Consider the following 56,260-nt stretch of genomic DNA (forward strand, 5'->3'; position numbering starts at 1 on the left):
AGCCTGGCTGCTCATTGCCAACATGACCATGTGCCTCAACCGCTTAGCGCCTGCTTAATTCCCTAACACCCTCTTAAGCCCCTGCCCACCTGCACGGTATACCTGAACTGGATAGGCGGCTACGGCGACGATACCTACCTCAACAGCCTAGTAAAGGCGGGCACCCTACCGACGGAGTTTGGCGACTACGTGCGCAACCTGTATGACGTGGCGGCCAGCTACCAAGTTGCGCCCGAACTTTACCTGGGTTTCAATACGGCCTACGGGCGCTACGATTTTCGCCCCGGCAGTGCGGCCCAAGAAACGCTCTACACTGATAAGTTTGGCAGCCCGGAGCGTGGCCGTGTATGGCAACTACGCCTTCAACGACGTGGTGGGCTTGGGCGTGGCATTGGGGCCGTGGTGGGTTTGGTGGCCATTACGCCCGCCTCGGGCTACGTAACGGTGCCGGTGAGCATCTTCATTGGGGTAGTAGCCGGCGCTACCAGCAATTTCTTCGCGCATTTGCGCTCTAAGTCGCGCCTCGACGACACCCTCGACGTGTTCCCTTGCCACGGCGTCGGCGGCATGGTGGGCCTGCTTACGGACCGGCATCTTCGCCAGCAGGGCCGTGAACACGGCGGCCGTCGATGGCCTGGCCTACGGCGGTACCGAGCTGTTTTTGAAACACCTGCTGACGCTGGTTATCGTGTCGGCCTTCACCTTCGGCGCGTCGTTTGCGCTGCTCAAGCTCACCGACCTCCTCACGCCGCTGCGCGTAACGGGCGAAAACGAGCGCCTGGGCCTCGACGTGAGCCAGCACGAGGAGCAGCTATTTGCCGGCGCTTAGCCGCGCAGCCAGCGGTGGGACAGCCACTGCACCCACGTTTTTTTCAGAGAAGCCGGAGCCGTTGTTCCGGCTTTTTTGTTGAGAATCACCCCGACCAGCTTCCCACTGGCCGGCCTCCCTTGCTGGCGGGCCAACTGGCTGGCCAACCGGCGGGCCGTAACTTTACGGGCCTATCGTAGGCGGGCAACTTACCGTAACAGTGCGTTGCCCACCACCTATTATTAGGCAGAACAAAAGCTGACAGCTAGTAGCTAAAGGCTAGCAGCTCACCACTATATGACTCCGCAAACCGTTGCCTTTTATACGTTGGGCTGCAAGCTCAACTTCTCCGAATCGTCGGCCCTGGGCCGGCAGTTTGAGGAGCGCGGCGTGCGCCGCGTCGAGTTTGAGCAGGGCGCTGACGTGTACGTCGTCAATACCTGCTCCGTCACTGACCACGCCGACCGCAAGTGTCGGCGCGTGGTGCAGCAGGCCCTCAAGCATAATCCGCAGGCTTTCGTGGCCATTGTGGGCTGCTACGCCCAGCTCAAGCCCGCCGAAATTGCCAACATCCCCGGCGTGGGCGCGGTGCTGGGGGCCGCCGAGAAGTTTCGGCTGGCCGAAATCCTGACTGAGCTGGAGTTACCCTTGCCGGGCGCGGCGGCGGGGCCGGGTCGGATGTTTGCCTCGCCCATCAGCGCGGCGCACGAGTTTCACCCGGCGCAGTCGCTGGGCGAGCGCACGCGCACCTTTCTGAAGGTGCAGGATGGCTGCGACTACTCGTGCTCGTTTTGCACCATTCCGCTGGCGCGGGGCGCGAGCCGTTCGGGCAGCGTGGCCTCAGTGGTGGCGCGCGTGGAAACGCTGGCCAGCCAGGGCGTGCAGGAAGTAGTGCTCACGGGCGTGAACCTCGGCGACTTTGGCATTCAGGGCCCTGACCGGGAGCGGGTCGAAAACTTCACCCAATTGGTTGAAGCCCTCGACCAGGTGGAAGGCATGCGCCGCTACCGCATCAGCTCGTGCGAGCCCAACCTGCTCACTGATGAGATTATCCAGACCGTGGCGGCCTCGCGGCGCTTTATGCCGCACTTCCACTTGCCGCTGCAAAGCGGCTCCGATAAAATCCTGGGCCTTATGCGCCGCCGCTACCGCCGGGCCCTCTACGCCGAGCGCGTGGCCCGCATCAAGGAGCTGATGCCGCACGCCGGCATTGGGGTTGACGTGATTGTGGGCTTTCCGGGCGAAACGGAGGCTGATTTCCTGGAAACCTATCAGTTTCTTAACGAATTGCCAATCAGCTATTTACACGTATTTCCTTATTCGGAGCGGGATAACACATTGGCGCCTACCCTACCCGGCCGGGTGCCCGAGCGCGTGCGCTCGGAGCGCACCACGCAGCTACGCAGCCTGTCGGAAAAGAAAAAGCGGGCTTTTTACGAGCAACACGCTGGCTTTGAGACGGAAGTACTTTTCGAGGACGACGTAACCGATGGCCGCGTGGAGGGCTACACGCCCAACTACATCCGCGTGGCGGCCAAGTACGACCCGCTGCTGGTGGGCGAAATCCGGCCGCTACGCCTCACTCAGGTGAATGCGCTGGGGCTGATGGAAGCCGAGGAAGTCGGCTTGTTTGTCTGAACCGCGGATTTATCGAATTCGTCAGGTTAATCGGATTTTGGGACCGTTTGACTTTTGCCTAAGTCGCAGAATCTTTAAGCTTCTTGCGTTTTAGCTTCAACCAAAAAGGCCCGCATAAGCGGGCCTTTTTGGTTGAAGCTAAAACGCAGTTGGATTGGTAGCGAACACGCCATCCTAAAAAATCCGAATAATTCGATAAATCAGCAGTTCAGCTAGCCCGTTGCAGCAAAGCCACCATTTGCTGCATGAGCGCCTGCTGCTCTACCAAGTGCTGGTTGCGCTGCTCGGCCAGGGCTAACTGATGTTGCAGGTACTGCGTTTGGAGGGCAGCCGTAAGGTAGCCGGGGTCGGGCAAGGCGGCAGGAATGGGCACAGCGGCCGGGAGCGGGAGCACGCTAGCGTGCACAGCCGACACGCTGGGCGCGGCAGCTGGTATGCTGGCTGTAGCGGCGGGCCTAGGAAGATTGGCAGCGGCAAGGGCCACGGTAGCGGCAATATCAGCGGGTTGCAGCAGGGCCCCATCATCGGTGGCCCGGCGGCGCAGCGGCGGGGGAAGCGGCGGCTCAAATGCTTCGGCCGGCGGGGTAGGCGGCGCGGCCGGAGCGCTGGCTTCAGGGGCAAAGACGACTCTGGCTTCGGCAGCGGCAGGCTCCAGCAGCATGGGCCCCTGGCCAAGCATCAGCCAATCTTTCGATACATTTGGGTACGTATCAAACACCTTACACAAAAGGTCATATCCCGGTTTATTGCGTTCATCAACAAGGTGTTGGATAACGGTGGCGGTTTTATCCAACGATTGCGCAAAGGCATTTTTACTCAGCCCCAGGTGCTGAATAAGTTGGGAAAAGCGTTGGCCAATAGAGTCGGGAGCGGACATTTGCACAAATGGTAAGTTATGCAAATGTAAAAAGGGTGCCTCACTTTGCAGTGGGGCACCCTTTTTACGTGCTGACCGCGTTAGGCGGTCGGCTATTCATAGCGCAGGCTGTCAATGGGGTCCAGCGCGGCGGCCTTACCGGCCGGGTACGAGCCCGCCAGCAGCCCGACCGTGATGCAGATGGTGAGGCCCACCCCTACCCAGGCCCAGGGCACGATAAACGATTTGCTGCCCGCCAGCACCGCCACAGCGTTGCCAGCGCCTACGCCCAGCAAGATGCCGAACGTGCCGCCCATCACGCAAATGACAATAGCCTCCAGCAAAAACTGGAGCCGCACCTGCTTGGCAGTGGCCCCGAGTGCCTTGCGAATCCCGATTTCGCGGGTGCGCTCCGTCACCGATACCAGCATGATGTTCATGAGGGCGATGCTGGCCCCCAGCAGCGCCAGAAACGCGATGATGCCTCCGGCCACCTGCATTTTGCCGGTGAGCGAGTCGAGCGTGCCGGTGAGCGACTCGGGGCTTTCGAGCTCGAAGGAATCTTCCTGGCCCAGGCGGTCGTTGCGCACGGCGCGCATCACGCCAGTGGCCTGGCCCTGCAAAAAGCTGAGGGAAGAGGCGTTGGGGGTGGCCGTTTTTACGTCGTAGGTGAGGGCACCCTTGCGGGGTAGCTGGTTGCCGGTTTCGAGGGGCACCAGCAGCAGGCGGTCGGCTCCGGAGCCGCCCATGGTGCTGCCGCTTTTATCGAGCAGGCCCACCACCTGGAAGCGCTGGCCCAGCGCGTACACATACTTACCCACCGGCGTTACCTGCGGGAAAAGCTTGTCCTTCATCTCGGCCCCGATGATGGCCACGTTGGCCCCGCTGTTAAGCTCGGCGGGCGAGAACGTGCGGCCCTGGGTTAGGGCGTAGCTCTGGATGCGCAGGTAGTTTTCGTCGCCGGCTACCACCTGCATGTTGGGGTTAGTTTTGAGGCCGCTGGCCTTGATTTCGGTGGCCCCGCTGATGAAGGCCGACAGCCCCACCACCGTGCCCGGCTCGCGGCGCACCAACTCCTTTTTATAGAGCGTGGCTTGCAGGTAGCTAAGCGCGGGGTACTGCTTGCCCTGCACGCCCCCGCGCCGGAAGCGGTTGCCGTAGCCTTTAGCTTTGATTTCGAAGGCATTGGCTCCCAGGCTGGCGAAGGTGTCGCCCAGCGAACTGCGCATGGCGTCGATGGCCGTGAGGATACCCACCAGGGCCATCAGCCCAATGCTGACAATGAGGGCGGTGAGCACGGTGCGCAGCAAGTTGCCGGAGATGGAGCGCAGCGCCTCCCGGATATTTTCTAAAAAACTCATGGAGCTAGCAGGCCCCGGCGAGAAGCGCTGGGCCTGGCCGCAAAACTAACCCGTTTGCCGCTACGCGGGCTACTGGCCCCGCCCCGCAATAAGCCCGAGGATGAGGCCGCCTAGCATGGCAAAGGCTGAAGCAATGAGGGCAAATATGAGCAAAATGCCGCGGATGCCGGTAGTGGGCAGTATCCGCAGCTTGTCGCCATCTTTGAATAAACGCGCATCTGGATTGCGCAATTCGAACTGCCCAGGGGCCGACGCCTGAAAATTACCAATGCGCAGGGTGGTAGCGCCACCTAAATCGGTGCGCTTCATAAAATTCCAGCCACTGGACTGCACCGAGTGTTCGGCCCCGGTGCTTAGCTCCCACACGCTCAGGGTGGCGGCTGGCACATCGAAGTAGCGGTCCCACTGCCCGGGCCGCTTGCAAGCCAGCTCATAGTCACCGGCCTGGGTTAGCTTAAACTGAAAAACAGCCTGCGAGGCAGGCCATTCGAAAGCATTTTCGGCAGGGTCGTAGAGTTTGATAATAGCCCCAATACTATAGACGAGCCCCACGATACCAAGTAGGCACAGCACTCCCATTGGCCACGCCAGCCAGGAAGGTAAGGTAGCGGCAGCAACAGGCACTTCTGCGGGAGTGAGATTTTGCATGATAAGTCGCTGGTTTTTGCCGATGGGATAGCGTTAACTGAGTTAAACACAATGCGGCAAGATGGCCTCATTAAGTACAAATTACTTATTATCAGTCGCTTGAAAAATAAATTACTGAGCAAGTAATTCCCACATGCCGTAGGGGTTTTCAAAGTCCGGGTAGCCGGCGTAGGGCTGCTGCTCCGCTTCGGCGAGGCGATAAACCGGCGCGTCGGCGGCCACGCTAAACGTGTGGCCGGGACCCAGCACGGGCTGCTCGGCCACCCCAAAACACGTGAACTCGCGCAGCAGCTGCGTAGCATCGGCGGCGGGCAGGTAGCGCACGAGCGCGTCTTTAAGGCCCAGGTTGTGCATGCCGCAAGTAAAAAACGCCCCTTCCGGCGTGCCAATGGCCGCCGCCACGAACAATTCCCACCGGGCCCCGGCCTCGTCAGCGGCCGTGAGCGCTTGCCACTGCGCGGCCTCAAAGGCCTTGCCGGCCGTTTCGACCTTCACGGCCAGGCCGCCCGCGTCGAGCAAAGCCGCGGCGGCCTGGGCTACCGCCCGGGCGCTGGCATGGCCGGGCGCTACGTCGGGTGGGGTGAGCAGGTAGGCTACCATTTGGTGCGCGCCGATGGCCGCTACGGCGGCCTCACTCATGTCCGAAAACCGGCCCGCCCGCCCAAAGGCCGCTTCCAGTTCCGGGTCAGGCTCGTAGAGCTCCAGCAGGAAATGCGCGTCAGCGGCGGGCTTCGCCAGAATACCGCCCAAGAAAAGGTACTCCCCGTTGCGGGCCTTTAGCAGCGCCTGCATAAAATCGGTTCGGCTAACCCACGGGCCCGGAATACACAGCACAGTTTGCATGAGGAAGGATAGAAGTGGGCGAAAGTTCGGTAGGTTCGCCCTAACTTAAGCTGTGAATTTATCCGCGGCCGGCCCTTATTGTTGAACCAGCCCCGGCGGCTATGCCGTTAGCCGGTGTTGGCTCCGCCACTTATGTCCTCCTATCTATGAACCGTTTATTGCCTGGGTGCCTGTTGCTCGTGGCCCTGCTGACCCCTCCCCTGGCGGCCCGCGCCAACCGCATTTTTATCCCGATGGATAATACCCAGAAGGAATGCCTTAAAGCTTACGGCCTGTGCTACTGGGCGTTGAGCAAGCAGCTGGAGGTCGATTGGCTGCTCAACTACCGGGGCGGCTCGTTTGCCTGCGAGTCGCAGCCGGCCCTGGAAAACGAGTTGGCCGTGCGCGGCATCACGTTCCAAACCATCTCGGAGGCGCAGTACACCGGCATTTTGCAGCAGATTGCCGACCCCAACGCCAACATGGATGTGATGAAGCTGGAGAAGGTGCCCAAAATTGCGGTGTACACGCCCAAGGGCAAGCAGCCCTGGGACGATGCCGTGACGATGGTGCTCACCTACGCCGAGATTCCGTACGACAAGATTTACGACGATGAGGTGCTGAGCGGCGTGCTGCCCAAGTACGACTGGCTGCACCTGCACCACGAGGATTTTACGGGCGAGTACGGCAAGTTTTACGCCGCCTACCGCTACGCGCCCTGGTACCAGCAGCAGGTGCGCGACTCGGAAGCTGCCGCCAAGCGCAACAACTTCAAGAAGGTGAGCAGCATGAAGGCCGCCGAAGCCGTGAAAATGCAGGAGTTCATTGCGGGCGGTGGCTTCATGTTCGCCATGTGCTCAGCCACTGATAGTTACGACATTGCCCTGGCCGGCCTGGGCATCGACATGGCAGCCGAGATGTACGACGGCGACCCCGCCGACCCCGCTGCCCAAAGCAAGCTCAACTTCAACCGCACGCTGGCTTTCCAGAACTTTCAGCTCAAAACCAACCCCTTCGAATACGAGTACTCCAACATCGACATGCAGCCCGGCGAGCGTGGCCTGTACGAGCAAAACGATTACTTTCAACTCTTTACGTTCTCGGCTAAGTACGACCCGGTGCCCACCATGCTCACCCAGAACCACGAAAAAACCGTGCACGGCTTCATGGGCCAAACCACGGCGTTTCGCAAAAGCCTCATCAAGCCCGACGTCATCGTGATGGGCGAAACCAAGCAAACCGGCGAGGTGCGCTACATGCACGGTACCCTCGGCAAGGGCACCTGGACTTTCTACGGCGGCCACGACCCCGAAGACTACCAGCACTTGGTGGGCGAAGAGCCCACCGACCTCTCGCTGCACCCCAACTCGCCGGGCTACCGCCTGATTTTGAACAACGTGCTTTTCCCGGCGGCTAAGAAGAAGAAGCAGAAAACCTAAGCGCAAGGTTTCGCGAAGTAAAAAGAGGTTTCGCAAGGTTTTCCTAACGATTAATTCTGTTGGGAAAACCTTGCGAAACCTCTTTTTACCTCGCGAAACCTTGCGCTCAGAATGACAGCTGGTCCCAGAATACCACCTTGCCACCTTGGTTGTGCACAAACTGCACGTTGCCATCCTGCGACACGATAATGGCGAGGCACTCGGGCGCGGCCAGGCACAGGCGGTAGGCCGCCCGGTGCCGGGTGCCGCCGTGGTCGGCGGGCACGGCTTGCAGGCGGGTGCCTTCCATGTCCAGGGCCCGGTACACCGCGCTGAGTGACACCTGGGTAGCCTGAATCTCCACGCCAAAGCCCACGATATCAATTTGTTGGGTGAGTACCAGCGCCCCGTCAACGGCCGTCATACCGGCGATGTAGTCGGAGAAATAGTCGATTTGGGCGGTGAGCGTGCGCAGCTCCTCATCGGGCGAGTGCCGGAAGTATTCCCAGCTGACTTCGCCCAGCACCCTAAGCCGCCGCACCAGCGCCTGCACCACGGCCCGGTAGCGCGGGCCGGCCCCGGCGGGCAGCAGCCGGTACTTGGGGCGCAGCACGCCGCCCGGCGCGGTGAGGGCCGCTACCTGCTGGGTGGGCACTAGCACCACCAGCCCCCCGTGGCCGCTGGCCCGCAGGCGGGTGAGGGCTCGCCGCTGCATGTGCAGCACCAGCTGCAACAGGAGCTCGTCCTGGGCGGGCAGCAGGGGGGCACCGCCCAGCCCCACCCCCGCCAGCAGGTGGTTTTCCAGGAAGCGTCCTTCGCCCCAGGCCATTGGGAACTGCAAGAACCCGTGCCCATCGATGCGCCCGCGCTGCAACGTGAGCAAGCGGCGGGACCCGTAGTAGAATACAAGGCTGCCCGGCCCACTCACCTGCATCAGCAGCGCCTGGGGCACCGCTGCCTGCAACCGGACCGGGCTGTCGAACACTTGGTCCCACTCGTGCTCGCTGAACAGCATGCCCCACACCTGGAGCTCCCCACTGGGGGCTTGCTCCACGACCAGCAGGCTGCTGGGGTGCTGCACGGCCGGGCTCAGCCGCCGCAGCTCCTGCTCGTTCCAGGCGCGGGGCTCGGCAAAGCGCACGAGGTGAAAGTCGAGCAGCGTCACGGGCTGCGCTTCCAGCTGGGCCAGGGTAGCCCAGGCCACGTGGCACTCCACGGCCCGCCCTTCCTCAAACAGCAGGCTGGCCTGGTAGAGCGCCGAAATAAGCTGCGTGAGTATCTCGGTGGCAGGCAAGGGCGCGGCCTCAACCGGCCAATGCTGTTGCAGGGCGAGGGCCAGCTCGTGCGGGTAGTAGTGCGTTGTCATAGGCTATGCCCAAGCTAGCCAACAGAACACAGGGTGGGCTTGGCGCAGCCAAATGTAGGTCGGCTAACCCTATTACTACCACATTGTTAGCGCGCGCACTCGCTTAGGGTACTCCGCGAGAAAGCGGCGGCACCCAGCGAGTAGCTCGCTGCGTACCGCCGCTTTCTCGCGGGGTTCACTAGTTATCTATTACCCCTTGGCAGTCAGCGTAATGTACGGAATGATGCACTCCTCCAGCGATACGCCGCCGTGCTGGAACGTGTCCTTGTAGTAGTTCACGTAGTAGTTGTAGTTGTTGGGGTAGGCGAAGAAATAGTCGCCGAGCGTGAAGACGTAGGCCGTGCTCACGTTTTCGCGGGGCAGAAAAATCGCCTCCGGCTTGCGCACCACGTAAATGTCGCGGCTTTCGTCGAAGCCCAGGTTGCGACCGTGCTTGTAGCGCAGGTTGGTGTTCGTATTGCGGTCACCCACAATCTTATACGGGCGCTTTACCCGAATGGTGCCGTGGTCGGTGGTGATGATGAGCTTGCCCTTTTTCTCCGAAATGGTTTGCAGCATTTCGTAGAGCGGCGAGTGCAAGAACCACGAGCGCGTGAGGCTGCGGTAGGCGCTTTCGTCGGCGGCCAGCTCGCGTATCATCGCCATGTCGGTGCGGGCGTGCGAGAGCATGTCCACAAAGTTGTAGACGATAACGTTGAGCTTGTAGTTGTTGTGCAGGTTGGCCATCTTTCCCAGCAAGTCCTTGCCAGCCTGCAAGTTAGTTATCTTGTGGTAGCTGTGCTTGGCCTTCTGGTTGTTGCGCTGGAAGTTGATTTCCAGGAACTCGGCTTCGTGCAGGTTCTTGCCTTCCTCGTCCTCGTCCCACACCCACAGGTTGGGGTATTTCTTCTGGATATCGCCGGGCATCATGCCCGCAAAAATCGAGTTACGGGCGTAGGCCGTGGTAGTGGGCAAGATGCTGTAGTACAGCTCCTCACTATCAACCGTAAACAACTCGGCAATAATGGGTTCGAGCACCTTCCACTGGTCGTAGCGTAGGTTGTCGATGAGCACAAAGTACACGGGCGTGTCGCCGGTCTGCTTCATCAGCGGGAACACCTTGTCCTTAAACAACTGATGCGACATCATGGGCGCGTTCTTGTCGCGGCCGTTCACCCAGTCCTCGTAGTTCTCAATAATGAAGCGGCCGAAGTACGTGTTAGCCTCGTCCTTCTGCATGTTGAACACCTCGGCCATGCTCTTGCCTTCGGTTTCGTTAATCTCCAACTCCCAGTAAACCAGCTTTTTATATACGTCTACCCACTCGGAGGGCGAAAGACGGTCGGAGAGCTGCATGCCCAGCTGGCGGAAGTCGCGCTGATAGCCCGAATTGGTGGCTTCGGTTACTAAGCGCTTGTTGTCCAGCACTTTCTTCACCGACAGCAGAATCTGATTCGGATTGACGGGCTTGATGAGGTAATCGGCGATTTTCGCCCCGATGGCCCCTTCCATAATGTGCTCTTCCTCGCTCTTGGTAATCATCACCACGGGCACCGTGGGGCGCACCACCTTAATTTCGGTGAGCGTTTCGAGGCCGGTGAGGCCGGGCATGTTTTCGTCGAGAAAAACCAGGTCGTAGGAGTTTTCCTGCACTTCTTCCAGGGCATCGGCCCCGGAATTAACGGGCGTTACATCATAGCCTTTCTCTTTCAAAAAGAGGATGTGCGGCTTCAGTAAATCAATTTCGTCGTCGGCCCAAAGAATGGAGTAGCGTTGCATAAGCAGGGGCGCGGAGGCGGGCTTCGCGCGTCGGGAAAAAGTAAGCGGTAGCGGTTCTAACGGCAGCCGGCGGCGTCCTAGTATCCAAGGAGCGTGGGCGGGCCTTCCGTAGCTTTACCGCAAAACCGGGGTTTGGGTTCGTATCACGGCCGGCTTAATCGGCCAACCACCCCCAAACAACGGCTAATGCCTTCGACCAGCCCGCTGGGCTGCGTTTTGCCTCCGATGAATAAAAAGAAGATTTTCAACGACCCCGTGTACGGGTTCGTGACCGTGCCCACCGAGCTACTGTTCGACCTTATCGAGCATCCCTACTTCCAGCGGCTACGACGCATTCAGCAGCTGGGCCTCACTAACTTCGTGTATCCTGGCGCGTTACACACGCGCTTTCACCACGCGCTGGGGGCCATGCACCTCATGCAGCTGGCCCTGCGCACGCTCAAAGACAAGGGCGTAGCCATTTCGGTGGCTGAGGGCGAGGCCGCCCAAATCGCCATTCTGCTGCATGATATCGGCCACGGCCCACTCTCGCACGCCTTGGAAACCAGCATCTTCCAAGATGTGCCCCACGAGCAGCTGTCACTGTTTTTGATGGAGCGGCTCGATGCTGAGTTTGGCGGCAAGCTGCGCCTGGCCATCGAGATGTTTAAGGGCAGCTACGGGCGCACGTTCTTCCACCAGCTCGTTAGCTCGCAGCTGGATATGGACCGGCTCGACTACCTCAACCGCGACTCGTTTTACACGGGCGTGCAGGAGGGCCGGCCGGGCGCCGACCGTCTCATCAAAATGCTGCAAGTGGTGGATGAGCGCCTGGTGCTGGAAGAAAAAGCCGTGTACTCGGTCGAGAATTTCCTGGTGAGCCGCCGGCTCATGTATTGGCAAGTGTATCTGCACAAGACGGTTACGAGCGCCGAGCAAATGGTGATTCGGGTGATGCAGCGGGCCCGCGACCTGGCCCGCGCCGGCGTGCCGGTGCCCGGCAGCAGCTGCCTCACCTACTTCCTGGGCCGCGCCGTTACGCTGGCCGAGTTTCAAGAGAACGTGCACATCCTCAACCACTTCGTGCAGCTTGATGATGTGGACATCTGGGCCGCCATGAAGCTGTGGGCCAGCCACGAGGACAAAGTCCTGAGCTTCCTCTCGCAAAGCCTGCTCAACCGGCAGCTGTTCAAAATCGTCATCAGCCCCGACCCTTACGACGACGAATTTCAGCTCGGCATCGCCGAATTGATTGCCGAGCACTTCGCGCTGCCCGCCGACGAGGCCCGCCAGCTCATGATAACCGGCCGCCTTAGCAACACTGCCTACGACCCCAGCGGCCACGAAACCATCAACATTCTCACCAAGCTCGGCAAAGTAGTGAACGTGACCGAGGCTTCAGATTTACCTAATATTCAGGCGCTTAGCCAGAAAGTGCAGAAATATTATATCTGCTACCCGAAAGAGATTTTGTAGGTAATGCGCACTATTTAGAACGTCATGCTGAACGCAGTGAAGCATCTCGCTCGCTTCATCCAATGAGGCGAGCGAGATGCTTCACTGCGTTCAGCATGACGTTCTATAAGAACTTCCCGAACAGCTTCGCGCTACTGCTACTTCTGCACGAATTTCTTGCGCAGCTCCACGATTTGGTCCTTGAACTTCTTATCCGAATCAATTAAATCGGACACCGTTTGCACCGAGTGAATGACGGTGGCGTGGTCGCGACCGCCGAAGTGGTAGCCGATGGTTTTGAGCGAGTGCGTTGTGTGCTCCTTGGTGAAGTACATGGCCACCTGCCGGGCCGTAACTACTTCTTTCTTACGGGTTTTCTCTTTTAGCAAAGCCACCGGAATGCTGAAGTAGTCGGCCACCGTTTTCTGAATGAAATCGACGTTGACCTCCGCCTCCACTTCCTCAATGATGTGGCGCAGGGCCTGCTTGGCCATCTCCAGGTCAATGTCGCGGCGCGTTAATACGCTCTGGGCCAGCAGGGTAGTAAGTACGCCTTCGAGCTCGCGCACATTGGTGGGCACCGAGTGGGCCAGGTACTCGACCACCTGCGGCGCGATTTCCATACCGTCCTGCTGGGCCTTGTTCTGGATGATGGCGATGCGCGTTTCGAAGTCGGGGCTTTGCACGTCGGCGGTAAGGCCCCACTTGAAGCGCGAGAGTAGGCGGTCTTCCAGGCCACTGAGCTCGCGCGGGGGGCGGTCGCTGGTCATGATAATCTGGCGCCCGCCCTGGTGCAAGTGATTGAAGATGTGGAAGAACATCTCCTGCGTCTTGCCCTTGTTCGCCAAAAACTGCACGTCGTCGAGGATGAGCACATCCACGAGCAGGTAGAAGTTGGCGAAGTCCTGCACGGCGTTGCGCTGCAGGCTCTCGATAAACTGGTTGGTAAACTTCTCAGCCGACACGTAGAGCACGAATTTCTCCGTATTCGTAGCCTTTATGTGGTTGCCGATGGCCTGCACGAGGTGCGTTTTGCCCAGGCCTACGCCGCCGTACACCATCAGCGGGTTGAAGGCGGTGGTACCGGGCTTGTTGGCCACGGCGAGGCCAGCCGAGCGCGCCAGGCGGTTGCAATCGCCTTCTACGTAGTTATCAAAGGTATACGTGGTATTGAGCTGCGACGGCACGATGTTGCGGTCCATCGTCTTGGTGGCTTCAAACGGGTTGCGCAGCGTATTGGCCGCGACCTGCGCGGCCGTGGCGGTGTTGCCGCCGGGCACCAGGTGGCGGGCCAGCGGCGCGGCCGGGCGGCCCGGCTGCATGCCGCCGGGGGCCGTGCCGTAGTTGGGGCCGCCGCTGGCCGGCGGCGCGCTGGGCGCGGCCTTGCGGGCGGGCGGCAGGTGCATGGTTTTGGCCGAGGCCTGGGCGTTGCCCTGGTCCACTACTACGCTGTATTCCAGGCGGCCTTCGGGGCCAAGCTCCTGGTAGATAGCACGTTTTAGCTCTTCTACGTAGTGCTCTTCGAGGAACTCGTAGAAGTACACGCTGGGCACCTGGATGGTGAGCACCTTACCCAGCAGCTCGACCGGGGCAACGGGCTCAAACCAGGTTCGAAAGCTTTGCTCCCCCACCTCGGCGCGGATGACGCGCAGGCAATTAGCCCAAACGGTGCGGAAATCCTGCGACATGAGGTGAGAAAAAGGACGATTTGGCCCACGCGGCCAGCGGCGAAAAACCCCGCCAAGTTGGGCCGATTGAATAACCGGCCCGGCTTGGGGGGAACAAATTTGCGCATAAACCAGCAGACAAAAAAGCCGCTAAATCCTTGCTTATGTCGGCTGGCTAGCAGGTAGCGCTTACGGGCAGCACCAGCGCGCCGGTGGCGCGCACCGGTTGGGTTCCGCGGCGCATATCGAAGTCGATGCGGCCCAGGTTGATGCCCGACCAGCCCACCTGGTTGATGAGCGTAACGTGGCCGGCGGGCCCGGTAATGGGCTCGGGCGCGGGCATAAAGGTGTGGGTGTGCCCCCCCAAAATGAGGTTGATACCCCCCACCTGGGCGGCCAGCTTGCGGTCGTCAAGCTTCTCGCTCTCATACTTGTAGCCCAGGTGCGAGAGGCAGATAACCATGTCGCAGCGCTCGTGCTGACGCAGCTGCTGCACCTGCGCCTTGGCCACGGTCACGGGGTCGAGGTACTGGGTGGTACCAAAGTTTTTATCGGCCACCAAGCCTTTTAATTCGATGCCCAGGCCAAAAACGCCAATTCGGGCCCCGGCGCGCTCAAATACTTTGTACGGGGCGAAGCGGCCGGCCAGCGGCGTGGCGCTGAAGTCGTAATTGGCCACCAAAAATGGGAAACCGGCGTTGGGCAATTGCTTTTGCAAGCCTTCCAAGCCGTTGTCGAAGTCGTGGTTGCCGAAGGTGCTGGCATCGTACTTCATGCGGCTCATGAGCTTGTACTCCATCTCGCCGAGGAAGAAGTTGAAGTACGGCGTGCCCTGCCAGATGTCGCCCGAGTCGAGCAGCAGCACGTTCGGCTCCTGCTTGCGGATGCTGTCGATGAGGGCCTCGCGCCGGGCCATGCCGCCCAGCCCGGCCCACTGCGGGGCGTTGTCGGGGAAGGGCTCGACGCGCGAGTGCATATCGTTGGTGTGCAGGATAACGAGCCGGGCGGGACCGCTGGCGGCGTGGGCCACGAGGCCGGGGCCCAGCAAGCTGAGGCCGGCCGTACCAAGCAAAGATTTCTGGAGAAAGTCGCGACGGGAAGACATTTCAATTATCAATTATCAGTCATCAATTATCAGGTGGATGACTGGTATGCTGAATGTTAATAAAATAGCTTGAGGATTAATTATCAATTAATTAAGGGCTGAACGACTGACAATTGATAATTGCTCCCTGATAATTGAAATCACCGCACCCGGCCTTCTACCTTGGCCGTAACGGGCTGGCCGGCGGCGGTGAGGGCCTTGATGTGGTCGATGATGGCGGTGCGCAGCAGCAGGCCGGTGCGGCGCGCTGGGGCCGCCTTTAGAAACTCCATGTGGTCGCCGCCGCCGGCCAGGTAATCGGACAGGGCGATGCTGTAGGTGCGGGTGGGGTCGAATGGCTTACCGCCGATGAGGATGTTCTGCGGGCGCTTGTCGGGCCCCACAGTATACACGGCCCCCGATACGGCCATGCCCACTGGCGCGGCGTAGTCGAACAGTTGTTGCACCACCGGGCCGGGCGCGTCGAGCACCAGCAGCTCATTCTCGAACGGCATCAGCTCAAACGCGTTGCCAACGGTGATGGGACCGGCGGGCAGCGAGTTACGCATACCGCCGTTGGTCATCACGCCCAAGTCAATTATCTGGCCCTTAAAGAATTGACTAGTGGCTGTGCGCTGCAAGTCGGCCACGAAGTTGACGATGGGGTTTTCGCCGGCATTTTTGCCCAGCGCCACCGGGGCCGTGCCGATTACCACCTGCATCTGGCGCTCCACCTGGTCGTGGAAGGGCTTGATGTAGTCGGCCGCGCCGGCATCGGGGGTAATGGCCTTGCCCACGGGCTGGCTGGTGAAGGCAGGCAAGTGGGCCGTGGCTTGCAGCGGGCCGCGCTGGCAGGCGGTGGTGGCCAGGGTACCGACGGCCAGCAATGCAAACAGGCTTTGCCGACGCCTCTTAAAAAATAGCATCATCTCTAAAAGTATGAAAACAACTTACAAAGGACGCACCACCCGGCTGAAAATACGATGAGGAACCGGGTAGTACAATTGGCAGGGCTACCGGCTTTATTTAGAAATATTGAGCACGAGCAGTCCATAGAAATGCGTAGACCACGTAGCAAAATCCAGGGCTTCGCTCCAGCCGGTATCGCGCTCATAGCGCGCCAGTAGGGTAGCTTGCCGGCCCTGCCAGTACCCAAACTGCATGCCTACCCCCCCACCTAGGCCCTCTTGCAAACGCCGGTGGACATTATCAAAGAAGCCTACCGCAGGTGACGCCACATTACTATTGTCAACGAAAGCCGTTTGGGTGGTCATCGTTAGGGCATAGGATAGCGTAGGGCCTACTTCGAGCAGTGGCCGCACCCGGCCTTTAGGAAACGTATAGCGCACGAGCACTGGCAGCTTGGCATAAGCAAAGTCAAACTGGTAGGCGTAATGCCCGCTTATACCTTGCCCATAAGCTTGGTTATAATGCTGGCGTTGATACAATAACTCTATCTCCAGAGATAGCTTGTTACTCAACTGCGTGAGGGGCACGTTAAAAGACAAGCCACCAACTGCTGTTATACTGGGTCCGATTTCGAAGTTATAGGCCGGCGTACCCCCACCATAATAACCATGCGTGACCGTGCGGGAGCCGGCCAGCACTACACCGAACCTAGCCCGCTGGCGCAGATGCTGGGCCAGTGGCGTAGATGGCCTAGCATTTGCGCCAGCGGGTAACTGGCACTGATTATAGGTTGCCACGGCCCGCGCCAGGGCCTGAGCCGTGTAGGCCAGAGACGGCAATAGGGCCTGGGCCACGGGGCAATTGGTAAGCGCCTGCGAAAGTGTGTTGCGGTAGATGTTTTGCGTTTGCAGCCGGCGCTCTTCCTCCAGCATTACCTTGCGCTGCACTAGCTCGGTGAGCGGAAAAGTTTGAGTGGCTACATAATAATGGTCGGTGCCTTCGTTGTCGCGCAGGGTGTAGAGCTGGGCCGGGCCATCGGTGAACACCTCCAGAAAAGCTGGCGTGGGCGGGTCAGTTGGGGCAAGCAGAGCAACCGGCACCAACGACCGATACGCCTTACTGCCATCGCGCAGGCCGTAGGCGCGCAGGGTAGTAGGCAGGAAAGTGGTGACGGGCGCGGCCGGCGTAGCCCGAAAGCGGCACTGCCTGTTGTTGAATCGGGCATCGCGGTAGTCGATTTCGCCGCGCACCGTGTCGCCAGCCGGCTGCACGATGTAGCCCGGCTGAAAATCGGCCTGCGCGTGGGCCGCAGTACTGCCCAGCCCGAGCGCTAAGACCAAGAATAATCGAGAGTAGTTTTTACGCATATGTTTTGGGAAATCAAAATCCGGGCAAAGGTATAGCTGCCTTTCTACACCGCCGCCCGTCCGGCAGATGCCGGCCAGCTAGGGTATCTTTCGGGCCGCGGGCCCGGTCAGGCGGCGCGGCGCTCACCGAAAAAAGCATGACTGATTCTTCCCTCCCCACCCCACCACCGGTTTCATTTCCTGAGTTTGCGCCCGTTACCACGGCGCAGTGGCAGGCCCAGCTCACGCGCGAGTTGAAAGGAGCCGACCCGGCCAGCCTGCGCTGGACCATGCCCGACGGGCTGGTGGCCGAACCCTTCTACCACCGCGAAGCTCTGGTGGCCCTGGGCGGGCCGCCCGCCCCCCTGCCGCCCCGCCCCGCCGGCTGCCGCAACATAGTGGCCCTCACCGTACCCAAGGGCACCGATGGCCGCCTGCAAATAGAGCAAGGGGCCGACGCCCTGGCCCGCGGGGCTGATGGCCTGCACTTTATCCTCACCGGTGACCCCGCCCACTTTGCCGTGGCCGAGCTGGCCGAGCGCCTGCCGCTAGCCACCACCTGGCTCGGCTATACCGTGCAGCAACACCCGGAGCTACTGCTCGAACGCCTGCTCACGGCCAGCAACGGCCAGCCGCTGCACGGCTTGCTACGGTTTTTGCCTTTTGCCGTGCCCGAGGGGGCCGAGCTACTCCCCTACCGCGCCACGCTGCGGCGCTGCCTGGCCCTGGCCCGCGACTGGCCCGCGTTTACGGCGCTGGCCGTGAATGGCACTTACTTTGGCAACCGGGGCGCAACGCTCACCCAGCAACTGGCTTTTAGCCTGAGCACGGCCGCCGCCATGCTCACCCAGCTGCCCGATGAGGCCACCGGCCTCACGGTGGCCGAGGTAGCGCGCCAGCTGCACCTCGATTTTGCCATTGGCCCCAGCTACTTCCCCGAAATGGCCCGGCTGCGGGCCGCCCGCCGGCTGTGGGCCACGCTGCTGCACGCCTTTGGGCTGCCGCCGCAGGGCGCGGCGGCGCTGGGCATTCACACCACTACCTCGACCTGGACGCAAACTACCCTCGACCCGCACACCAACCTGCTGCGCCACACCACCGAGGCCATGAGCGCCGTGCTGGGCGGGGCCGATTCCATTCAGGTAGCGCCGTTCGACTGCCTGTTTCAGGCTTCCAATGAGTTTAGCGCCCGGCTGGCGCGCAACCTGCCCATCATTTTGCGCGACGAGGCCCACCTCGACTGGGTGGCCGACCCGGCGGCGGGCTCCTATTTCATTGAAACCTTGACCGATGACTTGGCCCGCGCCGCCTGGGCGGAGTTTCAGGCGCTGGAGGCGCAGGGCGGGATGCTGCACGCCCGCGCCAAGGCCCTGGAAGCCGTGAGCGTAGCCGGCCTGGAAAAATTCAAGCGTGTGGCCACCGGCCAGGACGTGGTGGTGGGCACCAACCGCTTCCAGAATGCGCAGGAGAAATTCGAGTTTCAGCCCAAGCAACTGCTGCGCTCGCGCGAGTTTGACACCACCCGCGCCACGTATCCCAGCGAGGTGCTGCGCCTGGCCACGGCCCTGCACTTCGAGCGCCGCGCCAACCAGGACAAGCAGGCCACGCTGGTGCTGCTGGGCAACGTGCGCGTAAACGCCGAGATTGCCGAGGCCTTCTGGCACCTGCTGCACCCCAGCGAGCGCGAAGCCACCGCTCCCCTACCCGACATCGCGCCCAATGCCTATTCGGTGCTGTTTTCCAAGCCCGAAGAAGCCACGCTGATGTACGCCACACCCGAACAGTTTGACCACCTGGCGCGGGTGGTGCAGCAGGTGCCGGTGGGAGGCGTGTTTGATATTCCCTCGCTCATCACCTCTGACCTGGCCACGCTGCTGGAGGCCGTGCGGGTGTTTGGCTTCAAGGAATTTGCGGTGGAAGGCCATAAAACGGAAGAGGTGCTGGCGCGGCTGCAAGGCCGGTAATCTCGACTCAGCATATGAAAGCGGCCGGTAAAATGGTGGTGGGAATTCTGGCGCTACCAGTGGTACTGGCGCTTGGCTACTTGTACACGCAGCGAGAGCCTGCTAAATCTCAATTCTACGTAGTGGACGACCTAGACTGGGATTTATGGGAAATCCCAATTATTGACCCGCACCGGCTCATTGCGTCAATTAGCCGCTCTAATTTGGGTGATGAACCTACTAGATGGGCTTTTGCGAGAAAGAACTCTGCTGACAATTTCAATCCTGACTCTATCAATTACGAGAAAGGGATTATCACATTTCACGACCCTGTACGGAATAAGTACGGATTCTATGATTTAAATCAGGATAAAACTAATTTTTTAATTAGCTACAAGCAGTTCCGCAACTTTACACAGGCCAATAAACTAGCATCAGCTTTGTTTGAAGTCGAAGCGGTTTATAGTTGTTGGAACGACACACGCCAGCTTCCCTGGGCGAAAGAAATTTTTATTGAGAATTACAGTTCAACTACTCATAAGTAATGCGTCCCGACTTTTCTGCCATTCCCTACGACGCGGCCGCGCTCCCTACCCCCCCTAAGCCGGCCGAGTACCCCGCTGATGGCCCGGCCGTGTATACCGCCGCCGATGCGGCGCAGCTGCCGCACCTGGTCTTCGGGGCGGGGCTACCACCTTATTTAAGAGGGCCTTACGCCAGCATGTACGTGCGCTCGCCCTGGACGGTGCGGCAGTACGCGGGTTTCTCCACGGCCGAGGCAAGCAACGCCTTTTACCGGCGCAACCTGGCCGGGGGGCAGAAGGGCCTGAGCGTGGCCTTCGACCTGGCCACGCACCGGGGCTACGACTCGGACCACCCCCGCGTGGTGGGCGACGTGGGCAAGGCCGGCGTGGCCATCGACTCGGTCGAGGATATGAAAATCCTGTTCGACCAGATTCCGCTGGGCGAGATGTCGGTGAGCATGACCATGAACGGGGCGGTACTGCCGGTGCTGGCCTTCTTCATTGTGGCGGCTGAGGAGCAGGGCGTGCCGCCCGAAAAGCTGACGGGCACCATTCAGAACGATATTCTGAAGGAGTTTATGGTGCGCAACACCTACATCTACCCGCCCGCACCGAGCATGCGGCTCATTGCCGACATCTTCGCCTACACGGCGCAGCACATGCCCAAGTTCAACAGCATCAGCATCTCGGGCTACCACATGCACGAGGCCGGCGCCACCGCCGAACTGGAGCTGGCCTACACCCTGGCCGACGGCTTGCAGTACGTGCGCGCCGGCCTGGCGGCGGGCATCAAGCTCGATGACTTTGCCCCGCGCCTATCCTTTTTCTGGGGCATCGGCATGAACCATTTCCTCGAAATTGCCAAGCTGCGCGCCGGCCGCCTGCTGTGGGCCAAGCTCATCAAGCAGTTTGACCCGCAGAGTGCCAAGAGCCTGGCGCTGCGCACGCACTGCCAGACCTCGGGCTACTCGCTCACCGCCCAGGACCCCTTCAACAACGTGGCCCGCACCACCGTGGAGGCCATGGCCGCGGCCCTCGGCGGCACCCAAAGCCTGCACACCAACGCCCTCGACGAGGCCCTGGCGCTGCCCACCGACTTCTCGGCCCGCATTGCCCGCAACACGCAGCTCTATCTCCAGCACGAAACCGACATCACCAAAGTGGTAGACCCCTGGGGCGGCTCGTACTACGTGGAAAGCCTCACCGCCGACCTCGCCAACCAAGCCTGGGCTTTGATGGAGGAGGTCGAAGCCCTCGGCGGCATGGCCGCCGCCATCGAAACCGGCCTGCCCAAGCTGCGTATCGAGGAAGCCGCCGCCCGCAAGCAGTCGCGCATCGACACTGGGCAGGAGGTGATTGTGGGCGTGAATAAGTACCTCGCCCCCGAGGGAGAAGCGCCGATTGATGTATTACAAATTGATAATGACGCCGTTAGAGAATCGCAGGTAGCACGCCTGAAGCAGATTCGCGCCACGCGTGACAACGACGCCGTGCAGGCGGCCCTAAAGGCCATAACGGACTGTGCGGTAAGCTTCAGCTTGCCGTCGGAGAGCATTACGAATGAGCCCGCCCCTACCGAAGGCAGCCCGGCCTCTCCGCAGGGCAACCTGCTCGCCCTGGCCGTGACGGCCGCCCGCGCCCGCGCCACCCTCGGCGAAATCTCCGACGCGCTCGAAGCCGCCTGGGGCCGCCACCAAGCCACCAGCCGCACCGTGCAGGGCATCTACCAGCAGGGCATGACCGACAACGCCGACTTTGCCCAGGCCCGCCAGGCCGCCCAGGATTTTGCCGCCCGCGAGGGCCGCCGCCCCCGCATGCTGGTAGCCAAAATGGGCCAGGATGGCCACGACCGCGGCGCCAAAATCATCGCCACCAGCTTCGCCGACGTGGGCTTCGACGTAGACCTCGCGCCCCTCTTCCAAACCCCCGCCGAAGTAGCCCGCCAGGCCGTCGACAACGACGTGCACGTAGTGGGCGTGAGCAGCCTCGCCGCCGGCCACAACACCCTGCTGCCCCAGCTCATCCAGGAGCTCAAAAACGAGGGCCGCCCCGATATTCTCGTCATCGCCGGCGGCGTCATTCCGCCCCAGGACTACCAGTTTCTCTACGACGCGGGCGTGGCCGGGATATATGGGCCCGGCACGGTGATAGCCAAGGCCGCGCTGGAGATTTTGGGGAAACTGGGGGAGTAGAATATTTTTTCATCTACTTTAATAGCCATGACAGAGCGCCTTATTATCCGCCACTTTGCTGGACTTGAAAACCTTGACGTAACGTTAGGGCGGGTAACTATTTTTATTGGGCCACAGGCTAGTGGTAAAAGCGTCTGCGCAAAATGCCTTTACTGGTTTAAGTCTTTCTTACCAGAGATGCTTGAGGCCGCTCGGGCTGGGGATGATAAACGCACGTTCGATAATCACTTTGTTTCTACTCTAAAAGAGTATTTCCCAGGCCTATTACGAATGAGTAAAGGACTGTTTTTACGATATGAATTAAACGACTATTTTATCCAACTTAATAATATACAAGGAAAGCTTAAACTGACTTATTCCGAGCTTTTTAGAGAAGCGGCTAAAGTCAATCGGCAGGAAGCGCTTGCGGCATCTGGTGCTGGCTACCGCAGTAACTCCTATTTATGGGAGTCGTCTCGTTTGGTTGCGGCTAATGACACACTTATTAACGAGGTGGATAATGCCATGAATGTGGTTCAGTCTTTTATACTGGCGGGCCGCTCCTTCTTCTCTGCCCTCAAAGGAGCTACCCTTACTTTCTTAGCACAATCGCCAGTAACTGACCCTTTCTTACGCCAGTTTTTAGCCTTATATGAGTTGGCCAGGCGACACTACCTCAATAATGATTTGAGCCGGCACAAAGAGTTGGATAAATTAATTCAACATATTGTAAAGGGCCGTATCAAAGTGGAAGGCAACGAAGATATCATTATCAGTCCTGATGGGCGGCGTAGCACATTAGCTTATGCTTCCTCCGGCCAGCAAGAAGCGTTTGCACTACTACTCATTTTACTAGACAGCGTTTTCGAAAAGGAGCACGAATCAACACACGATGGCAGCCGTGACCCACACACGCTATACGTTGAGGAGCCCGAAGCCCACCTGTTTTCTGAATCGCAGCGGGCCATGGCACAGCTAATGGCTAGCGTTTTGAACATGCGGCCGGAATCATTACAGCTTGTCATCACCACCCACAGCCCCTACTTACTCGCTTCTTTCAACAACCTGATTTACGCACACCAGCTAGCGGCGACCTTGCACGACCAGCCGGCCGAATTAAAAAAGCTTTACCAAGTAGTTCCCAAGGGTCAACAGTTGCCCCTGTCCGACTTCCAAGTGTATGGATTTGAAAATGGTAGCGCCCGCTCGTTGATTGACGCTGAATCGGGCCTGCTGTCTGCCGATTTACTGGATAGCGCCTCCGATGTAACGGCCAACCAGTTTGGCGAATTAATGGCCCTTGACCCAGCTATCAAACCCTGATGCAGATTTCAGCCCACCAGCAACGCATCACGACTAACCCTATTATCCCGGTTAAAACACCAAAGGCCGAAAGCCGTTTTACCCTCTTTAATCCGCGCCGATTAACTGTAACGATACTAGAGCCCGAGCAGTTCTTTCCTACTGGCGAGTTAAATTGCAACTTTATTTTCCAGGTTTCGGAAGCTCCGGCTGAAATTTACGTCGAACTAAAGAGCAGCAATCTTTCGCATGCCCTCGCGCAGTTGGCTAATAGTTTACGGTTGTTGCAGTCATCCTTGCAGCCCAAGCTGTGCTTCGTCATTATTCGCCGCTCGCCCAGCATGGATGTAAAAACGCAGCAACAATTACGCGATTTTAGTAGACGGCACAAATGCATTGTTAAGACAAAGACGATATATGGAGAGCACACCGTATAAGCATTTACTTTCAGGCCTGCCCCAACCGGCGGGCCTTTTCGTTTCTCGCCGTTACTTCGTGGCTCAGCAACTCGCCGCTACTATGCACCTGCTCAGCCAGCTACTCATTGGCCTGGTGGCCCTTATCCACGGCTACATCGTGTGGCTGGAGATGTTTGCCTGGACTACGCGGGGGCCGCAAGTATTCAAGACGCTACCGGCCGCCCTATTCCCCGCTACCAAGACGCTGGCCGGCAACCAAGGCCTGTACAACGGCTTTCTGATGGCGGGCCTGATTTGGGCGCTATTTATTACGGACCCAGCGTGGCACCGCAACGTGGGCACGTTTTTTCTGGGGTGCGTGGTGGTGGCGGGCCTCTACGGCGCAACTACGGCCGGGCGGCGCATTTTGTTGGTGCAAACGCTGCCGGCCACGCTGGCGCTGGCGGCGCTGTGGCTTGCATAAGGACTAAACCAACAAGGATTCATTCGGGCAAATGCTTACGCGGGCAGTACGGGCCCCTCCACCACGGCGCGGGTTTTGGGCAGGCACTCGGGGTACTTGGCCTGGATGAAGGCTACTAACTTTTCGCGCACCTCGCAGCGCAAATCGAAGGCGGTGGAGGCGTCGGTAGCGCTCACCAGGGCGCGCAGCTGGATGGTAGTTGCCTGGGCGTCGGTGACTTGCACCAGGGCCACGCGGCCGTCCCAGCGCGGGGTATCGGCCACAATGCGCGCCAGCTCGGTGCGCACGGCCTCTATGGGCAGGGTGTAGTCGGCGTAGAGAAACACGGTGCCCAGCAGCTGCGACGAGCTGCGCGTCCAGTTTTGGAAGGGCTTTTCGATGAAATAATCGAGCGGCAGCACCAGCCGGCGCTCGTCCCAGAGCTTCATAATGACGTTGGTGAAGGTAATTTCCTCCACCCGGCCCCACTCGCTCTCCACCACCAGTACGTCGTCGATGCGGATGGGCTGGGTGAAGGCTATCTGGAAGCCCGCCAGCAAGTTGCTGAGCGAGCGCTGGGCCGCGAAGCCCACAATCACGCTGGCGATGCCCGCCGACGTGAGCAGCCCCGCCCCGATACGGCGCACCGTGGCAAAGCTCATCAGCACCAGCGCCAGGGCCACGAAGAAGATGAGCGACACGCCGATTTTCTTCACGAACTGTAACTGTGTCAGCAGTTTGCGCACGGCCAGGTTGTTGTCGCGGTCGAGGCGGTAGTGGGCCAACACCAGCTCTTCGAGCACCTCCATGGCCTGCATCAGCAGCCAGGCGAAGGTGACGATGGAGGCGATGCCCACCACCCGGCGCACGGCCTCCAGCGGGCCGGGTGCCAGCGGGGCCAGCGGCAACAGCACTGCCAGCAGCAGCACCGGCCCAAAAAACGCCGCCGCCCGCCCCGTGTGTCGCACCACCGCGCCGGCCAGCACCGAGCCCGTGCGCCGCTCGTAGGCCCGCAGGCCCGCAAAAAGCCCCACCTTAAGCAGCCAGCCGCCCACCAGGCTGCCACCCATTACGAGCAGCGCGGTAAGGCTATCGGGAAACCGGCTGAGTACTTGTAAAAACTGTTCTTTCATGAGGCAGTGAGTGGCGAAGGAAGCCGCGCGCCGTGGCGCGCGGGTCACAAAGGTCGCGCGGCGGGCGGCGGCCCAACCGCCTGGCCCGCACCCTTGGGCAATCAAAAGGCCACCCCTATGGGTTTGCGCTACTCGGGTTAGCGCACGGAGCCCATGTGGCCTCGGCTACGTTTTTACGTATGCCCCTTCAAAACCACCTTATTTTTTACGTCGTCATGGACCTGGAACTCACCCATAAAACTGCCCTCATTACCGGCTCCACGGCCGGTATTGGCCTGGCCATTGCCCAGCGCCTGGCCGCCGAAGGGGCCACCGTTATTCTCACCGGGCGCACCGAAGTGCGCCTGGCCGCCGCCAAAGCTGCTATCCTGGCGCACACGCCAGCGGCGGTGGTGCGGGGCGTGGCCGTCGATTTTGGCGACGCGGCCCAGGTCGATAACCTCCTGCAAGCAGTGCCCACGGTGGATATTCTGGTCAACAACGTGGGCATTTTCGAGCCCATGCCTTTTGCCGAAATCTCGGATGCCGACTGGCTGCGCTTCTTTGAGGTGAACGTGCTGAGCGGCGTGCGGCTCTCGCGCCAGTATTTCCCGCTGATGCTGAAGCAGGATGCGGGCCGCATTATCTTCATTTCCAGCGAGTCAGGCCTCCAGATTCCGGCCGAAATGGTGCACTACGGCACCACTAAAACCGCGCAGCTCGCCGTGGCCCGCGGCCTGGCCGAGCTCACCAAGGGCACCGGCGTCACAGTAAACTCGGTGCTACCCGGCCCCACCGCCTCGGAGGGCGTGGAGGAGTTTTTGAAGAAGCTGGCCGGCGAGGGCAAAACCCGCGAAGAGGCTGAGCACGAGTTCTTTCGCGACGCGCGGCCCTCCTCGCTACTCCAGCGCTTCATCACGCCCGAGGAAATCGCCAACATGGTGGCCTACCTGGCCAGCCCGCTGGCCGCGGCTACCAACGGGGCCTCGGTGCGGGTCGATGGCGGCGTGGTGCGCAGCATTTAGCAACTACTTGCTAATCAATTTATTATAAAATCACCCGTCCTTGCGAGCGCAACGCAGTGAAGCGCGGCAAGGACGGGTGATTTTCACTACTGCGCGTCCTTCTCGCCGAGCAGCCGCAGGGCTTCTTCGTTGCCTTGCTGGCCGGCGAGGTGCAGGGCGGTGAGGCCGCGAGTGTCTTTGAGCGAGGCATCGGCCCCAGCTTCTAACAGCATCTTTACCAACTCATTGCGCCCAAAGAGCGTGGCAAACATGAGGGCCGTGCTGTCGTTGCCGTTGCGCAGGTTGAGGTTGGCGTGGCGCTCGATAAGCAGGCGCGCCATGTCGGCGTAGCCCTTGAAGCAGACGCCCATCAGGGCCGAATTGCCGCTGGCATCCTGGAGGTTGGGGTTGGCACCGGCATCGAGCAGGGCGCGGGCGGCCTCGAAGTGGTCGTCGTAGGTGGCCAGGATGAGCGCCGAGTGCCCCTTGCCGTTTTGCGCGTTGATATACAGCTTTGGGTTTTGCAGCAGCTGCTTGATTTCGGCGGCGTCTCCGCGCCGGGCGGCGTCGTAGAGCAGGTCGATGGGTTGAGCGGAGATAGGTGACATGGTGTTTTCGAGGTTCGGAACTGCTACGACAAATCGGGGTCGGGGGATGTTTGCAGGTGCGGTAAGCGTTGGCTGGCCCCGCCGGGCCGGGGGGAGGGTCCTGCGTTTCGGCCAACGGCCCGACGGGGCCAGCTAACGCTTACCGCACGCATTTTGAATCAGGGCCGCGTAGAACCGCACCACGTTTTGGTAGGCCTGGGTACCCAGCCGCTCGTTGGTACCATGCAGGCTTTCGATGGCGGCCTGGTCCATGAGCACGGGCACGAAGCGGTAGGTGGCCTGCGGGCACAGGCTGGCGTAGGCGCGGGCATCGGTGGCGCCCACCACCACATAAGGGGCCACCAGCGCCTGCGGAAACACGCTTTTGATGGTGCGATGCAGCACCTGAAATGCCGCGTTATCGGTGCCCGACACGGGCGAGGCGGCGCGCCCCTCGCCCAGCGTGGTCACCCGGATTGCGGGGTCGTTGATAAGCTCCCGCACCTTTTGAATAACGGCACGCACCGAGTCGCCGGGCAGCAGCCGGAAATTGACGGTGGCCGTGGCCCCGATGGGCAGCACGTTGTCCTTGTCGCCGCCCCGGATAATGGTGGGCGCGGTGGTGGTGCGCAACGCGGCGTTGCCGGAAGGCGTGACAGCCAACGACTTCTTAATCAGGCTTCCAAACAACCACTGATTGGCAAAAACCAGGCGCTTGCCAAACGGCACGGCCGGGGCCAAATAGGCCAGCAGGCCGCTCACGCCGCCATCAAGTCGGGCCGGAAACGGCGCGGCTTCCAGCCGGGCCACGGCGGCGGCCACCCGGCCCACGCTGGTAAGCGCGGGCGGCATGGAGGAGTGCCCGCCCGTCCCGGTAGCCGCTAGCTCAAGGCTGAGGTAGCCCTTTTCGCTCACACCCACCAGGGCCACCGGCTGGACTAGGCCGGCCACGCCGTCGGCCTTGATGAGGCCACCCTCATCGAGCACCAGTTCGAGCTGCGGATGCCGCTGGCGCAGCACGCCCGCAATGGCGGCGGCCCCGCGCCGGCCCTGGGTTTCCTCGTCGTGGCCGAAGGCGAGCAGCACCGTGCGCCGGGGCTGGTAGCCGGTGCGCAGCAGGTACTCTACGGCTTCGAGCTGGCCGATAACGTTGAGCTTGTCATCCAAGGCGCCGCGGCCGTAGAGGTAGCCGCCCGCCTGCTGCCCGGCAAAGGGCGGGCGCTTCCACTGGCCTTCAGTGCCGGGCAACACGGGCACCACGTCCTGGTGGGCCAGCAGCAGCAGCGGCTTCAGGCCAGTGTCGGTGCCGGTCCACTCGTAGAGCAGGCCGTAGTGGTTGATAGTCTGGTGCTTGAGGCGCTGATGAACCAGCGGAAACGTGCGCTGCAAGTAAGTGTGCAGCTGGTCGAAGGGCACGGTATCCGTGTCGGCGTACGTGGTGCGCGACACGGTGGCGATGCGCAGCGCGCCCGCCAGGTGGGCCAGGGCCGAGTCGGGCGGCAGGGCAAGCGTGGGGGCCGGCGGCACCGCCGCCAGCTGGTGGTTGGGCAGGCGCAGAGTGTTGGCAAGAACGACCAACAACAGGCCACCGAGGACCAAGGCAAGCAGACGAAAGACGAGGCGCATAGCGCAAAGTAAGGCGGGCCGGTGCGTGGGCGCAGGCTAGTTGCCCAGCAACCAGCCTGCGCAGAATTAATTCGTGCAAATTAATTAATTGAATTTTATAACTTCGCAAAATGCAGGCACCAGAAACAATTGGCGAATTTTATCAGCGCTACGGCCCGGGCCAGCCCGACGCGGGACAAGTCACTATTTACCGAATTGAGGACGTGGCGCCCCCCGCTTCATTTCCGCACATTCGACGAGATTTTTATAAGATAAAGCTGCTGTGCAATGCGCAGGGAATATTATCCTATGCTGACAAAAATATTACGGTGTCGGCGTGTGCCCTCATTTTTGCCAACCCCCTGATTCCGTATTCCTGGGAGCGGCTGGCGGGCCGCGAAACCGGCTACGTTTGCTTGTTTACGGAGGAATTTATTACCCAACAGCTACGTCCAGCCAGCGTGGCCAACTCGCCCCTGTTCCGGGTTGGGGGCACCCCCGTGCTGTTTCCGCCGCCGGCAGTGGTGCAGCAACTCAGCGCACTTTTTGAGCAGCTAGTAGTGGAAATACAATCGGCTTACGTGCACAAATACGACCTGTTACGCACGTATATCCAACTTATTTTGCACGAGTCGCTGAAGCTGGCGCCGGTGGCACCTGCTTATCAAGTAGGCACGTCGGCAGCCCGCCTCACAGCCTTATTTTTAGACTTACTTGACCGACAGTTTCCGCTGGCTTCGCCGCACCACACTCTTCGCTTTAAAAATGCGAATGAGTTTGCCCGGCAGCTGGCTGTGCACACCAATCACCTCAATAAGGCACTCAAAGAAGTCACGGGTAAAACCACCACCGCGCACATTGCGGAGAAGCTGCTGCGGGAGGCCCAGGCTCTGCTGCGCCACAGCAACTGGAGCCTGGCCGAAATAGGCTACTGCCTGGGCTTCGAGCACGCTTCCAATTTTAACAGTTTCTTTAAAAAGCATACTGGGCAGCCCCCTAATTATTACCGGCGGCAGCCGGAAGCGCTTTCATAAGTTTAGGATTGATTCGCATAATTCTTCCTTGCCCGCGGCCTTGACCTTTGTGGTAGAATTACTCACCTAAGAAAGACCATGGAAAACGGACTGAAAAACAAGGTTGTCGTCATCACGGGGGCCAGCAGCGGCATTGGGGCGGCCACTGCCCTGCTGCTGGCCGGGCGCGGGGCCAAGGTGGTGCTGGGAGCGCGCCGCCCCGACCGCTTGGCGGCGCTGGCGGACCGCATTGCGGCAGCTGGCGGCGAGGTGGCCTACCTCCGTACCGACGTGACGCAACGTGCTGACGTAGCGAACCTTATTCAACTGGCCCTCACGCAGTTTGGCCAGCTCGACGTGCTTATCAGCAATGCCGGCATTGGGCCAATTTCTCTCCTCGACGAGCTGCGCGTGGAAGACTGGGAGGCCATGATTGACGTTAATATCAAAGGGGTGCTGTACGGGATTGCCGCCGCGCTGCCCATATTTCGCAAGCAGGGTTTCGGGCATTTCGTCAATATCGTCTCGACTGCGGGGCTTAAAATTGTGCCGATGCAGGCCGTGTACGCGGGCACCAAAAACGCCGTGCGCACTATCTCCGAGGGGTTGCGCCAGGAAGCGGGCGACCAGCTGCGCGTGACCGTCATCTCGCCAGGTTTCGTCCATACCGACTTCGCCGATTCCATGACCAACTCCGCGGTGAGAGCCCAGATTATTGCCGCGCGCGATAAAATGGCCATTTCGCCGGAGGCCATCGGCCGCGCCATTGCATTTGCCATCGAGCAGCCCGCTGACGTGGATGTGGGCGAGCTAACCGTTCGCCCCACTGCACAGAGCTAAGTAGCTAGTAAACAGCGGATAATCAGCCCAGCAGCCGCTGCGCCCAGCGGCCCAGGCCGGGCAGGCGGGCCAGGCGGGTACCCAGGTTCATGAGCCAGGGCCGGGTGCCGAGCAGCCGCATGAGGCGGTAGCTGCGCGCCAGCTGCGGGCCCAGCTGGCGCTGCACAGCCGCATCGTATTGCTGCATGAATTCGGCACTAAAAATTTGCTGCTCAACGCATTGCACTACCTGCGCGGCGGCCAGAATGCCGCTGCGAATGGCCATGTCGATGCCGTGGCCCTGCAGGGGGTCGATGAGGGAGGCCGCGTCGCCGCACAGCATGAAGCGCGCGCCGCTGGCCGGCCGCTGCCGCCCACCCCCGATGGGCAGGCCGAAGCCTGCCACTGGCCCCAGCTGCCGCGCCCCGGCAAAGCGCCCGGCCAGCGCCGGGTGGGTGGTCAGGTTATCGAGCAGCAGCTGGCGCAGGTCGATTTTGTGCTTGGCCACCAGCTCGGAGAGCATGCCCAGGCCCACGTTGCAGCGGCCCCCACCCACCGGAAACAGCCACAGGTAGCCCGCCAGGTAGTTATTGCTGAAGAAAAACTCGGTGGTGCCCGACTCCACATCGGCCACGCCGTCGAAGTAGGCGCGCACGCCGGCGCAGTGGTGAGCGCGGGCCAGGCGGGGCTCGGGCAGCAGCCGGCGGCCCACCACCGAGTGAGCTCCATCGCAGCCGATGACGAGCCGGGCGGTGATTTCGGTGCCGTCGGCCAGGTACAGGCGGGCGCAATTGGGCGTTATTTCGACCGTTTTGAGGGCGGCGTTTTCGCGAATCTCCGTGTCGGTGTGGCGGCGCACCAGGGCCAGCAGCGCGGCATCGAAGTCGAGGCGCGGGCTGTTGAAGGTGGGCAGCTTCCAGTGCAGGTCGAAGCTGGCCCCGCCGGGCGCTACCAGGCGGCTGCGGCGCACGTCGTCGCGCGGCTCCAGCTGCCACAGCTCCGCCACATACACCGGGTCGAGCTGGCGCAACGCCTTGAGGGCGTGGCCAGGCACGGCATCGCCGCAGATTTTATCGCGCGGAAAGGTGGCCTTGTCGAGCAGCAGCACCCGCAGGCCGCGGCCGCGCAGGGCCAGCGCGCAGGCCGTGCCGGCGGGGCCCGCGCCCACCAGGGCAACGTCGTAGGCGGGCAAGTCGGGGGGAGGCATGGGCACGTGGTAAAGGTAAAAGCGGCGGGCGGCTTGGGCGGGGCAGCGGCCCGGCTGGGCGGCTTTTTCAGGATGCTGGGCGTTTATTTGCGCCGCCTGGCACGGTTTGGGTCCGCCAATCAGCTGCCGGGTTTGTTAGCTCCTTACAAACTCTTTTCTTCTGCCAGTACCTTATTCCCACGGTTTCGGCCGTTAGCTCACTCGTATGGACGACCTCACGCACGCCAATTACGGCCTTTCGGCGGCCCCCGAAACCCGCCCGGCCGACGAACCAGACAACTCACTGCCCCGCGCCGTGCTGCGGCCGGGCCATCACTTATTACTCGACGGTACCTGGCGTTTTGCCATTGACTTAGAAGATATTGGCCTCACCGAGGAGTGGGCCGAAGGCTACGATTTCCGGCATACCGCGCAGTGGCCCGGCTCTATTGAGGAGCACATGGCCCAGGCCCATACCGGCGGCCAGGCGGCTTGGCAAGACAAGATAGTGGCCTGGTACGAGCGCGAGTTTAAGCTACCTGAAGTAGCTGACAATCAGCGCAAAACATTGTTTCAGCTCACCTTTGGGGCCTGCGGCTACGAAACGCGGGTGTGGCTCAACGGCCAGCTGCTGACCACCATTGAGGGCGAGGCTATTCACTACGGCGAGTACACCTCCTTCACCTACGAGCTGCCCGAGGAGCACCTGCGCCCCACCAACCGCCTCACGGTGCGCATTGCCGACACTATGGACGCCGAAACCACGCGCGGCAAGCAAGAGTCGCACGTGTACAAGCGCGGCGGCATTTGGTACCAGACGCAGTCGGGGGCCGTGCGCTCGGTGTGGCTCGAAACCGTGGAGCGCAACCGCCTGCGCTCGCGGGTGGGCGTGGTAAGCACCATTGAGGACCAGCTCGTACGCTTCAACCTGACGCTGCGCGTGCACGATGCGGGCGACTATACGGTGCGCCTGCAAGTGTTTGAGCCCGAAGATACGGCGGGGGCCACCCCGCTGGCCAGCTCCGATTTTCCGCTGTCCCTCACCGAAGGCCAGCACGAGCAGCGCCTAGTGCTGGAGGTGCCCACGGCCGAAGTGTGGTGCCCCGAAAACCCGCACCGCTACCGCCTGGTAGCCCAGCTCATCGATGGCACCGGCTACGTGGCCCAGATTGAGGCGCGCTTCGGCCTGCGCAAGATTGAGGCGCGGGGCCGCAAGATTTACCTCAACAACGAGCCGATTTACCTCGACGGCATCCTCTACCAGCCCGGCACGGCCACTTTTGCCGAGATGCAGCGCCACATGCACGCTATGAAGGCGTTGGGCTGCAACCTGGTGCGGGTGCACATTGCGGGCATCGACCCCCGCATCTATAACCTGGCCGACGAGCTGGGTTTGCTGCTGTGGGTGGAGGTACCCAGCCCGCACAGCAGCACCCCGCGCAGCCGCGAAAACCACCGTGCCGAGCTGCTGCGCATGCTCACGCTGATGGAAACCCACCCCAGCATCGTTATCTGGAGCCTGTATAACGAGGACTGGGGGGCCCAGGACATTGCCACCAACCCGGCCACCCAGCGCTACATCGTGCAGACTTACAACTATATGCAGTTGGCACACCCGCAGTTTTTGGTGATTGACAACGACGGTTGGCACCACATCAGCTACCAGGGTCAGCTGAAGTCGGACCTGCTCACGGCCCACCTCTACACCCCCGACCTGGGCCGCTGGCGCGAGCTGCTCGACCGCCTCATTCACGGCGAATTGCTGGGTACCGCGGCCTTCCCGTTGGTGGTGGGCGACCCCTATTTTTACCGCGGCCAGCGCCCGCTGCTGGTGAGCGAGTGGGGCGGCTTCGGCTTCTCGGACTACGGCGGCCCCGCCGATGCCGAGGCCCGCACCAACAGCATCCGGGCCTTTAAAAACGAGCTGCGCGCCCGCCCCATCGCGGGCGACGTGTACACCCAGGCCACCAACATCGAGGACGAGCGCAACGGCCTCATCGGCTTCCACAGCGGCGAGCTGGAAGTGCCCGCCGGCCTGCTGCACTCGGAGCCGCCACAGCCGAAGTAGATTCGCAACTACTTTTCAATCAATAATTTACGTAATTTAACTTTAGCGCAAAGTTTCGCAAGGTTAAAAGAAGTTTCGCAAAGTTTTGGCAGGCGCTGGCCTGGGGCACACTTTGCGAAACCTCTTTTAACCTTGCGAAACTTTGCGCTAAGTCTTTGCCCCATGCCGACTGCTTTTTCACCGACCACCTTACTCACCTACCTGGCTTTCGCCTTGCCCCTCACCACCCTGGCCCAGGACACGACCGCCTCGCCCCTGCCTCGCCTGCTAGCCGAGCGCAAGGTGCTCACCCAGCAATACGCCGCCGCCAACGCGCAGCGCCATGGCCTGCTGGGCCTCAGCAACAAGCCCTCCAAGAGTGACTTGCAGGATGTGGTGGATGCCCTGCAAGGCATTGTGGACAAGGACGAGCAGATAGTGGCCGTGCTCAACCAAACCACCCAGCACGCCCAAACTACCGCCGCCCAGCTGCAAACCACCACCTCCACGCTCCAAAACACGGGCCGCGACGACCGCAACCTCACTGCCCAGCGCCTCAGCGAGTTGCAAGACGAGGAAAAAAACCTGCAAGAGCGCCTGCACCAGGCCAGCGAGCACCAGCTCGACCTGGAGGCCGAGCTGCGCGATGCCCAGCAGGGCCGCACCCTGCGCGATGGCCTGGTGGTAGCCCTGGCGCTGGCGGGCGTAGGGCTGTTTTTTTGGCGACGCCGGCGCTAGGCCAATGGGTTGCCGGGCCTAACTTGGGCCGCCAATAGCCCTATCTGGTTGCCCCCAAGCAATCGGCCGGAATTAACAGTGTTTCTCTGCAATATTCTGTTAATCAACGAAAAAAAGCTACCAGCTAAAAGCTAACGGCTCACTACAAATATGCTGTCCTTTTCCGAAGACCAGGCCGCGGCCCTCGTCACCGACCCCGGCACCCTCCAGCGGGGGCGCGAGCTGGCCGGCCCCGCCAAGTGGGGCAACCTGGGCCGCACCGACACCGCCGCCTGGGGCGAGTGCGCCGGCAGCGGCAGCAAGCCCTACCTCACCGGCATCGACCTCACCGAGCCCGCCTTTAAGTGCTCGTGCCCAAGCCGGGTGTTTCCGTGCAAGCACGGGGCTGGGCTGCTGCTGCTGCTATCGCGGCAGCCGGCGCTGCTGCTCCCCGGCCCCCCGCCCGCCTGGCTGGCCGACTGGCTCGACAAGCGCCAAACCAAGGGCGCGGAGCAAGCCGAGAAAGCGGCGGCCAAGCCTGCCAAAGCCATCGTCGCAGAAGCGACTGATTCAGAAGCTGTTGCCAGCCCCTCAGCCGCCAATGCCGGCCGCCAGAAGCGCGACACCCAGCGCCAGGCGCGCATGCAGGCCGGGGCCGAAGAGCTGGAAACCTGGCTGCTCGACCTGCTGCGCGCTGGCCTGGCCGACCTCAGCCAGAAGCCCGGCAGCTTTTGGGAAGTGCCCGCCAGCCGCCTCGTCGATAACCAGCTGCCCGGCCTGGCCGCCGCCCTGCGCGAGCTGGCCGACTACCCCACCGCCGGCCCCGACTGGGCCGCCCGCCTGCTGGGCCGCCTCGGCGAGGTGTACGTGCTGCTGCGCACCTTCCTCAGCCGCAATACCTTAGCCCCTGCCGCCCGCCAGGACGTGGAGCAGCAAGTGGGCAGCATGCCCAAAAAAGACGAGCTGCTGGCCGACCCCGCCACCCTGGTAGTGGCCGATACCTGGCTGGTGCTGGGCCAGTACCCTTGGGCCGAGGAGCGCCTGACGGGCCGCCGCAGCTGGCTCTACGGCCAGCGCTCGGGCCGCTTGGCGCTGGTGCTGGATTTTGCCTTTGGCAGCCAGGCGTTTGCCACGCCGCTTATTCCGCACGGCATTTATGCGGGCGAGCTGGCTTTTTACCCCGGCCTGCTGCCGTTGCGGGCGGTTTCGCTGGGCTTGGCCCTGGCAAGCAGCGCCACCGATGCCACGCCGCCCGGCCTCACCATCAGCCACTTGCTGGATAGCTACGCCGCCGCCCTGGCCCACCAGCCCTGGCTGCGCCAGTGGCCCGCCGCGCTGGGCCCCGTGCAGCTGCACCCCCTGTCCGACGGCCGCTGGCTGCTGCACCACGCCACCGAGCCCCTCACGCTGCCCCTACGCATCGCCGATGAGGAGCTGGCCTGGCGCTGGCTGGCCCTGAGCGGCGGCCAGCCCCTCACCCTCTTTGGCGAGTGGGACGGCCAGGCCTTTTGCCCCTTGGTAAGCTGGGTGCCGGATGATGATGAACTAGCATCCAACCCCTTGCAAACCAGCTTCTTCGATCAAATAACCGATGCGCGGGAGCCGGTGGGCGACGCGGCCGCTACCCTGGCGCACCTTACCCCAGCCACGCCCGACCCAGCGGCGACCAGCGAAGTGTTGTCGGCGGCCAATGCGCCCGCCGGGCCGCAGCTGCTGCGCCTGGCCCTGCTGGGCACCCGCCAAACTACCGAAACCCTGCCGCCCTGGACGGCGCTGCCCGTGCCCGACCTGCGCGAGCAGCAGCTACTGCTGGCCGCCGGTGCCCTCGCTCTGGTGCGCAAAGCCGGCTACCGGCCAGCGGCCGCTACGGTGCCCGCGCCGGCGCCCGCCCCCGCCGACCCGCTGCCCGCGCTGGGTGCGCGCGGCACCGAGTGCCTGCACCAAATGCTGGAAAACTCGCACCATCTTGACCTGCTGCCCAACTACTTGCGCCGCATGGCTACCATTGGCCGCCGCATGCCCGTTGCGCTGCTGGTGCCGGTGCTGCAACACGCCAGCCGCTCGGCCTCCATTGCTTATAAGCTGGGGCCGGTACTCGGCACGCGGGGCCAGTGGCTGGCCGCGCGCAACCCTCAATGGGCCAAGCTAGCTGCCGACCCACTCCCCGCCAGCACCGACCCGGCCGACCTGAGCACCTGGGAAACCGGCACCTTAGCTGGGCGCGTGGCGTGGCTGCGCCAGCACTTCGCGGTGGCGCCCGAGGCGGCTCGTGACCTATTACTAGCCGCCCTGCCCACCGAGCCAGCCAAGGTGCAGGACGCCCTGCTCGACGTGCTGGCCAACCACCTCGACCCTACCGCCGAGCCGGTGCTCGAAAAACTGCTCAAAGCGCGGGGCCAGGAGGTACGCCGCCAGGCCACCGAGCTACTGGTGCGGCTGCCCGGCGCGGCCCTCACCGAGCGGCTGTGGGCCCGCGCTGCCCCGCTCATCACGGCTAAGCGCAAGCTACTGGGCCTGGGTAAAGTGGTGTTGGACATTACCTTACCCACGGCCTGGGATAAGTCGTGGCTGGCCGATGGCATTGAGGAGCAAAACAACTACTTTGTATTCAATTCCTTCGACCCCAGCGCTGGCAAGACGGTGGGACCTGCCGCCGCCCGCCTCGGCAACCTACTGGCGCTGCTGCCTCCGCACCGCTGGGCCACCCACCTGGGCGTCACGCCCGCCGAGCTGCTGGCCGCCGCCCTGGCCTCGGAGTGGGCCGTGCCGCTGCTGCCGTGCTGGGCCCAGAGCACGGTGCTGCACCGCGACGCCGAGTTTGCCGCCGCCTTTATGCTCCTGCAACAGCAATTGCCTGACCTGCCACAGCAGCTGCCCAACCGGCACCAGCAGCACCATTTGCGCAACATCAGTTGGACGTCCTTGGCCTACCTGGTGCCAGCTGCCGACCGCCAGGCCTTGCTGCTAGCCCCTATTCTGGAGCGCATGCGCCGCCAGCAACCCGGCTGGGCCGACAGCCTCCAGTACGTGCCCACGCCTTGGCCGCGCGCGTTCAGCCTGGCCGTTATCAGGGCTATGGCCGACAAGATGACGAACACTGCCGTGCCGGAGGAGGCCAAAAACCAGCCCGTGCCGTTCCAGGAGTTTTCCTGGCTGCTGGTGCAAACGGTGGCCCCCCGGCTCGCCCCGGCCGATATGCCCGAGGCCATCCGGCGGGTAGAAGCCATTACGCAGCCCCACGAATACTTTCGGTCTTCTATCGACAGCTTCATCGAGCTACTGTGCTTCCAAACCGAACTGGAAGCGTCGCTGCTTGAATGAGGGCTATCTACTTTGTGCTCACGAAAAAGAACGTCATGCTGAGCGAAGCGCAGCGTAGTCGAAGCATCTCTACCGCATCGTTGCAATGCCGTTCAATGAAGCGGTAGAGATACTTCGACTACGCTGCGCTTCGCTCAGCATGACAGTCAAAAAACAACCCGAAAATTGCTCATTACTCACTACTAATTGCTCACTGAAATGCTGCTCCGCCCCCACGCCGAAGACGTTTATGCCGAAGAGCTGGCCGCCCTTAAAGCTGCCGACGACCGCCCCAAGCCGCCCAACTGGCAGCTTTCGCCCTGGGCCGTGGTTAAGTACCTCATGGGCGGCAAGCTCGACAATGGCTTCGAAATCGAGCCCAAGTACATCGGCCAGCGGCGGCTCATGGAAATAGCGGTGGCTACCCTGGCCACCGACCGCGCCCTGCTGCTGCTAGGCGTGCCCGGCACCGCCAAAAGCTGGGTGAGCGAGCACCTCACCGCCGCCGTGAGCGGCCACACCAGCCTGCTGGTGCAGGGCACCGCCGGCACCGCCGAAGACAGCCTGCGCTACTCCTGGAACTACGCCCGCCTGCTGGCCGAGGGCCCCTCGCTGGCCGCCCTGGTGCCCAGCCCCCTCTACCGCGGCATGCAGGAGGGCCAGCTCGTGCGCATCGAGGAGCTCACCCGCATCCCGTCCGACGTGCAGGACACGCTGCTTACCATGCTCTCGGAGAAGGTGTTACCGATTCCGGAGCTGAGCACCGAGATTCAGGCCACCCAGGGCTTCAACGTGATTGCCACCGCCAACGACCGCGACCGCGGCGTGAACGAGCTGAGCAGCGCCCTGCGCCGCCGCTTCAACGCCGTGGTGCTGCCCCTGCCCGCCACCCTGGCCGAGGAAGTCACCATTGTGCAAACCCGCGTGGAGAAGCAGGGCCGCACCCTGCAGCTGCCCGCCGAGGCCCCGGCCCTGGAGCAAATCAGCCGCCTCGTCACCATCTTCCGCGAGCTGCGCCAGGGCATCACCGACAACGGCAAAACCAAGCTCAAAAGCCCCAGCGGCACCCTCAGCACCGGCGAGGCCATTTCGGTGATGAACGCCGGCCAGGCCCTGGCCGCCTACTTCGGCGACGGCACCCTGCGCGCCGCCGACCTAGCCGCCGGCCTCACCGGGGCCATCATCAAAGACCCCGCCGCCGACCGCATCGTGTGGCTCGAATACCTCGAAACCGTGGTGAAGGAGCGCGAGGGCTGGAAGGATTTGTACCGGGCGTGCAGGGAGGTGGTGGCGTAAAATATCTTGTAAAATGCATGCAGACAGTATTAACCAACTCGGCTTTCAGTTCGATAGCGGATTCAATGTTGAAGGACGCTTTTCAATTTCTGATTTATTTCCTAAGTCTAAGCCCCGGTGCGGTATCTACCTACTTGGCTTTTCTAATCAAACATTTTATATCGGTCAAGCAATAGACGCTGTTAGAAGGTTTAGCCAACACCGAAAAACTTACTCAGATATCATCTCTTACTGGTTTCAGGAGGTCGAAAAATCTCAGCTTGATTCTGTTGAGCAAAGACTTATTCGCGAAGGTGAGAACTATGGATTATTACTAACTAATAAAACCTTTGTCAGTAATGTAATTGGCGAAGCCGACTTAGATTTTATCATATCAAAAGAAGAACAGAATATTTGGCTACAAGATACTACATCTGAAATATTTTCTGCTAATCTTTTATACCAAACGATAGCAGAAAAATTCAAACTTAAGTATAGACAGAAATTCATCACTCTGACACAGTTAGTAACTTATGAGCAAACGCAAGATTTATTGAAAATTTATACTGAATTCGCTCTACCAAAGCCTACTATCACGCAGCTATCTTTCTGGTCATTAAGTTGTTTGCCAGCTACAAACAACAGATATAAGAGGTATTTTTGCTTAAACGTCAATGCTATGGATGTATTCGTTGTAGGTGAAGAAAAAAAGTCAAAAAAGGAATTTGGCTTTTTTGTTGCATCTAGCTCACTTTTGAACGATAATTATATCCGTACTATTCGCAAGAAATACCCTTCCTTAGAGATTTATAACAGAAATTATCGTGCGGCGGGAACAGACCAACTCACATTGGATTTCACTAGTTTATACGAAATGCAGAAATGCTTGCGAGATGAGCTAATTGTAAGACAAGCCATCAAACACCTTAACTTACGATTGATGAGAAAAGGCGGAACTATCTATTCTCCTTACCATTGCTTTGATTTAGCAAATCAAATTCTAAAGTAGTTTACCCAAGCTCCTACCCCGTCGCCAGCCACGCATTAGCCGCGCCCTCGTCCACAAACCGGGCAAACTGCACGAGGCTGCCGGGCGCGGGAGACTCAATCGAGGCGGGCAGGCCGGCCAAGTAGTCGGGCAGCACCAAGAAGCACACACGCAGCGGGCCACCCAGCGCCCGCTGCACCTCAGGCAAAAACTGCGTCGTGACCCACTCGGGGCCGTTGAGGCTGCGGTTGGTGCGGCGGCGCGAGTCGATGAGCCAGTGGCCGCAGCCATGGTGCAGCGCCGCTTGGCGCAGGGCGGTGTAGCCGGCGTGCAACTCGGCTTCCGACACCGAGCGCAGCCAACGGCCGGTGAGGTGGCCGAGGTCAGGGCGGTGGGCTACTTCTAGAAAGTCGGTGGAAAACTGGTCGGGTGCCATAGAACGGCGGCTATTCACTAAATAGAACTACAAACGGGGCTTAAAACTACGTCGCAGCCCGGCAGCAGCCAACCCCCGCGGGCCATTAGTGCGCCGCTATTGGGCGGGAGGCCAGCCTTACGAACGCCAGGGCGTATTTACCACAATTAATTGTCAATCAGTAAATTAAGCAACACTTCGCCATGTCAACTTTTGACGCCCTCCTCGCTCGCCTCGATGCGCTGCTGCGCCAGCACCGGCCCACCTACCACGCGGCGCTGAATCCGCCAGTTTCGGCGGCGGCCCTGGCGGCCTTCGAAACCGAGTTTGAGGTGCCGCTGCCGCCCGAGCTGCGCCAGTGGCTGGGCTGGCACGACGGGCAGCCGGCCCGGCTTTTCGATAGCCTGGTGGGGCTTTACTGCTTTCCCTCACTGGCCGACATGGCTGACACCATGCGCATCAACCGGGAGCTGCTGGCGGACGGCGATTTTGTGCCCAACTGGTGGCGGCCCACCTGGCTGCCCTTTCTCACCAACGGCAGCGGCGACCACCTCTGCCTCGACCCGGAAGGCACCTTCACGAGCCAGCCCGGCCAGCTCATCGAGCACTGGCACGATGGGGAAGCGCGCACGGTACTTTTTCCTACGCTCACCGCCTGGCTCGCGGCCGTGGTTGCCGCCTACGAAGCCACTACCAAGGGCACTGATGAGCTCACGAACGACGAAGTGCTCGATTTAGAGCCCGCGTCGCCCGCCAGCTTTCCGCTAGCATTTGCCGCCGGCTAGCTAGCTTAGGTCGCGTGGAAGGCAACTCAACAGACTGTTTCCTAAAGCCAATCATCTGCGTTAGTTAAGCCGCCATGCCTTCCTTCGACGACCAGGTTTTTGTGTACGCCGACCAGGCCCTGCCCTGGGGCCTGACCCTGGAGGCAGCGAAAGCCGCCCTGCCCACGGCCCAGCGCCTGCCCACCTACGGCGGCTGGCCCACGCTGCGCTGCCGGTGCCCATCGGCCTACGGGCTCCCCACCACCGAGTGCAGCCTGCGGGCCCCCGGCCGCCGCAAGCCCGTGTTGCAAGCCAGCTATACCCTGGCCCCGCCGCCCCACCGTGGCCCCTACGTCATCGACCCCGCTTATTGGCTGGTGCCCCTCACGCAGCTGCTGGGGCCGCCCAGCACCGCGGGCAGCGCGGCCGGGCCCGGCACCAGCAGCGACGTGGTGCACTGGGCCACCTGGCAACGGCCGACGGTGCTCCTTTCGCTTTCGGTATTTGGCGGGTTGCGCAAGGAAGCTGGGGCCCTGAGCGCGGCCGGCCTCTACCTCGATTGGCAGGATGAATGGGCGGCCGCCCAGCCCGCTCAAGCCGCCGCGCGGGCGCAGTCGGCCGCGCTGGCCGCCCGGATTGGCGCGGGTAGCAAGCTGGTGCCGTTTACTACTGTGCAGCCCCAGGGGCCCTATTTTCACCCCGACCTAAGCCGGGCCGACCCCTACGCTGCCGCCCACCATCCCTTGCTGCGGCAGGCGCAGCGCGCCTTGTACCGCGAAGGTTTGCTGGACACTCCGGCCGCAGTCAGTGCCCAGCTCACCGACCACGGCGTGGCCCTGTGGCCCGTGCCGGGGGGCACGCAGTGGGCCGTTTCGACGCGCTGGGACACCGTGCTGCTCACGCCAGCGGGGCCACCAACCGACCTGCTTACCCTGCGCCCGGCCCGGGGCACCGGGGGCGTGCTACTGCACATAGGCGACTTGCAACTAACTGATGCTTACGGCTCCAGCATACTGGCTACCCTGGCCACGGCCATCGAAAAGCACGTGGGCGCGGCCGTGAGCCGGCGCGAGGACTCCGACTACTAGAACTGCGGCACGTAGGGCACGCTTTAGCTTACCAGCAGCGGCACCGGCTACTTCACATGGGCTTGCCAGCTAGCAGTTTACGGTGTTTTACTGGCAAGCCGAGGCTTACTCTGCACGCTGGCGGCGTCAGCTTTAGTATCATTGCCTACCCTTAAAACGTGCTTAGAGAGCAAAAACCCACTCTGCTCAACCGGCGTCTGCTTCCCCTCCTATGGTCCCCGAGCCCTGGCACAAAATTGAGCGCTGGCTGGCCACCCACGCCCCGCGCATCCTCCATGAGTCGCTAAACCCCGGCGCGGCCGAGGCCGAGCTCACGGCGCTGGCCACCGCCGTGGGCCGGCCCCTGCCCGCTGATTACCAGGTCCTTTACCGCCGCCACAATGGCCTGCGCGAGGAAGCCGATAACTGCGGCAGCCTCTGGTATGGTATGAGCCTGCTGCCGCTGGCCGAGGTGCTGGCTGGGTATATGTATCAGGCTCAGCAGCAGCGCACTTCACCCCTGCGGCGGGTGCGGGCCAGCGCGCTGCAAAACCCTTATTGGCTGCGCCTAAGCTTCGACGGCGCGCACGGCTGGCTGCTCGTGGACCTCGACCCCACCGCGGCCGGCACCTACGGCCAGGTGCTGTATCTGCATGAGGTAGAAGAGCTTGCCTTCCCGGTGGCCAGCTCGGTAGCCGAGCTGCTTGCCACCTTTGCCGACGACCTAGCCCAGGGCCGCTACACCCTGGACGAAGGCGCGCTGGACGACGACGAGGAATTTCTCATGCCCGAGGCCCGCATCGGCCTGGATAATTGGGCGCAGGCCGAGCGCTGACGTAAAGTACTAACCAATTGATTTGCAAATACTTATGATAAATCATCCTTTTTGGGGTCACGTGGCCGAAGACTGGGCCGGCTTGTCGGCTGAGCAGCCCGTGGCATTGCCGGGCTTTGAGCAGCCAATCGAGGTTTTTCTGGGCGAAGAACTAGTTGAAGAGGACGAAGAATATGCCCCGACCCCGGCGCAGCTGGATGCCTACGCCGCTACTTTTCAATGCTTTATGGCCCACGCGCCCGCGCTTATCGCGGCGTTGCAGGAGCGGGCCTTTGCGCAATACCAGCAGCTCTACGCCCACTTTTACGACGACCCTGTGCAGTCGGGCGAGCCGGCACTGCTGCTCACCACCGCCGCCCAGCACGCCGCCTATCTGCAAGACGTTGGCTACCTGCGCGTGTCGGACGAGCAGACCGTCCGGCTTATCATTCACTACGACCTCGACCCCGAGCACGGCCTGGAAGCCAAGTTTGTGGCCAATGAATTGGTCGAAATCGGGGGCATTGCTGATACCTGATTTTTTCACTCATTGTATTACTAATCATTATCTTATAATAGCCGCTTTATCTGTTGGCCGCTAGCTTTTCTGCCGTGTCTGTTTCCTCTCCGCTCCCCGCACATCGAAACGCTGGGCAGCTCCGCAGCCCGGCCGCGCCCGGCGGCCAACCAGTGGTTTGTGCGGCCCACTGACGATACTAAAACCTTTGCGGGCCAGGCTCTTAGCTTCGCGCAGCTGCAAGCCTGGCACCAGCAGCTGGCGCAGCTGGTGTTTGCCGCGCCCCGGGCCATCGAGAAAGAGTGGCGGCACGTGCTGATGGGCGGCCAGGTGGTAACCTCCACGCGCTACCAGTGGCGGGGCGAACCCCAGATTTCGGCCACCGACGTACTGGCCGGGCTACTGGCTTTCGTGGCCGATTGCTGCGCCGCCTACCAGCCGCACGACGTATTTGTACTGGATACGGCACTCGCCGACGGCCGCTATTTCATTGTGGAGTGCATACTGCTTCAATGGCACGGGCTTCTTCTACCAGTTGGCCGATATCGAGCCCGCCGTAGTGGCCGTTACAGCCTGGCGGGTGCAAAACCGGACTTGACGGCCGGCCGCAAGCGCGGATGTTTAAATAGCCTAATTTCCCCCGATGCCTCGCCTACTTCTGAGATACGGCGACCTATTTACTACGATTCTACTCCGCAATGGACAACGCAGAAATAATTGCCCGCCTACAGAAAATGGGGCCGCTGCCTGCTGACGATACGCCCGCCATTGATACCTTTCCGCTCAAGGAATTTGACGAGTTGCTTCAGCAGCTTACAACGCCTCTGGAATCCTCACACGTACTTGCACTCATCAATTTGGGACCCCCGCCGGATACTTCAGCGTATGAAGTAGAATGGGCGCTAGTTCACGCTGCCGAGAATATTTCCGTTGAAGAGCTAAGCAATGGCCTGTTGCTGGCCGACGACACGGAAGTAAGAAGAATTATTGCTATTCGCTTAGCAAACTATTTAAAGCTTGATTCAGTAGCCTAACTAGTTAGTCATGGACGCTACAGATTCCGACATTCAGGCAACAGCTCCCGAATCTTACTGGACGGCCGTGGGCAATATCCTGCGCGAGCGGCCCTATGGCCCGGGAGGGGCCGAAACCCGCCGGGGCACCAGACACTTTGCGCCCGGCGCCAAGGTCTACATCATCGACTGGTACGCGGGGATGTGCGAGCGTATTGTGGTGGTAGGCCTGCACCGCAGTTCGAAGCGGATGATTACGCTGGTGATTGACGTGAAACTGGTGGAAAATTTGCGGGCGAAAGTTTGCTACGTGCCGGCCGTTATCGCTAAAATCCGGGAGCACTACGCCCAGGACTATACGCCAGCCAGAATCAAGTACCTCACTCCGGAATTTGCGGAAACAATTTGCCAAACGCTACCCCACTGGCAGGCCCAGCCGTGGCGGCACGCCTCAGCCCTGGCCCCGGCCGCCGAGATACCCTTGCGCGCCAGCGGCTCGGTACTGCACCGCCTTCGGCTGGCGCTCAGCTTTCTACTAAAGAACTAACACCTGCTACGCTGCCTTTCCTCATGCCTACCCCCGACCTCCGCCTCTTTGGCATTCGCCACCACGGCCCCGGCAGCGCCGCCAGCCTCGTAGCCGCGCTCGATGCCTTTCGGCCCGACATCGTGCTGCTCGAATGCCCCGCCGATGGCGAAGCTGCCCTGGCCACCCTGCGCGACGCCGCGCTGGTGCCGCCGGTGGCGCTGCTCTTGTATAATCCCAAGCAGCAGGGCCAGGCGTCGTTTCTGCCGTTTGCCGAGTTCTCGCCCGAGTGGCAGGCCGTGCAGTGGTGTTTTAAAAATGAGGCCCACGTGCGCTGTTTCGACCTGCCAATGGCGCTGCGCTTTGGGCTGGATAATGCGGAAGCTGCCGCTTCCCCAGCCGGTATGCCCGCGCCTGTTGCGGATGCTCCCGGTACAACTTTGGTAGCTCCACCCGCCGCTGAAGCCGCCGGAGAAGACGCTGCTGCTGTCTTTGCGCCCACAAGCAAACCAACTGACGTGCCGCCTATCGAACTTATTAAGGAAGAAGACCTTATCGAAGCCGACCCCGTGGCCTACATCGCCCGCCTGGCGGGCTACTCCGATTCCGAGCAGTGGTGGGAAACCCACCTGGAGCAGGCCCCCGGCCACGCCGACACCTTTGCGGTGGTGCTGGATATGATGACGGCCCTGCGTACCGAGCTGGCCCGCCCCGAAAGCGACGAAACCCTGCTGCGCGAGGCCTACATGCGCGAAACCCTGCGCGCCACCCTCACCCAGGGCTACCAGCGCGTGGCCGTGGTGTGCGGGGCCTGGCACGCGCCGGTGCTTGTTCATCCTGACTTCCAGAAAAAGGAAGACAAAGCCCGCCTTAAAGGCCTGAAAAAAGCGCCCGTGGAAGCCACTTGGATTCCGTGGACCTATGAGCGCCTGTCGTTTAGCTCGGGCTACGGGGCGGGCGTGCTCTCGCCGGCCTGGTACGAGCTGCTGTTTGCGCACCCCCGCGCTACCGTGGTTACGCAGTGGATGGTGCGCGCCGCCCGCTTGCTGCGCGACCAGGACCTCGATGCCTCGTCGGCCCACGCCATTGAGGCCGTGCGGCTGGCCCACACGCTGGCCGCCGTGCGCGGGCTGCCGCTGCCGGGCATCGGCGAATTGCAGGAGGCCGCCGTGGCGCTGCTGGGCGGCGGCTACGCCGAAGGCTTGCAAGTTATTCAGCAGCAATTAGTTATTGGTGAAAAGCTGGGCGAGGTACCGCCCGGCCAGCCCGCCACGCCCTTGCAGCAAGACCTGGCTCAGCAGCAAAAAGCCCTGCGCCTCAAGCCCGAGCCGGGCCGCAAGCCCCTGGCCCTCGACCTACGCCAGGACGGCCACCTGCAGCGCAGCCACCTGCTGCACCGGCTGCGCCTCGTGGCCATCAACTGGGGCCAGCCCCAGCGCGTGGCGGGTACCAAAGCCGGCACCTTCCACGAAGACTGGGAGCTGGAATGGCCGCCCGAAATGGCCCTGGCCGTGCTGGACGCCGGCCGCTGGGGCAACACTGTGCTGGCCGCCGCCGCCGCCCGCGCCACCGCCCGCGCCGCCGAAAGCACCACCCTGGAGGCTGTCAGCCAGCTACTTGACGAAGCCCTGCGCGCCGACCTCGGCCCGGCCATGCCCGCGCTGGTGGCCCGCCTCGAAAGCCTGGGCGCCACCACCCGCGACGTAACCCACCTGCTGGCCGCCCTGCCCCCGCTGGCCCAGGTGCTGCGCTACGGCAACGTGCGCCGCACCGACACCCAGCAGGTGGCCCAGGTGGTGCAGCAGCTGGTGCCGCGCCTCTGCATTGGCCTGCCCGCCGCCTGCACCGGCCTCGACCTCGACGCCGCCCGCCCCCTGCTGGAGAAAATAGAAGCCACCCACGCCGCCATCCGGCTGCTGCAAGATGCTGGCCACGAGGCCGATTGGTACGCCGCCCTGGCCGCCGTGGGGCGCAACGCGGCCAGCAACGGCCTGCTGGCCGGGGCCGCTGCCCGCCTGCGCTTCGATGCCCAGCAGGCCGACGCCGACGCCACGGCCACCGCCCTGGGCCTAGCGCTGGCCCCCGCCCAGCCCACCGCCTACGCCACCGCCTGGCTGGAAGGCTTCCTACGCGGCTCAGGCCTCGTGCTCATTCACCACCCCGAGCTGTTTGCGCTGCTCGATACCTGGCTGGGCGCGCTGAGCGAGGATACCTTTCGCGAGGTGGTGCCGCTGCTGCGCCGGGCCTTTGCCGAATTTTCGCGCCCCGAGCGCCGCCAGATTATGGAGCTGGCCGGCACCGGACCGGCCGCCGCCACGCCCGCCGCCGCGGAGCTGGATTTTGACTGGGCCCGCGGGGCGCGGGTGCTACCCGTGCTGCGCACGCTGCTGGGCGCACCGGCGCTGGCTTAATCACCCGATACTATTCTCACCCTATGAATCTACCAGCGCAGTACGCGGCAATGCGCCAAGTAGCCCTGCGCCAGTTTGCGCGCGGCGAAGTACAAGTGGATGAGTTACTGGGCGCGCCCCACGATACGCGCCGCGGCCTCACGCTACTGGCGCGGCCGCCGGCAGCAGTCACGGCTCGGCTCGAAGCCATGCTGGCCGATTTTCAGCAAGCGGAACCCGAACAATACTACTACCCGGCTACCGATATCCACCTTACCATTCTCTCTATAATCTCTTGCTACCCAGGCTTTAGCCTACAGGTTATCAACCCCGAGAAATACCGACGGGCACTGCGCGGCATGCTTCAGGCTGCGCAGCCTTTTACTATCCGCTACGCCGGGCTTACGGCCTCGCCGGGCGGCATTATGGTACAAGGTTTTCCGCAGGGCGATGCCCTGGCTAGTTTGCGCCAAACCATTCGGGAGTTTTTTCAGCACGCGGACCTGCCGCATTCCATCGACCAGCGCTACCGCTTGCAAACGGCTCATTCTACGGTGATTCGCTTTAGGAAGCCCCTGGCTAATCCGGCAGCGCTGCTCGAAAAAGTAAGCAAGTATCAAGCGCAGGATTTCGGCTCGTTTGAAATAGCCAGCGTAGAGCTGGTGTACAACGATTGGTACCAGCAGGCGGCCCACACAGTATTGTTAGAAAAATACCTGCTGGGCTGCTAAGCAGTCGCTATTTTTTCGGTGGCTACTAAAACCGCTACCTTCCCCCACTATGACGTCCACGTTTCCCTTTAAAATAGCCGCCGCCAAAGCCCCCGCCGACCCGGCCCGCCAGTTCTTGATTATGGCCGACGTGAGTGGCCTCGACGACTACTACAAGCTGTTTGAGGAGTACGGCTTCGGCGGCGACGGCCCCTCGTGGCGCGAACACATCGAAACGATTATCGAAGAGTTTCAACCCGAGCTATTGGAGAACCTGGAGTTTGCCGAAGACCGCGACACCTTTCTGGTATATGCTGATAGTCCGGCCGCCGCGCGCGATTTTATGGCCCTGGTGCTGCCGCATTTCAGCGATTTGGGCAAGCTCAAAAAGTACTTCAGCCAAACCGACCCCGACGATTTTTTTGCTTAACTCCTTGCTCATGAACCCTACCGCACCCCGCTGGAAACTTGTGCTTGGCAGCGCCGCCGACGCCGACAATGCCGTAGCCATGCCGCCCGACTACGGCCCGCTCGACCAGGTGCTCACCGCCCTCTATGATGACGAGCGCAAGGGCGGCCTCGGCGGCTCGGCCCCGCGCGTGAGCCGCTGGCTGGGCGACATCCGCCAGTATTTCCCCACCGAGGTGGTGGCCATTATGCAGCAGGATGCCATGGACCGCCTGGGCCTCAATCAGTTGCTGCTGGAGCCCGAGATACTGCGCACCGTGCAGGCCGACGTGCACCTCGTGGGCCTACTGCTCTCGCTGGGCCGCGTGATGCCCGCCAAGGCCAAGGCCACCGCCCGCGAAGTAGTGGCCAAAGTGGTGCGCGAGCTAGAGCAGAAGCTAGCCCAGCCCCTGCGCCAAGCCGTGCAGGGCGCCCTCAGCCGGGCCGTGCGCAACCCCCGCCCCCGCTACCACGAAATCGACTGGGGCGCCACCATCCGGGCCAACCTCAAGCACTACCAGCCCGCCTACCGCAGCGTCATTCCCGAGCGGCTGGTGGGCCACGGCCGGCGCGGCCAGGCGCTCAAGGAAATTGTACTCTGCCTCGACCAGAGCGGCTCGATGGCCGCCTCCGTGGTGTACGCGGGCGTGTTTGGGGCGGTGCTGGCGTCGCTGAAAGCGGTGAAAACGCACATGGTCGTGTTTGATACCGCCGTGGTGAACCTGAGCGAAAACCTCACCGACCCGGTGGACCTGCTTTTCGGCGTGCAGCTGGGCGGGGGCACCGACATCAACCTGGCGCTCAGCTACTGCCAGCAGCTCATTACCCGGCCCACCGACACTATTCTGGTGCTCGTGACTGACCTCTACGAGGGCGGCAACGAGCGGGAAATGATAAAGCGCGCCGCCGCCCTTAAGGCCAGCGGCGTCAACTTCATTGTGCTGCTGGCACTATCTGACGAGGGCTCGCCGAGCTTCGACCGGGGCGTGGCCGAGCAGCTGGCGGCGCTGGGCATCCCGAGCTTTGCCTGCACCCCGGCCCGCTTTCCGGAGCTGATGGCGGCTGCTATTCAGGGCCAAAAGCTAGTGGCGGATTAGGGTAGCTCGTGCGGCCGGGCAGCAGCCTAGTTGTAACTGCAATAGTTTGCAAATCAATAACTTACGCATGAATTTGTGCGAAGTAGAGTTCCCGCTGAGTTACGCAGGGGTAAAACGCGGAGGTTCGCTGAGTTCGGCAAGAGAGCTCTGCGAACCTCTTTTTACCTCCGCGTAATTCGGCGAGAAAGCTGCCGTACGTAAGCCCTGGTAATCAATGCCATACCGCCTGGGCGGCGGCTAGCCAGGCATTGCCGGTACCCTCGTCCAGGTGGCGCGCAAACTGCACCGGGCCGTTGGTGAGGGTGAGCTGCTGGCTATCGGGCAAGCTGTCGAAATAGTCAGGCAGCACCAGGAAGCACACGCGTAGTGGCTGCGCCAGCTCTTGCTGCACCTGGGGCAAAAACTCGTTGGTGACCCAGTCGCAGCTGTTGAGAATGAGGTTGACGCGGCGGCGCGAATCGACCAGCCACTGGCCGCAGCCGTAGTGCAGCGCGGCCTGGCGCATGGCGGCGTAGCCGGCGTGCAGCTCGGCCTCCGTTACGGAACGAAGCCAGCGGCCGGCTATCTGGTTGAGGTCGACCCGGTAGGAGACCTGCATAGCAAGGGTAGAGTAGTGATTGCAGAACATAGGCGAAGAGTGAGAGAGCAGAAGCATCGATGCGGGCACCAATACCTATAGCTCCGTACGAAGCCGTTTGGGCGTTCGGATTGCGGCCGCCAGGCCCCGACTAGTCAGGGTAGGCGGGGCACCAAAGTCCCGCGTCCAACGGGGCAATACTGGCGAAGGCCGTATTTTCAGAGTATAAATCTCTTTAGAATCTGATAAATGCAATTTCTCGGCAAAAAATTGGCATTAACGCCTGGTACGAGGCACTTAATGTCTATTTTTTCTTGGTTTTTTTCAAGCAAAAAATAATGAATTTTTTTCATAAACTTCCTCAAAAATCTGCTACCCTCCTCGTGCTCTCACTGCTGGGCGCAGCCAGTGCCCAGGCCCAGAAATACACCCAGCTCGCCCAAACCCCGCCCATGGGCTGGAACAGCTGGAACAAGTTTGCCTGCGACGTAGATGAGCAGAAAATCCGGCAGGTGGCCGATGTCATGGCCAGCAACGGCATGAAGGCCGCCGGCTACGAGTACATCGTGATTGACGACTGCTGGCACGGCCGGCGCGATACGCTGGGCTTCATTCAGCCCGACAAGCAGCGCTTCCCGGCCGGCATGAAGGCCCTCGTGGACTACGTGCACAGCAAGGGCCTGAAATTTGGCATTTACTCCGATGCGGGCAACAAAACCTGCGGCGGCCGCCCCGGCAGCCGCGGCCACGAGTACCAGGATGCCACCACCTACGCGCAGTGGGGCGTCGACTACCTCAAGTACGACTGGTGCGCTACCGAGGGCCTCAAGGCCGAGGGTGCCTACACCACCATGCGCGACGCGCTGGCCCGCGCCGGCCACCCGGTGGTGTTCAGCATGTGCGAGTGGGGCACGGCCAAGCCCTGGCTGTGGGCCAACAATGTGGGCCACCTCTGGCGCACCACCGGCGACATATACAACTGCTGGGACTGCGTGCACGACAACGGCGGCGAATCCAAGTCGTTTGGCGTGCTGCGCATCATCGACCAGCAGGAAGGCCTGCGCCAGTACGCCGGCCCCGGCCACTGGAACGACCCCGACATGATGGAAATCGGCAACGGCAAGCTCACGCCCAGCGAAGACCGCGCTCACTTTGCGATGTGGTGCATGCTGGCCGCCCCGCTCATCGCGGGCAACGACCTGCGCCAAATGAACCCGCAGACCCTGAGCGTATTAACCAATAAAGCCGTGGTGGCCATCGACCAGGACCCGCTGGGCATTCAGGGCTTTCGCCTGTCGGCTAAAGACAGCGTCGAAACCTGGGTGAAGCCCCTGGCCGGCGGCGACTGGGCCATTTGCTTTCTCAACCGGGGCAAAACCACCCGGCCCGTCACCTTCAACTGGCAAACCCAGCCCATTCACGACGACGTGGCCAAGCGCGACCTGGCCGCCGACCGCACCCGCTACAAAATCCGCAACCTGTGGACCGGCCGCGACCAGGGCACCACCGCCAAGCCCTTCCGCGCCGCAGTACCGAGCCACGACGTGGTGATGCTGCGGCTGAGTAAACCAGCCTAATCGTCTGTCCTTGCGAGCGCAACGCAGTGGAGCGCGGCAATCTTTCCTTTTCGTCAGGTTAGTAACCCCAACGTGAAGGAAAGATTGCCGCGCTCCACTGCGTTGCGCTCGCAAGGACAAACGGCTTATCGGCACTTACTTCAATCCCGAAATGGCTTGGCGCCAATCGGCATTTTAAATAAATGCACGGGGAATTCCACCGTTTCCACGCCCTTCTGCTGGCCAGCCGTGCGGTTCATCTGGGGCACCGGAATCCAGAGGTTACCGGCGTGGTCTATCCACAGCGCATCGGCCCAGATGAGGCGCGGGTCTTGCACCAGCACGCTGCTTTGGCCGGCGGGCGTCACTTTCAGAATGCGCTTTTCGTTGGCATCGGTCACGTAAAGGTTGCCGGCGGCGTCGATGGTGGTGCCGCCGCACGTGGGCGAGTTAAAGAAGTAGGTCACTTTCTTGGCCAAGTCGGCCGAGCTGATTTTGGGGTCATCCAGGTACTGGGTTTCTACGCGGTACATGGGCCCGGCGGCAGTCTGGAAATAGTAGTAGTTGCCATCAGGCGACACCTCCATCTGGTCGGCGTGCAGCTGCACGTCGCTGCAGTCGGGCTTCACCATCTTTTTGCCCTCGCCCAGCATGGGGCGGCGCACGGTGGTGGTGCTATCATCGTCGAGCAGGCGGCGGCCCTGGCCGGTTTTCTGGTTGAGCACGATGAGGCCCGGCGCGCCGGCATCGGTCACGTAAATCTGGTCGCCGTGAAAGCGCAGGTCGTCCACGAAGCTTTTGCGCTTCACGTACTTATCGAGCGCTATCGTCTTCACCAGCTGGTTTTTAGTGATATCGAAGGCCAGCAGCTTGGGGCCATCGGCAATGGGCGGGGCATCGCTCTTGGGCGTGCCCGTGTCCACTATCCACAGCAGGCCATCGGGACCGAAACGCAGCGAGTTGGCCCGCACAAAAGCCTGCTTGGCGAGGTCGCCCTCCTTTTTCCAGTTGTTCCAGGCGCGGTTGGGGTAGGGCGTCACCTTGCCAGCCTTCAACTCCCCGATGCGAGTGCCGGGGTTGCCCTCGTTGTGCGGGAAAAGCACAAAAACCCGGTCGTCATCGGCCACCGCCACCCCGTTCCAGATGGTATCGGAGGTGGCCACCGACACAAGCTGCCGGGCGCTTTCGGATGTTGCCACGGGCGGCGGCGTGGCTACGCCAGTCGATTTTTCGGTGCCGGTGCCACCGGTGCAGGCGGCCAGCAGCAGCAGCCCGGCGGGCAAGTAGTGAGCGGGTAAACGCATGGCGCAACAAAATAAAAGGTAGTTATTTAGCTAAGTACCTTGTACTTATTTAGCCCGCAAAAGTTGAATTTAACCCAAAAATTCGGGCCGCTCCCCAGTAGGAAGCGGCCCGAACAGCTGGCAGTTACGAAGAAGAAAACTAGGATTTTGCGGGCGTATAGGGAAATTTTTTCGAGGCATTGCGCATGAGCGCATTTACCATGCTCTCGGGCGAGCTGCCTATCGAGCCGGCCGCCACAAAATCGTATTTCCACAGTAGCTTGCCGGCAGGGCCATCGTGGATATTGACCGTAATATTGGCCTGGTTGGTGGCACCCCAGGCCCCCACCAGCACGGCTACTGCCACGGCGGCACCGTCGCTCATGGGCTTGGTTGTGGTTACGCTGGTTGTGAGTACGGCATCAACGCCCAGCATCTGGGCTAGCTCGTGGGGCGAGAGCGTACGCATGTCCTCGTCGGTCAGGCTGGCTTTGCGCAGCAGAGAATTTGTAAGCGCAACATCTTGAAAATCAACAGTGTAATGCTGTTGCTGCTGGCGGCGCAGCAGCCAGGCGTAGATGCGCGACTGAAAATCGAGGGCGCTTTGCTGCTGCATGCTGCGTAGCTGCTCGGCACTGGTATTACGGGCCTGGCTAGGCCGCATACCAATGCTAACGCTAGCCGGCAGGATGGCGACTACTTTGTGGTTGGGAGCGTAGGTGCGAAAGTCCTGCGCCAAGTATATACTGGGGCCGCAGGACGAGCAAAGCAGCACCAAAAACAAAACGGCTGATAGGCCAAGAGTACGAATGCGCATAGAGCGTAACAAGTTAAATTTACAGAAAATTGGGACCGACAGCTTACCCGCAAAACTAAGAGAATCCGTTGGTTGCGAAGCAAAAATATCAGATTATTTATGAGGAATATTGCTTACTTACCAAACTCCTCACTACCCTGCCCATAGCACCGCATTTCAATTTGTTTTCCTACCAGTTTTAGGTTGCGGCAAGCCCGGTTGTTGGCTTTTGCTTTTTGCTGCATCTTTGCCGGGTACACTCTCTGGCTAAGGTGGCGGCCGGGCCAAGGGCATCGGCCGCGTTACGCGCTGCCTATTTAGTAGCTATGAATCGCCGCGCGTTTGTGCAGGGCACTAGCCTGCTGGCCCTCAGCCCCTTACTACCACTGCCGCTGCGAGCCACCGCCGCGCCGGCTCTGCCCGTGGTGCGCCCCGTGGCCAGCCAGCGCCGGTTCCAAAGCCAAGCCGTGGAGGCGGCCATCCGGGAGTTTCAGCGTCAGGTGAAGGACCCCGAGTTGGGCTGGCTCTTTGGCAACTGCCTTGCCAACCCCCTCGACACCACCGTGACGCCCGGCACCCGCGCCGGCCGGCCCGATACGTACGTGGGCACCGGCGACGGCGATGCTATGAGCCTGCGCAACAGTGCGGCCCAGGTGTGGCCCTACTTGCAATTTGTGAAGCAGGACGCGGCCCTGCGCCAGCTGGTGGCTGGCGTCCTCAACCGCCAGACGCAGTGCATCTTGCGCGACCCGTACGCCAACGCATTTTACCCCGACCTGGCCCGCGTGGGCGAGGGCCCGCCCGGCGTGCAGGCGCGCAAGTGGGCCGTTGATTCGCTGTGCTACCCCATCCGGCTGGGCTACCAGTACTGGAAAACAACCGGTGATGACCAGCCCTTCGATGCCGACTGGCGGCGGGCCATTGCCCTGACGGTGAGCACCTTTCGGGAGCAGCAGCGCAAGGCTGGCCCCGGCCCCTACCACTACCAGTGCCCGGCCCTCAGCGCCGCCGATACCCAGCCCCTCGGCGGCTATGGCTACCCGGCGCGGCCGGTGGGCCTTATTGCTTCGGCCTTCCGGCCCAGCGGGGAGGCCGCGCGGCTGCCCTTTGTGGTACCCAGCAACTTCTTCGCCGTCAGTGCCTTGCGCCAGGTGTTTCTGATGCTGTCTGATATTGCCCACGATGGCCCGGCCGCCCAGGAATGCCTGGCGCTGTCGGATGAGATTGCCGTGGCGCTGCGCCAGCACGCCGTGGTGACGCACCCCGCGCTTGGCCCCGTGTACGCCTACGAGGTCGATGGCTACGGCGGCTACGCGGTGCTGGATGAGGCCAGCGTGCCCTGCCTGCTGGCCCTGCCCTACCTAGGGGCCGTGCTCCTCAACGAGCCCACCTACCAAAACACCCGCCGGCTGGTGCTTTCGGCAGCTAACCCTTTCTTTTACAAGGGCTCGGCGGGCGAGGGCATTGGCAGCCCGCGCAGTGGCCCCAACCAGATTTGGCCGCTCAGCCTCGTGATGCGCGGCCTCACCAGCACCGATGACGCCGAAATAAAAGCCTGCGTGCAGCAGCTGCGCGCCGCGCACGCGGGCACCGACTACCTGCCCGAGACATTTCACAAAAACGACCTGGCCCGCTCTCTCCGCGCCCAGTCGCCCGAAACCAACGCTCTGTGTGGTGAGTTTTTGTGGAAAGTGTACCAGGAGCGGCCGCACCTGCTGGCTTAGCCAGCATACTAACCTCAACTTCCCATAACCATTATCAGGCTGGCTGATAAGGCGATTATTCACGAAATACGCGCTTACCCCTTATATTTGTCCTACTTTATCTTATTTCTGTGAAAAACCCTGTTACCCTGACGCCGCTCACCGAGGAGCTACGCCTCGAAGCCCTACGCCCGTACCAACTCTTTAATACGATGCGGGACGAAACGTTTTCGGAGCTGGTGCGCCTCACGGCCAAGCTCTTCAACGTGCCCATCGGCATTGTGGCGTTTGTGGAGGAAGAGGAAGTGCGCTTCGGCCTCAACTATGGCCTCGACCCCGAACTGGACCGCGTCAACCGCTGGGAAACCCTGTGCTCGGTGGCCATGCTGCACGACGAAATCAGCATTTTTGAAGACCTGAAGGCCGAGCCCTGCGACCTGATAAACCCATCGCTGGTGCAGCGCCTCAACCTGGGCTTTTACGCGGGCAGCGCCCTGCGCACGCCGGCCGGCTATTCCATTGGCGTACTGTGCGTTATCGACCACAAGCCCCGCACCTTCAGCCCCACCGAGGCTGACCTGCTGCAACGCCTGGCCGGCGTGGTGATGAGCCTGCTCGACCTGCGCCTGCACCTGCTGCAGCAGCCCATCTGGAACCAGCAGCTGTGGGCCAGCGTGTACGCCCGCATCGAAACCTCCGTCACGCGCCTCGAAACCCTGGCCGCCCTGGCCAGCTGGGAAGAGCAGCCCGACAGCCCCGCCGCGCAATCGTACCAGGCCTCCACGCACGAGGAAATCCTGCACATCATCGCGGTGCTGGCTGAGCACATTCAGGCCTTAATGGGCTAAAACGGCGGGTGATGAGGGCTAGCTTTGTGGCCATTATGCCCAACGCTACCCGTTTTTCGTTGCCGCCCGTGCCGGCGGTTTTCTTAGCCATTATCAGCGTGCAGGGCGGCGCGGCCATTGCCAAGGGGCTGTTTCCGGTGATGGGGGCGGCGGGCACGGCCAGCCTGC

At 61.6% G+C, this 56,260-nt stretch carries 51 protein-coding genes and 1 pseudogene (1 of these 52 cut by a window edge); 34 read left to right on the forward strand and 18 right to left on the reverse strand.

The window, feature by feature from the left end; all coding sequences use genetic code 11:
- Positions 1-450: 450 nt before the first annotated feature.
- From ACYVGC_RS17800 to mtaB, 3 genes and pseudogenes are all read left to right on the forward strand, one after another.
- Positions 451-501, forward strand: a pseudogene (locus ACYVGC_RS17800) (hypothetical protein); the annotation flags it as partial.
- A gap of 109 nt (positions 502-610) precedes the next feature.
- Positions 611-829 (forward strand): hypothetical protein, encoded by a 219-nt coding sequence (locus ACYVGC_RS17805; protein WP_460585199.1) that lies wholly within the window; start codon positions 611-613, stop codon positions 827-829.
- A 276-nt stretch (positions 830-1,105) separates the two neighbouring features.
- Positions 1,106-2,446, forward strand: a complete 1,341-nt coding sequence (mtaB, locus tag ACYVGC_RS17810; RefSeq protein WP_460585200.1) for a MiaB/RimO family radical SAM methylthiotransferase — start codon at positions 1,106-1,108, stop codon at positions 2,444-2,446.
- A gap of 208 nt (positions 2,447-2,654) precedes the next feature.
- On the opposite strand, the gene ACYVGC_RS17815 is transcribed toward mtaB, so the two are convergent.
- The 4 genes from ACYVGC_RS17815 to ACYVGC_RS17830 all read right to left on the reverse strand — a co-directional run bounded on the left by ACYVGC_RS17815 (position 2,655) and on the right by ACYVGC_RS17830 (position 6,103).
- Complete coding sequence (locus ACYVGC_RS17815; protein ID WP_460585201.1) at positions 2,655-3,323, reverse strand: hypothetical protein; 669 nt, start codon at positions 3,321-3,323, stop codon at positions 2,655-2,657.
- Between the two features lie 92 nt (positions 3,324-3,415).
- Positions 3,416-4,663, reverse strand: coding sequence for an ABC transporter permease (locus ACYVGC_RS17820; RefSeq protein WP_460585202.1), 1,248 nt, complete (start codon positions 4,661-4,663; stop codon positions 3,416-3,418).
- 69 nt (positions 4,664-4,732) lie between these two features.
- Positions 4,733-5,311 carry a hypothetical protein gene (locus tag ACYVGC_RS17825; RefSeq protein ID WP_460585203.1) on the reverse strand — a complete coding sequence of 193 codons (579 nt, stop codon included), beginning with the start codon at positions 5,309-5,311 and terminating at the stop codon, positions 4,733-4,735.
- A 111-nt stretch (positions 5,312-5,422) separates the two neighbouring features.
- Positions 5,423-6,103: a hypothetical protein gene (locus ACYVGC_RS17830; protein ID WP_460585204.1), complete on the reverse strand. Its 681-nt coding sequence runs from the start codon at positions 6,101-6,103 to the stop codon at positions 5,423-5,425.
- 197 nt (positions 6,104-6,300) lie between these two features.
- On the opposite strand from ACYVGC_RS17830, the gene ACYVGC_RS17835 reads away from it, so the two are divergent.
- Complete coding sequence (locus ACYVGC_RS17835; protein WP_460585205.1) at positions 6,301-7,572, forward strand: asparagine synthetase B; 1,272 nt, start codon at positions 6,301-6,303, stop codon at positions 7,570-7,572.
- Between the two features lie 106 nt (positions 7,573-7,678).
- Here the strand turns inward: ACYVGC_RS17835 and ACYVGC_RS17840 are convergent, their stop codons facing one another.
- A complete protein-coding gene (locus tag ACYVGC_RS17840; protein WP_460585206.1) occupies positions 7,679-8,917 on the reverse strand; it encodes a putative sensor domain DACNV-containing protein in 1,239 nt (412 codons plus the stop codon).
- A 189-nt stretch (positions 8,918-9,106) separates the two neighbouring features.
- On the reverse strand, positions 9,107-10,675 hold the full coding sequence (gene porX, locus ACYVGC_RS17845) for a T9SS response regulator signal transducer PorX (RefSeq protein WP_460585207.1): 1,569 nt from the start codon (positions 10,673-10,675) through the stop codon (positions 9,107-9,109).
- A gap of 225 nt (positions 10,676-10,900) precedes the next feature.
- Between porX and ACYVGC_RS17850 the strand changes: the two genes are divergently transcribed.
- Positions 10,901-12,130: an HD domain-containing protein gene (locus ACYVGC_RS17850; RefSeq protein WP_460585208.1), complete on the forward strand. Its 1,230-nt coding sequence runs from the start codon at positions 10,901-10,903 to the stop codon at positions 12,128-12,130.
- Between the two features lie 137 nt (positions 12,131-12,267).
- Here ACYVGC_RS17850 and dnaA read toward each other — a convergent pair whose 3' ends face one another.
- From dnaA to ACYVGC_RS17870, 4 genes are all read right to left on the reverse strand, one after another.
- Complete coding sequence (dnaA, locus tag ACYVGC_RS17855; protein WP_460585209.1) at positions 12,268-13,797, reverse strand: chromosomal replication initiator protein DnaA; 1,530 nt, start codon at positions 13,795-13,797, stop codon at positions 12,268-12,270.
- Between the two features lie 154 nt (positions 13,798-13,951).
- The gene (locus ACYVGC_RS17860) at positions 13,952-14,881 is read right to left on the reverse strand and encodes a bifunctional metallophosphatase/5'-nucleotidase (RefSeq protein ID WP_460585210.1); all 930 of its coding nucleotides are present in this window, start codon (positions 14,879-14,881) and stop codon (positions 13,952-13,954) included.
- Positions 14,882-15,021: 140 nt separating this feature from the next.
- Complete coding sequence (locus ACYVGC_RS17865; RefSeq protein ID WP_460585211.1) at positions 15,022-15,789, reverse strand: bifunctional UDP-sugar hydrolase/5'-nucleotidase; 768 nt, start codon at positions 15,787-15,789, stop codon at positions 15,022-15,024.
- Positions 15,790-15,882: 93 nt separating this feature from the next.
- A complete protein-coding gene (locus ACYVGC_RS17870) occupies positions 15,883-17,109 on the reverse strand; it encodes an outer membrane beta-barrel protein (RefSeq protein WP_460585212.1) in 1,227 nt (408 codons plus the stop codon).
- A gap of 164 nt (positions 17,110-17,273) precedes the next feature.
- Here ACYVGC_RS17870 and ACYVGC_RS17875 point away from each other — a divergent pair, with 164 nt between their 5' ends.
- The 6 genes from ACYVGC_RS17875 to ACYVGC_RS17900 all read left to right on the forward strand — a co-directional run bounded on the left by ACYVGC_RS17875 (position 17,274) and on the right by ACYVGC_RS17900 (position 23,937).
- Complete coding sequence (locus tag ACYVGC_RS17875) at positions 17,274-19,079, forward strand: methylmalonyl-CoA mutase family protein (RefSeq protein WP_460585213.1); 1,806 nt, start codon at positions 17,274-17,276, stop codon at positions 19,077-19,079.
- A gap of 14 nt (positions 19,080-19,093) precedes the next feature.
- Positions 19,094-19,603, forward strand: coding sequence for a hypothetical protein (locus tag ACYVGC_RS17880; RefSeq protein ID WP_460585214.1), 510 nt, complete (start codon positions 19,094-19,096; stop codon positions 19,601-19,603).
- Entirely contained in the window at positions 19,603-21,774 is a 2,172-nt protein-coding gene (gene scpA, locus ACYVGC_RS17885; RefSeq protein ID WP_460585215.1) for a methylmalonyl-CoA mutase, read from the forward strand. Before ACYVGC_RS17880 ends, scpA begins: the two co-directional genes overlap by 1 nt.
- A 27-nt stretch (positions 21,775-21,801) precedes the next feature.
- A complete protein-coding gene (locus ACYVGC_RS17890) occupies positions 21,802-23,076 on the forward strand; it encodes an AAA family ATPase (RefSeq protein ID WP_460585216.1) in 1,275 nt (424 codons plus the stop codon).
- Entirely contained in the window at positions 23,076-23,492 is a 417-nt protein-coding gene (locus tag ACYVGC_RS17895) for a hypothetical protein (RefSeq protein WP_460585217.1), read from the forward strand. Before ACYVGC_RS17890 ends, ACYVGC_RS17895 begins: the two co-directional genes overlap by 1 nt.
- A gap of 82 nt (positions 23,493-23,574) precedes the next feature.
- Positions 23,575-23,937, forward strand: coding sequence for a DUF1304 domain-containing protein (locus tag ACYVGC_RS17900; protein WP_460585342.1), 363 nt, complete (start codon positions 23,575-23,577; stop codon positions 23,935-23,937).
- A gap of 35 nt (positions 23,938-23,972) precedes the next feature.
- Here the strand turns inward: ACYVGC_RS17900 and ACYVGC_RS17905 are convergent, their stop codons facing one another.
- A complete protein-coding gene (locus ACYVGC_RS17905) occupies positions 23,973-25,049 on the reverse strand; it encodes a mechanosensitive ion channel family protein (RefSeq protein WP_460585218.1) in 1,077 nt (358 codons plus the stop codon).
- 179 nt (positions 25,050-25,228) lie between these two features.
- Between ACYVGC_RS17905 and ACYVGC_RS17910 the strand changes: the two genes are divergently transcribed.
- Complete coding sequence (locus ACYVGC_RS17910) at positions 25,229-26,053, forward strand: SDR family NAD(P)-dependent oxidoreductase (protein WP_460585219.1); 825 nt, start codon at positions 25,229-25,231, stop codon at positions 26,051-26,053.
- Positions 26,054-26,139: 86 nt separating this feature from the next.
- Here ACYVGC_RS17910 and ACYVGC_RS17915 read toward each other — a convergent pair whose 3' ends face one another.
- Together ACYVGC_RS17915 and ACYVGC_RS17920 are read right to left on the reverse strand one after the other, a co-directional pair.
- Entirely contained in the window at positions 26,140-26,640 is a 501-nt protein-coding gene (locus ACYVGC_RS17915; protein ID WP_460585220.1) for an ankyrin repeat domain-containing protein, read from the reverse strand.
- Between the two features lie 132 nt (positions 26,641-26,772).
- A complete protein-coding gene (locus tag ACYVGC_RS17920) occupies positions 26,773-28,245 on the reverse strand; it encodes a M20/M25/M40 family metallo-hydrolase (RefSeq protein ID WP_460585221.1) in 1,473 nt (490 codons plus the stop codon).
- A 110-nt stretch (positions 28,246-28,355) separates the two neighbouring features.
- On the opposite strand from ACYVGC_RS17920, the gene ACYVGC_RS17925 reads away from it, so the two are divergent.
- Both ACYVGC_RS17925 and ACYVGC_RS17930 read left to right on the forward strand, forming a co-directional pair.
- Complete coding sequence (locus ACYVGC_RS17925) at positions 28,356-29,258, forward strand: helix-turn-helix domain-containing protein (protein WP_460585222.1); 903 nt, start codon at positions 28,356-28,358, stop codon at positions 29,256-29,258.
- Positions 29,259-29,336: 78 nt separating this feature from the next.
- The gene (locus tag ACYVGC_RS17930; protein ID WP_460585223.1) at positions 29,337-30,077 is read left to right on the forward strand and encodes an SDR family oxidoreductase; all 741 of its coding nucleotides are present in this window, start codon (positions 29,337-29,339) and stop codon (positions 30,075-30,077) included.
- Between the two features lie 22 nt (positions 30,078-30,099).
- Here the strand turns inward: ACYVGC_RS17930 and ACYVGC_RS17935 are convergent, their stop codons facing one another.
- The gene (locus ACYVGC_RS17935) at positions 30,100-31,263 is read right to left on the reverse strand and encodes an NAD(P)/FAD-dependent oxidoreductase (protein WP_460585343.1); all 1,164 of its coding nucleotides are present in this window, start codon (positions 31,261-31,263) and stop codon (positions 30,100-30,102) included.
- A gap of 205 nt (positions 31,264-31,468) precedes the next feature.
- Between ACYVGC_RS17935 and ACYVGC_RS17940 the strand changes: the two genes are divergently transcribed.
- The 5 genes from ACYVGC_RS17940 to ACYVGC_RS17960 all read left to right on the forward strand — a co-directional run bounded on the left by ACYVGC_RS17940 (position 31,469) and on the right by ACYVGC_RS17960 (position 39,590).
- Positions 31,469-33,310 (forward strand): glycoside hydrolase family 2 protein, encoded by a 1,842-nt coding sequence (locus ACYVGC_RS17940; protein WP_460585224.1) that lies wholly within the window; start codon positions 31,469-31,471, stop codon positions 33,308-33,310.
- 162 nt (positions 33,311-33,472) lie between these two features.
- Entirely contained in the window at positions 33,473-34,027 is a 555-nt protein-coding gene (locus tag ACYVGC_RS17945) for a hypothetical protein (protein WP_460585225.1), read from the forward strand.
- Between the two features lie 150 nt (positions 34,028-34,177).
- Positions 34,178-37,327 (forward strand): DUF5691 domain-containing protein, encoded by a 3,150-nt coding sequence (locus tag ACYVGC_RS17950; protein ID WP_460585226.1) that lies wholly within the window; start codon positions 34,178-34,180, stop codon positions 37,325-37,327.
- Positions 37,328-37,525: 198 nt separating this feature from the next.
- Positions 37,526-38,602 carry an ATP-binding protein gene (locus tag ACYVGC_RS17955; protein ID WP_460585227.1) on the forward strand — a complete coding sequence of 359 codons (1,077 nt, stop codon included), beginning with the start codon at positions 37,526-37,528 and terminating at the stop codon, positions 38,600-38,602.
- A 13-nt stretch (positions 38,603-38,615) separates the two neighbouring features.
- Entirely contained in the window at positions 38,616-39,590 is a 975-nt protein-coding gene (locus ACYVGC_RS17960; protein ID WP_460585228.1) for a GIY-YIG nuclease family protein, read from the forward strand.
- A gap of 13 nt (positions 39,591-39,603) precedes the next feature.
- Here the strand turns inward: ACYVGC_RS17960 and ACYVGC_RS17965 are convergent, their stop codons facing one another.
- The gene (locus ACYVGC_RS17965; RefSeq protein WP_460585229.1) at positions 39,604-40,005 is read right to left on the reverse strand and encodes a hypothetical protein; all 402 of its coding nucleotides are present in this window, start codon (positions 40,003-40,005) and stop codon (positions 39,604-39,606) included.
- Positions 40,006-40,187: 182 nt separating this feature from the next.
- Here ACYVGC_RS17965 and ACYVGC_RS17970 point away from each other — a divergent pair, with 182 nt between their 5' ends.
- The 11 genes from ACYVGC_RS17970 to ACYVGC_RS18020 all read left to right on the forward strand — a co-directional run bounded on the left by ACYVGC_RS17970 (position 40,188) and on the right by ACYVGC_RS18020 (position 49,329).
- The gene (locus tag ACYVGC_RS17970) at positions 40,188-40,769 is read left to right on the forward strand and encodes an SMI1/KNR4 family protein (protein WP_460585230.1); all 582 of its coding nucleotides are present in this window, start codon (positions 40,188-40,190) and stop codon (positions 40,767-40,769) included.
- 74 nt (positions 40,770-40,843) lie between these two features.
- On the forward strand, positions 40,844-41,836 hold the full coding sequence (locus ACYVGC_RS17975; RefSeq protein ID WP_460585231.1) for a hypothetical protein: 993 nt from the start codon (positions 40,844-40,846) through the stop codon (positions 41,834-41,836).
- Positions 41,837-42,047: 211 nt separating this feature from the next.
- Positions 42,048-42,650 carry an SMI1/KNR4 family protein gene (locus tag ACYVGC_RS17980; protein WP_460585232.1) on the forward strand — a complete coding sequence of 201 codons (603 nt, stop codon included), beginning with the start codon at positions 42,048-42,050 and terminating at the stop codon, positions 42,648-42,650.
- Between the two features lie 34 nt (positions 42,651-42,684).
- Entirely contained in the window at positions 42,685-43,167 is a 483-nt protein-coding gene (locus tag ACYVGC_RS17985) for a DUF6985 domain-containing protein (RefSeq protein WP_460585233.1), read from the forward strand.
- 111 nt (positions 43,168-43,278) lie between these two features.
- Positions 43,279-43,863: an ATP-grasp domain-containing protein gene (locus ACYVGC_RS17990; protein WP_460585344.1), complete on the forward strand. Its 585-nt coding sequence runs from the start codon at positions 43,279-43,281 to the stop codon at positions 43,861-43,863.
- A complete protein-coding gene (locus ACYVGC_RS17995) occupies positions 43,845-44,180 on the forward strand; it encodes a hypothetical protein (RefSeq protein ID WP_460585234.1) in 336 nt (111 codons plus the stop codon). Before ACYVGC_RS17990 ends, ACYVGC_RS17995 begins: the two co-directional genes overlap by 19 nt.
- Before the next feature lie 10 nt (positions 44,181-44,190).
- Positions 44,191-44,706 (forward strand): hypothetical protein, encoded by a 516-nt coding sequence (locus ACYVGC_RS18000; protein ID WP_460585235.1) that lies wholly within the window; start codon positions 44,191-44,193, stop codon positions 44,704-44,706.
- Positions 44,707-44,729: 23 nt separating this feature from the next.
- Positions 44,730-47,096 (forward strand): DUF5682 family protein, encoded by a 2,367-nt coding sequence (locus tag ACYVGC_RS18005; protein WP_460585236.1) that lies wholly within the window; start codon positions 44,730-44,732, stop codon positions 47,094-47,096.
- Between the two features lie 23 nt (positions 47,097-47,119).
- Positions 47,120-47,806, forward strand: coding sequence for a 2'-5' RNA ligase family protein (locus ACYVGC_RS18010; protein ID WP_460585237.1), 687 nt, complete (start codon positions 47,120-47,122; stop codon positions 47,804-47,806).
- Between the two features lie 49 nt (positions 47,807-47,855).
- Positions 47,856-48,215, forward strand: a complete 360-nt coding sequence (locus ACYVGC_RS18015; RefSeq protein WP_460585238.1) for an Imm51 family immunity protein — start codon at positions 47,856-47,858, stop codon at positions 48,213-48,215.
- A 10-nt stretch (positions 48,216-48,225) separates the two neighbouring features.
- Entirely contained in the window at positions 48,226-49,329 is a 1,104-nt protein-coding gene (locus tag ACYVGC_RS18020) for a vWA domain-containing protein (protein WP_460585239.1), read from the forward strand.
- A 211-nt stretch (positions 49,330-49,540) separates the two neighbouring features.
- Here the strand turns inward: ACYVGC_RS18020 and ACYVGC_RS18025 are convergent, their stop codons facing one another.
- On the reverse strand, positions 49,541-49,927 hold the full coding sequence (locus tag ACYVGC_RS18025; protein WP_460585240.1) for a hypothetical protein: 387 nt from the start codon (positions 49,925-49,927) through the stop codon (positions 49,541-49,543).
- 317 nt (positions 49,928-50,244) lie between these two features.
- Between ACYVGC_RS18025 and ACYVGC_RS18030 the strand changes: the two genes are divergently transcribed.
- Positions 50,245-51,483, forward strand: a complete 1,239-nt coding sequence (locus ACYVGC_RS18030) for a glycoside hydrolase family 27 protein (protein ID WP_460585241.1) — start codon at positions 50,245-50,247, stop codon at positions 51,481-51,483.
- A gap of 140 nt (positions 51,484-51,623) precedes the next feature.
- On the opposite strand, the gene ACYVGC_RS18035 is transcribed toward ACYVGC_RS18030, so the two are convergent.
- On the reverse strand, positions 51,624-52,766 hold the full coding sequence (locus ACYVGC_RS18035) for an NHL repeat-containing protein (protein WP_460585242.1): 1,143 nt from the start codon (positions 52,764-52,766) through the stop codon (positions 51,624-51,626).
- 139 nt (positions 52,767-52,905) lie between these two features.
- Positions 52,906-53,562, reverse strand: a complete 657-nt coding sequence (locus ACYVGC_RS18040; protein ID WP_460585243.1) for a hypothetical protein — start codon at positions 53,560-53,562, stop codon at positions 52,906-52,908.
- A 305-nt stretch (positions 53,563-53,867) separates the two neighbouring features.
- Here ACYVGC_RS18040 and ACYVGC_RS18045 point away from each other — a divergent pair, with 305 nt between their 5' ends.
- The 3 genes from ACYVGC_RS18045 to ACYVGC_RS18055 all read left to right on the forward strand — a co-directional run.
- Positions 53,868-55,265 carry a glycoside hydrolase family 125 protein gene (locus ACYVGC_RS18045; RefSeq protein ID WP_460585244.1) on the forward strand — a complete coding sequence of 466 codons (1,398 nt, stop codon included), beginning with the start codon at positions 53,868-53,870 and terminating at the stop codon, positions 55,263-55,265.
- 110 nt (positions 55,266-55,375) lie between these two features.
- A complete protein-coding gene (locus ACYVGC_RS18050; protein WP_460585245.1) occupies positions 55,376-56,092 on the forward strand; it encodes a GAF domain-containing protein in 717 nt (238 codons plus the stop codon).
- A 35-nt stretch (positions 56,093-56,127) separates the two neighbouring features.
- Positions 56,128-56,260 carry the beginning of an EamA family transporter gene (locus ACYVGC_RS18055; RefSeq protein ID WP_460585246.1) on the forward strand. Its footprint extends 740 nt past the window's final position, so 133 of the gene's 873 nt are visible here — the first part of the coding sequence; its start codon is at positions 56,128-56,130; its stop codon lies beyond the right edge, outside the window.

It is taken from the genome of Hymenobacter arcticus (assembly GCF_054779975.1).

What these genes read in the sequence shown, in the direction of transcription:
- ACYVGC_RS18000 (WP_460585235.1), top strand. Translation starts at nt 44,191, where the DNA reads ATGGACGCTACAGATTCCGACATTCAGGCAACAGCTCCCGAATCTTAC.
- ACYVGC_RS17965 (WP_460585229.1), bottom strand. Translation starts at nt 40,005, where the DNA reads ATGGCACCCGACCAGTTTTCCACCGACTTTCTAGAAGTAGCCCACCGC.
- ACYVGC_RS18030 (WP_460585241.1), top strand. Translation starts at nt 50,245, where the DNA reads ATGAATTTTTTTCATAAACTTCCTCAAAAATCTGCTACCCTCCTCGTG.
- ACYVGC_RS18045 (WP_460585244.1), top strand. Translation starts at nt 53,868, where the DNA reads ATGAATCGCCGCGCGTTTGTGCAGGGCACTAGCCTGCTGGCCCTCAGC.
- ACYVGC_RS18005 (WP_460585236.1), top strand. Translation starts at nt 44,730, where the DNA reads ATGCCTACCCCCGACCTCCGCCTCTTTGGCATTCGCCACCACGGCCCC.
- ACYVGC_RS17940 (WP_460585224.1), top strand. Translation starts at nt 31,469, where the DNA reads ATGGACGACCTCACGCACGCCAATTACGGCCTTTCGGCGGCCCCCGAA.
- ACYVGC_RS17825 (WP_460585203.1), bottom strand. Translation starts at nt 5,311, where the DNA reads ATGCAAAATCTCACTCCCGCAGAAGTGCCTGTTGCTGCCGCTACCTTA.
- ACYVGC_RS17890 (WP_460585216.1), top strand. Translation starts at nt 21,802, where the DNA reads ATGACAGAGCGCCTTATTATCCGCCACTTTGCTGGACTTGAAAACCTT.
- ACYVGC_RS17820 (WP_460585202.1), bottom strand. Translation starts at nt 4,663, where the DNA reads ATGAGTTTTTTAGAAAATATCCGGGAGGCGCTGCGCTCCATCTCCGGC.
- ACYVGC_RS17950 (WP_460585226.1), top strand. Translation starts at nt 34,178, where the DNA reads ATGCTGTCCTTTTCCGAAGACCAGGCCGCGGCCCTCGTCACCGACCCC.
- ACYVGC_RS17945 (WP_460585225.1), top strand. Translation starts at nt 33,473, where the DNA reads ATGCCGACTGCTTTTTCACCGACCACCTTACTCACCTACCTGGCTTTC.
- ACYVGC_RS17925 (WP_460585222.1), top strand. Translation starts at nt 28,356, where the DNA reads ATGCAGGCACCAGAAACAATTGGCGAATTTTATCAGCGCTACGGCCCG.
- ACYVGC_RS17905 (WP_460585218.1), bottom strand. Translation starts at nt 25,049, where the DNA reads ATGAAAGAACAGTTTTTACAAGTACTCAGCCGGTTTCCCGATAGCCTT.
- ACYVGC_RS17930 (WP_460585223.1), top strand. Translation starts at nt 29,337, where the DNA reads ATGGAAAACGGACTGAAAAACAAGGTTGTCGTCATCACGGGGGCCAGC.
- ACYVGC_RS18015 (WP_460585238.1), top strand. Translation starts at nt 47,856, where the DNA reads ATGACGTCCACGTTTCCCTTTAAAATAGCCGCCGCCAAAGCCCCCGCC.
- ACYVGC_RS17865 (WP_460585211.1), bottom strand. Translation starts at nt 15,789, where the DNA reads ATGATGCTATTTTTTAAGAGGCGTCGGCAAAGCCTGTTTGCATTGCTG.
- ACYVGC_RS18020 (WP_460585239.1), top strand. Translation starts at nt 48,226, where the DNA reads ATGAACCCTACCGCACCCCGCTGGAAACTTGTGCTTGGCAGCGCCGCC.
- ACYVGC_RS17860 (WP_460585210.1), bottom strand. Translation starts at nt 14,881, where the DNA reads ATGTCTTCCCGTCGCGACTTTCTCCAGAAATCTTTGCTTGGTACGGCC.
- ACYVGC_RS18040 (WP_460585243.1), bottom strand. Translation starts at nt 53,562, where the DNA reads ATGCGCATTCGTACTCTTGGCCTATCAGCCGTTTTGTTTTTGGTGCTG.
- ACYVGC_RS17920 (WP_460585221.1), bottom strand. Translation starts at nt 28,245, where the DNA reads ATGCGCCTCGTCTTTCGTCTGCTTGCCTTGGTCCTCGGTGGCCTGTTG.
- ACYVGC_RS17955 (WP_460585227.1), top strand. Translation starts at nt 37,526, where the DNA reads ATGCTGCTCCGCCCCCACGCCGAAGACGTTTATGCCGAAGAGCTGGCC.
- ACYVGC_RS17815 (WP_460585201.1), bottom strand. Translation starts at nt 3,323, where the DNA reads ATGTCCGCTCCCGACTCTATTGGCCAACGCTTTTCCCAACTTATTCAG.
- ACYVGC_RS18035 (WP_460585242.1), bottom strand. Translation starts at nt 52,766, where the DNA reads ATGCGTTTACCCGCTCACTACTTGCCCGCCGGGCTGCTGCTGCTGGCC.
- ACYVGC_RS17975 (WP_460585231.1), top strand. Translation starts at nt 40,844, where the DNA reads ATGCCTTCCTTCGACGACCAGGTTTTTGTGTACGCCGACCAGGCCCTG.
- ACYVGC_RS17910 (WP_460585219.1), top strand. Translation starts at nt 25,229, where the DNA reads ATGCCCCTTCAAAACCACCTTATTTTTTACGTCGTCATGGACCTGGAA.
- ACYVGC_RS17835 (WP_460585205.1), top strand. Translation starts at nt 6,301, where the DNA reads ATGAACCGTTTATTGCCTGGGTGCCTGTTGCTCGTGGCCCTGCTGACC.
- ACYVGC_RS17995 (WP_460585234.1), top strand. Translation starts at nt 43,845, where the DNA reads ATGGACAACGCAGAAATAATTGCCCGCCTACAGAAAATGGGGCCGCTG.
- ACYVGC_RS18025 (WP_460585240.1), bottom strand. Translation starts at nt 49,927, where the DNA reads ATGCAGGTCTCCTACCGGGTCGACCTCAACCAGATAGCCGGCCGCTGG.
- ACYVGC_RS17830 (WP_460585204.1), bottom strand. Translation starts at nt 6,103, where the DNA reads ATGCAGGCGCTGCTAAAGGCCCGCAACGGGGAGTACCTTTTCTTGGGC.
- ACYVGC_RS17960 (WP_460585228.1), top strand. Translation starts at nt 38,616, where the DNA reads ATGCATGCAGACAGTATTAACCAACTCGGCTTTCAGTTCGATAGCGGA.
- scpA (WP_460585215.1), top strand. Translation starts at nt 19,603, where the DNA reads ATGCGTCCCGACTTTTCTGCCATTCCCTACGACGCGGCCGCGCTCCCT.
- ACYVGC_RS17880 (WP_460585214.1), top strand. Translation starts at nt 19,094, where the DNA reads ATGAAAGCGGCCGGTAAAATGGTGGTGGGAATTCTGGCGCTACCAGTG.
- ACYVGC_RS17850 (WP_460585208.1), top strand. Translation starts at nt 10,901, where the DNA reads ATGAATAAAAAGAAGATTTTCAACGACCCCGTGTACGGGTTCGTGACC.
- ACYVGC_RS17915 (WP_460585220.1), bottom strand. Translation starts at nt 26,640, where the DNA reads ATGTCACCTATCTCCGCTCAACCCATCGACCTGCTCTACGACGCCGCC.
- ACYVGC_RS17985 (WP_460585233.1), top strand. Translation starts at nt 42,685, where the DNA reads ATGATAAATCATCCTTTTTGGGGTCACGTGGCCGAAGACTGGGCCGGC.
- dnaA (WP_460585209.1), bottom strand. Translation starts at nt 13,797, where the DNA reads ATGTCGCAGGATTTCCGCACCGTTTGGGCTAATTGCCTGCGCGTCATC.
- ACYVGC_RS17970 (WP_460585230.1), top strand. Translation starts at nt 40,188, where the DNA reads ATGTCAACTTTTGACGCCCTCCTCGCTCGCCTCGATGCGCTGCTGCGC.
- porX (WP_460585207.1), bottom strand. Translation starts at nt 10,675, where the DNA reads ATGCAACGCTACTCCATTCTTTGGGCCGACGACGAAATTGATTTACTG.
- ACYVGC_RS17840 (WP_460585206.1), bottom strand. Translation starts at nt 8,917, where the DNA reads ATGACAACGCACTACTACCCGCACGAGCTGGCCCTCGCCCTGCAACAG.
- ACYVGC_RS17895 (WP_460585217.1), top strand. Translation starts at nt 23,076, where the DNA reads ATGCAGATTTCAGCCCACCAGCAACGCATCACGACTAACCCTATTATC.
- ACYVGC_RS18010 (WP_460585237.1), top strand. Translation starts at nt 47,120, where the DNA reads ATGAATCTACCAGCGCAGTACGCGGCAATGCGCCAAGTAGCCCTGCGC.
- ACYVGC_RS17900 (WP_460585342.1), top strand. Translation starts at nt 23,575, where the DNA reads ATGCACCTGCTCAGCCAGCTACTCATTGGCCTGGTGGCCCTTATCCAC.
- ACYVGC_RS17875 (WP_460585213.1), top strand. Translation starts at nt 17,274, where the DNA reads ATGACTGATTCTTCCCTCCCCACCCCACCACCGGTTTCATTTCCTGAG.
- ACYVGC_RS17935 (WP_460585343.1), bottom strand. Translation starts at nt 31,263, where the DNA reads ATGCCTCCCCCCGACTTGCCCGCCTACGACGTTGCCCTGGTGGGCGCG.
- mtaB (WP_460585200.1), top strand. Translation starts at nt 1,106, where the DNA reads ATGACTCCGCAAACCGTTGCCTTTTATACGTTGGGCTGCAAGCTCAAC.
- ACYVGC_RS17980 (WP_460585232.1), top strand. Translation starts at nt 42,048, where the DNA reads ATGGTCCCCGAGCCCTGGCACAAAATTGAGCGCTGGCTGGCCACCCAC.